This is a genomic window from Actinomadura spongiicola (assembly GCF_003432485.1).
Taxonomy (GTDB): Bacteria; Actinomycetota; Actinomycetes; order Streptosporangiales; family Streptosporangiaceae; genus Spirillospora; species Spirillospora spongiicola.
In genome coordinates this window covers 627,529-683,185 of sequence record NZ_QVNQ01000001.1, presented here as the reverse complement: position 1 = coordinate 683,185, position 55,657 = coordinate 627,529, and the positions used below count along the sequence as shown (strand labels likewise).

The window sequence follows — 55,657 nt, the reverse complement described above, 5'->3', positions numbered from 1 at the left end:
CGCGCCGGACGCCAGCAATTGCTGAGTTAGTTTCCAGCCGTCCGTGTCAGTCCGAAGTGAGAGGAAGCTGCTCTTATGACCGTCCAGAATGGATGGTACAGTTCACAACATGGCGATCAACCTCTCGGCCAGCTCCTACCTCGTGCTGGGGCTGATCGGCCTGCGCGGACCGAGCTCGTCGTACCAGCTCAAACGCGCCGTCGAACGTTCGATCGGCTACTTCTGGCCCTTCCCCCACAGCCAGCTCTACGTGGAGCCGAAGCGGCTGGCGGAGGCGGGACTGTTGGAGGAGTCGACCGAGACCGAGGGGCGCCGCCGCCGGACGTACTCGCTCACCCCGAAGGGGCGCGAGGCGCTGCGCGAATGGCTCCGGGACCCGGACACCGAGATGTTCCAGGTCCGCAACGAGGCCGAGCTGAAGCTGTTCTTCAGCGAACTCGGCGACGAGGGGACGGTGGAGCGGCTCGCCGACGCGCAGCTGCGCTACCACCAGGGCCGGCTGGACGAGTTCCAGAAGATGCTGGAACGGCTGGTCACGGTCCCCGATCTGGAGAAACGGGTGGCGCCGCTCGTCCTCGGCGTCCGCATCGAAGAGGCGTGCCTGTCGTTCTGGCGCGATGTCCGCGAGACGGGCGTCCGCGGCGCGCTGGGGCGGACGGGCCTTCCGGGCGACCACGAGGGGCGTCACCCGGACTGAACACTCCGCCTGACCCGAGGCGGGCGGAAAGGGGACCCTCATGGTGATCGCCGACGTCGCCGGACGGGAGCCGCGCTGCCGTGGCCCACGGCAGGAGACGCTCCTGCGGATGTTGGAAAACACCCTCACCCACGCGGAACGACCGGACGACCTCATCGTGTACGCGGGCCTGGCGAAGGCCGCCCGCGACCACGCGGCACTGAAGGTGCTGACCGAGGCGCTGTCGACGCTGGAGGAGCACGAGACGCTCGTCGTCCAGTCCGGCAAGCCGATCGGGGTGTTCCCGACCGGGCCGCGGGCGCCGCTGGTCGTGATGGCGAACAGCAACCTCGTCGGCCGGTGGGCGACCAGCGAGCACTTCTACGAACTCGAACGGCGCGGTCTGATCGCGTGGGGCGGGTACACGGCGGGCGACTGGCAGTACATCGGGTCGCAGGGCATCGTCCAGGGCACGTACCAGACGCTCACGGCCGTCGCCGACGCGCACTTCGACGGTGACCTGGCCGGACGGCTCGTCGTGACGGCCGGGCTCGGCGGCATGGGCGGCGCGCAGCCGCTGGCCACGGTCATGGCGGGCGGCGTCGCCCTGTGCGTCGAGGTGGACGCCGACCGGATCAGGCGGCGCATCGACAGCGGCTACCTCGAACGCGGCACCGAGTCGATCGACGAGGCGATCGTGTGGGCGAACGATGCCGTGGCGTCCAGGACGGCCGCGTCGATCGGGCTGCTCGGCAACGCCGCCGACGTCCTTCCGGCGCTACGCGAACGCGGCGTCGTCCCCGATGTCGTCACCGACCAGACGGCCGCGCACGACCTGATGTACGGGTATGTGCCGTCCGGGATGACGCCCGGCGAGGCCGCGGCCCTGCGCGACAGCGACCCCGATGAGTTGACCCGCCGCGCCCGCGCGTCGATCGCGGCGCATGTGGAGTGCATGCTCGCCTGGCAGGACGCGGGCTCGGTCGCGTTCGAGTACGGCAACAACCTGCGGGCGCAGGCGGCGGAGAACGGCGTCGACGCGTTCCGTATCCCGATCTTCATCGAGAAGTACATCCGGCCGCTGTTCTGCCGGGGCATCGGGCCGTTCCGGTGGGTGGCGTCGTCCGGGGAGCAGGCCGACATCGACGTCATCGACGACCTCGTCGTCCGCGAGTTCCCGAACAACCCGCTCGTGCAACGGTGGATCCCGACGGCGCGGAAGTACGTGCGGCAGGCCGGGTTGCCGTCCCGGATCTCGTGGCTCGCGCACGGCGAGCGGACGAGGCTCGCGCTCCTCGTCAACGAGGCCGTTCGCTCGGGCGAGCTGCGCGGCCCGGTCGCGTTCACCCGTGACCATCTCGACGCGGGCGGAGTGTCGCAGCCGCTGCGCGAGACGGAGAACATGCCGGACGGCTCGGACGCCGTGTCCGACTGGCCGCTGCTGAACGCCCTTCTCAACGCCGGTTCCGGCGCCGACCTCGTGGCGATCCACGCCGGGGGCGGCGGCTACGCGGGCTACATGCAGAGCGCCGGGATCACGCTCGTCGCGGACGGCACCTCGGCAGCCGACGAGCGGATCGCCGCCGCGCTCACCGCCGACACCGGCATCGGGATCATGCGGTACGCGGACGCCGGTTACGACACCGCCGCCGACGCCGTCCGGGCCAGCGGCCTGCGGTGGTTCGGATGACCGCCGGGGCCCTCGACGGCGTCCGCGTCCTGGACCTGAGTCGTGTGCTGTCCGGCCCGCTGTGCGCCCGGATCTTCGCCGATCTCGGCGCGGAGGTCATCAAGGTCGAGTCGCCCGCGGGTGACGACGCCCGCCTGTTCGGCCCGTTCGTGGACGGCGACAGCACCTTCCACCGCCTCCTGAACCGCAACAAGTACGGCATCACCCTCGATCTGAAGGACCCGTCCGACCGCGACCGGTTCGCCCGTCTCGTCGAGCGTGCCGACGTCCTGGTAGAGAACTTCCGTCCCGGCGTCATCGACCGGCTCGGGTTCCCGCCGGACGAGCTGCTCCGCCTCAACCCGGGCCTGGTCGCGGTCAGCATCAGCGGGTTCGGGCGCACCGGGCCGCTCACTGATCGGCCCGCCTACGACCTGATCGTCCAGGCGATGTCGGGGCTGATGTCGGTGACGGGCCCGGACGGCGGGCCCGGCGTCCGCGTCGGTGTCAGCATCGGCGACATCGTGCCCGCGCTGTACGCGGCGGTGGCGGTGATGTCGGCGCTGTACCAGCGGGAACACACCGGGCGCGGGCAGCACATCGACCTGTCGATGTTCGACGGGCTGGTGTCGATCCTGGAGTCGGTGGCGATGCGGGCGCTGCACACCGACGAGGACATCCGTCCCGCCGGTGGACATCACGCGATCAGCGCGCCCTACGGCACGTTCGCCGCGAAGGACGGCCCGATCGCGATCGCCGTCGCGAGCGACGCGTTGTTCGCCCGGCTCGCGGACGTCCTGGACCGTCCCGGCTGGCTCACCGACGAGCGGTACGGGTCCGACGCCGACCGCGGCCGCAACCGCCAGGAGTTGTGCCGGGACGTCGAGGAGGCGCTCGCGGACCTGACCCGCGAGGAGGCGCTGACCCGGTTGGGCGAGGCGGGGGTGCCGTGCGGCCCGGTCCTCGGCGTCCGGGAGGCGCTGTCGCATCCGCACACACTGGCCCGCGACCTGGTACGGGAGGAGCCGGACGGTTTCCGCACCCTCGCGGGGGGTCTGCGCACGACGGGAACGATCCAGGAGTTCCGTCCGGCGCCCGCGCCCGGCGAGCACGACCACCTGCTGGAACGCTGGCTCGCCGAGGAGCCGCGCCGCACGTCCCGTCCCACCTGAAAGGGAGCAGCACCGTGCTGAAAGTCGACCTCGTAGGCGGCCCGGTCGCCATCGCGGGCGCCCTCGACGTGGAGCACACCCCCACCGGGCTCATCCCGAGACGGCTGCCCGCCTGGACCCGCCCCCAGATCACCGACTCCTACATGCAACTCATGGTGCCGCGCCCGGCCGGGGTGCGGCTGGTGTTCCGCACCGAAGCCGACACCATCGAGCTGGACGTCTTCGTCACCCGGTTCCGCAACGCCTACTTCCCGCTGTTCCCCGTCGCGTTCGACGCGGTGACGAGCTTTACCAACGTCATCTCCCGTGAGGTGGTCGGCGGCGACATCAGCGTCGTCCGCGCAGGTCAGGTCGTCGAGACCGAGCACGGCGAGCCGGAGACGATCCGTTTCGAGGGGCTCGGCGACTCCTGGAAGGACGTCGAGATCTGGCTGCCGCAGGCAGCCATCGTGGAACTTCGGGAACTGCGCGCGGACGGCATCGTCGCGCCCGGCCGTCTCCCCGGCCGCCGCTGGGTGCACTACGGCAGCTCCATCAGCCACTGCGCGGAGGCCGGGACCCCGACCGACGCGTGGCCGACGTGGGTGGCGCGCCGCGCCGGGCTCGACCTGACGTCGCTGGCGTTCGCCGGGAACTGCCATCTCGATCAGTTCGCGGCCCGGACGATCCGCGACCAACCAGCCGACGTGATCACCCTCAAGGTCGGCATCAACGTGCAGAACCTCACCTCGTTCACGGAACGCACGTTCGTCCCGGCGCTGCACGGGTTTCTCGACACGGTCCGCGACGGCCATCCCCGCACCCCGCTGCTCGTCGCGTCGCCGATCATCTGCCCGACCGCCGAGGACCGCGCCGGACCGACCGTCCAGGACGACACCGGCCGCTACCACGCGACCGGCGACCCCGGCGGCCTGACCCTCGGCCGGATCCGCACGCTCATCGAGGAGATCGTCGCGACCCGGGTGGCGCACGGCGACCCGCACCTGCGGTATCTCGACGGGCGGACGCTGTTCGGCCCCGACGACGCGAACGACCTCTACGACGGCCTCCACCCGAACGCGGACGGATACCGCCGCATCGGCGAACGGTTCCACGCACAGGTGTTCGGCCCGTCCGGCGTGTGGCCGGAGCCGGGCGGCGCCGCGAACGAAGGACGGCAGGCATGGCAACGGTAGCGACACACGACCACGCGGCTCGCGTACTCGACCTCATCGACCGGAACGAGGCGGAACTCGTCACGTTCCTACAGGACTTCCTCCGGGTCCCCAGCGTGTGGGGCGACGGCCCGTCGCTGACGGCGGCGGCGGAGCACCTCGCGGCGCCACTCGCCGACGCGGGTCTAGCGGTGGAGCTGCCCGGCTCCGGCACCGACGGGATGCCGAACGTCCTGGCCCGCGCCGCCGCCGGTAACCCCGACGACGCGCTGATCTTCAACGGGCACATGGAGGTGTATCCGCCGTCGCAGTCGTGGGCGCGCGACCCGTTCGGCGGCGACATCGACGACGGCCGGATCTACGGCGTCGGCGTCGCGGACATGAAGGCGGGAACGGCCGCGATGACGATGGCGGCGGCGATGCTCGCCAGGTCCGGGGTTCCGCTGCCGCGCGATGTCGTCGTGCTCGCCGTCCCCAACCACTTCGAGGGCGGCGAGGGCACCCGGCAGGCGCTGCGCGACGGGCTGCGCGGCGCGTACGCGATCAACTGCGAGCCGAGCGACCTGAAGGTCCTCACCGGGCAGCGCGGCATCGCCTATGTCACGGTCACCGTGCGGGGTCGGGCCGCGCACACCACCGCCCTGGACATCGGGGTGAACGCCGTCGCCCGCGCCGCCGACATCGTCCGCGAGGTCCTCGCGATGCCGATCACCGGGCCGGACGGCGAGCCCCTCGACGACGTGAAGATCTGCAACGTGGCGCAGATCTCCGGCGGGGTGGCGCACAACCTCGTCCCGGAACGGTGCGAGATCACGTTCGACTTCCGGTTCCCGGCGACGCAGACGCAGGACGACGTGCTGCGGGACGTGCGCGCCGCCGTGAACCGTGCCGTCGACCGTCTCGGCGAGTTCCCCGTGGACGTCGGCCTGGAGGCGACCTGCCTGAAGAACCCGCGCAGTTCGCTTCAGGTGCCGTCCGGTGAACGGCTCCTCACCGACGTCGCCGCCGCGCACCACCACAGCACCGGCGAGGAGGCCGCGCACGACGTGCACCCCGCGTGGCCGGACACCCCGATCTTCTGGGAGTCGGGCATCAAGGCCGTCACCTACGGCCCCGGGTCGATGGACTGCTACTGGGACGACGAATGGGTCGCGGTCGCCGACTACCTGACCGCCATCCGGACCTACGCCGTCGCGGCCCTCACCCTGGGCGGCTCGGATGCCTAGCCCGTTCGCGCCGGTCGAGGAGATCTGCTCGGACCTCATCAGGTTCGACACGACCAATCCCGGCGGGACCGAGCGGAAGGCGGCCGAATACGTCGCCTCGCTGCTGACCGACATGGGCCTGGAGCCGCAGATCATCGAGGCGGAGCCGGGACGCACCAACGTCGTCACCCGGGTGTCCGGCACCGACCCGGACGCGCCCGCGCTTCTTGTTCAGGGGCATCTCGACACGGTTCCCGCCGACGCGTCGGCCTGGTCCCGGCACCCGCACAGCGGCGACATCGCCGACGGCCATGTCTGGGGTCGGGGGGCGGTCGACATGAAGAACGCGGTCGCGATGACCCTCGCCGCGGTCGGCGGCGCCCTCGCCGAAGGGCGCCGTCCCCGCCGTGACCTCGTGTTGGCGTTCCTCGCCGACGAGGAGACCGGCGGGAAGCTCGGCGCCGGGCACCTGGTGGCCGAGCACCCCGACCTGTTCGAGGGGTGCGCGGCGGCGATCGGCGAGGTCGGCGGCTTCAACCTGCCCATCGAGGGCGGCCCGCTGTTCGTCGTGTCGGTCGCCGACAAGGGCCTGCGCTGGTACGAGGTGCTGGAGCGGGGCGTCGCCGGGCACGGCAGCATGATCCCCCGCGACAACCCGATCCCGCGCCTCGCGGAGACGACGCTGCGGCTCGTGTCGCCCGACCGTCCGTACACGGTCATCGAGCCGATGCGGGTGCTCGCGTCGCAGGTCGCGGGACGTCCCATCACCGACCCCGACGAGGTCGCGGACGTTCTCGCAAATCAGACCGGGCCGTTCGGGCGGATGTTCGCCGCCGGAGTTCAGACCACGGTCAACGTGACCCGGGTCGGCGCCGGATACAAGGAGAACGTCATTCCCGGTGAGGCGTGGGCGCGGTTCGACTGCCGTTTCGTTCCCGGGCACGAGGACGAGGTGGACGAGCACATGACGTCCGGGTCCGGCGACGGGACCGAGGTGTCGTTGCTGCGGCGCAGCCCGTCCGTCCTGTCCGACCACGAAAGCGAATGGTTCGGGCTGCTCACCGAGGCGCTCCGGCAGGAAAGCCCCGGCTGCGCCGTCGCGCCGTTCGTGTTCAGCGGCGGCACCGACAACAAATGGTTCCGGACCCTCGGCATGGAAACGTACGGGTTCACGCCGATGCTGCTCCCACCGGACTACGACTATCCGGCGATGTTCCACGGCGTCGACGAACGCGTCCCGGTGGACGCGCTCACGTTCGGCGTGCGAGCGATGGAGAGACTGATTTCCCTATGAGGCGAACGCGAGGGCCCAGGGTCGCGATCATCGGCTGCGGTTTCGGTGGAATCGCCGCCGCCGTGAAACTGAAGAAGAAGGGCCTGCACCATTTCACGGTCTACGAGCAGTCGGACGGCCCCGGCGGCACCTGGTGGGACAACCGGTATCCCGGCTGCGAGGTCGACATCGCGTCCCACGCCTACTCCTTCTCCTTCCTCACCTACGACTGGACGCGCACCCACGCCGGTCAGGAGGAACTCCAGCGGTACGCCGAACACGTCGTCGACCGTTTCGACGTGCGCCGCCACTGCCGCTTCGGCGTCCGCGTCGAATCGGCCACCTGGGACGCGGAGAAGTCCCGCTACGACCTGCGCCTGGCGGGCGGCGAAGTCGAACACTTCGACGTCGTCATCAGTTGCCTCGGCCTGCTCAACCAGCCCCGCTACCCCGACTGGCCCGGCCTGGACGACTTCCAGGGCCCGAAGTTCCACACCGCCCGCTGGGAATCGGAACACGACCTGACCGGCAAGCGGGTCGCGGTCGTGGGAACCGGCTCCACCGCCACCCAGATCGTCCCGGCCATCGCCGAAAAGGTGGACAAGCTCTACGTCTTCCAACGGCAACCCGGCTGGATCCTCCCGAAGGGCGAACGCGACTACACACCCCGCGAACGCTGGATTTTCCAGCGCTTCCCCTTCACGCAAAAACTGCGGCGACTACGCCTCTTCTACCAGTTCCGCGTCCTGTACAAGGGCTACGACCTGCACGGAAAGCGGCAGCAGCAGAACCTCAAAGCCTGCCGCGACTACATCCGCGAAACCATCCAGGACCCAGAACTGCGCGCCAAACTGACCCCCGACTACCCCTGGGGTTGCAAGCGTCCCGTCCTCGCGACCGGGTTCTATCCCGCGCTGAACCGTCCGAACGTCGAACTCGTCGCGCACGCGGTCACACGCGTGACACCGAGCGGGATCGTGGACGCCACGGGAACGGAACGCGACATCGACGTCCTGGTCATGGCCACCGGTTTCCACGCCACGAAGTTCCTCGCCTCACTGGACGTGCGCGGCGCGGGCGGCGTCTCCATCCACGACACGTGGAAGAACGACCCGAAGGCGTTCCTCGGCATCACCGTTCCCGGCTACCCGAACTTCTTCATGCTGTACGGCCCCAACACCAACGGCGGCTTCTCCGTCATCGCCCAACTGGAACGCCAGGCCGAGGTCGCCGCGCGCACGGTCGCCCGGATGCGCCGCAAGCGCCTCCGCGCCGTCGACACCCGCCCGGCCGCCACCGACCGTTGGGTGCGGTGGGTCGACGCCCAGATCGTCAAGCACACGTCGGCGATGGAGGCGAACTGCACGAACTATTACCACGCCGAGTCGGGCCGGAACGTCACCCAATGGCCGAAGCCCCACGGCGAGTACTACCTGGCGACCAGAACACTTCCCTTCTTCGGCTTCGTCGAGCAGCGATGACGTCCCACGGCCTCGACGCGCTCCGCGCCATCGACCCGGAGTTCTTCGCCGCCTGCGTCGACCTGGTCGACGCCGCTCACACCGGCGCCCTCGACGCGAAGACCCGGGAACTGGTCGCCCTGGCCGTGAACTCCGCCGTCACGCACCTGCACGAGCCCGCCGTCCGCCGCCACGTCCGCGCGGCCCTTGACCACGGCGCGACCCGCGAAGAGATCATGGAGACGTTCCAGGTCGTCTCCGTCCTGGGCATCCACGCCGCGTCCACCGGCTTCCCGCTCCTCCGGGACCTACCACCCCCGTCCGACGCGAACGACCCCGACCGCGAGGCGATCAAAGCCGAGTTCATCAAGCGCCGAGGCTACTGGGACGAGTCCTGGGCGGACGTCCTCCAGCGCGCCCCCGCCTTCTTCGCCGCCTACCTGAACTTCTCCGCGCTCCCCTGGACCAGGAACGCCCTGGAACCCAAGGTCAAGGAACTGATCTACATAGCGATCGACGCGTCCGCGACCCATCTGTTCACCGACGGCCTGAAGGTCCACATGGCCAACGCCATCACCCACGGCGCGACCCCCGACGAGATAGCCACCGTCCTGGAAATCGCCAGCACGATCGGCATCCAGACCATGGAAGTCGGCGTCCCCATCCTCCAAGAGGAACTAGACCGCCGCTAGACACACCCGAACGACACCCGGCAGTTCACGCAATCGGTGCAGTGGCAGTTCCAACAGGGTGACGTCCAGTGCCCATGGCGCGGTCTCGGCGACCAGGGTTCGTGCCTGCCGTTTCGTCAGGTCCGGGTGGACGTCGATCAGTGCGTCCCGCCACACGTTGGCGACCTTGCCGTGCGCCCGTTCCATCAATGCCCGCACGATGCGGCCCGCCGGATCATCGCTTTGGTCAGGCGCCTTGCGGACGGCCTCCAGCACGCGCCCGTTCGCGGACAGGTCGTAGACCGGCTCCACGGCGGTGGCGAGATCTGTCAGGTCGGTCGGGTCCGCGAGGACGGTTCGCACCCGTTCGGCCCGGGTGGCGAGGAGTATCCGCGCCAACGCCGCTTCCATTCCGGTGGGCAGGACGACCCCCGCCTGGCGCACCTTGGCCGCGTACGGCTTCGCCAGCCAGGTGCTCAACCGTACGCGGGGCACCTCGGGCAGCACCGTCTTCGGCCACTGCCCCACCAACACGTCCGGCCGCAGGTCCGCCAGGTCGTCGGCCGACACCTGCGTGCGGGCACCGGCCTCCACCGCCTGCGGGCCCCGCGTGTAGATGGCGGCACTGAACCGCTCCGCCCGCGCGTCGGCGGCCGGGAGGCTCGTGGACGTGGGACGCAGCACGTACATGTCGGCGGCGGACCCGATGGCCTCGGCCCCGTGATACCGATTGAAGTCCGGAAATATGGCCTCTGACACCAGGTTCAGGTCGCTTAGCGCGTTCTGCACCTTCAGGGCCAGCATCGGCGTCCGGTCGCTGGCCCCGTAGGCGAGGAGCACCCGCCCACGCCGCTGTTCCCGCAACCCTTGGACGCCCCGGGCCACGAACAACCCGACCCCGTCCGGCGTGTAGGGCGGGTCGGTGACGGCCACCTCCGCGAACCCCACCGCCGAGGGCGGCAGTCCCAGCCGCAGGTCGGCCCAGCGCGTCCGCACGTCCAGCCCCAGCTCGGCGGCCCGCTCGTCGATGTAACCGAGAATCCGCTCGTCGACATCGACGACCACGGTCTCGACCCCGGGATGGATCATCCCGACCGCCAGCGAGGTCAGGTCATGGTCTCCCACGCACAGCAGGCGCGCGTCCGCCATCCAGAACCGCGCCCCGAGGAGCAGCGCCCGCCGCACGACCGTCTCGGCCGTGGCCGCCACATGATCCAGAACGTGCCGTCCGCGTGGCGCCCGAGCGATGACCTCCGCCATCCGCTCGACCACCGCCGCGTACTCGGCGAGCAGGTGCCCGACCGGATCGGCCGGGGCGAACGGCCGATGCCCGCTCTTGAGCGCTTCGTCGATCTGGCGGTCTTGTTCTTCGTCCAGCCGGAACCGGTCCTCGCCGCGTTCCAGCGACAGTTCGGCGAGCAGCGCCTCCACCGACCTGCGGGGCGCCGCGCTCTCCCGCACGAGATCGGCGAGGGTCCACCACCGGCGGCCCGCCAGCAGACTCACCACGGCGTGGACCTGCCTGGGATCCATGCCTTCCACAACCGGCAGCCCCGGCACCCCGTCCACCCGGCTGAGCCTATCGTCCACCGGCGGCCCGCCGACGACGGTCGTCGTCGGCGGGCCGGGGCGGGGTCAGCGAACTTCCACGAAGGTGTTGGTGACCCTGTCTTGGGGGCAGTAGGTGGTGGACGTGGCCCCGACCGGCTGCCACGGTCCGCGGCCGATGATGGTCCCCACACCCGGGATGTGGTGGGTGTAGAAGCAGACGATCCGGTGTTCTCCGGTACCGCCGAGGCAGTTACTCGACGTGTTGCTGAAATTCACGCTGATACTGCACTGCGTCGGGGTGGCCGAGGCAGGTGACGCCATCGCGGGGACGGCGGTCAGCGCGCCGAGGGCGGCGAGCGAGGCCACGGCGGCCTTGCGCGAGAAGAACTTCACATGTCCCCCTTGTCAGCGGAGTTCGACGCGGGTGCCCGTGACCCTGTCCGAGGGGCAGTAGGTGCTGGACGTGGCGCCCACCGGCTTCCACGGTCCGTAGCTCTCGATGATCCCCACACCCGGAATGTGGTGGATGAACAGGCAGACGATCCGGTGTTCTCCGGTCCCGCCGAGGCAGTTACTCGACGCGATGCTGCCGCTCGTGGTGATGCTGCACTGAGTCGGGGTGGCGAGGCCCGTCGACGCCATCGCGGGGACGGTCGTCAGCGTGCCGAGTGCCGCGAGCGAGGCCACGGCCATCGTGCGCGAGAAGAGTTTCATCTGTCCCTCCCTAGAGGCATGAGCGGTTGCTCGCCCCTCTATTCGCGCGAGTGAGCGCCGTGGATGCGCGGCCGCCCCGGTCGGTCGGCGTCAGCCGGTCGGGACGTCGAGGAGGCGGGGACGGGAGTCGGGGTTGTCGGCCAGCCAGCGCAGCGCTGCGGTGTTGCGCTGGACGATGGACCGGTACAGCTTGTGGTAGGTGCGGTGCAGGATGTCGATCTCGCTGGTCGGCATGGTGGCCGTGCGCCAGCGCAGGACGCGGTAGCAGTCGGTGGAGTGGCTGCTGAGCGCGACGACGGTGACGCCGTCGCCGGGCACCCAGGTCGGGGACGCCAGCGTGATCGCGAACCCGGCGGCGACGAACCCGACCATGCTGTTGAAATCGACCTCCGCGTAGCGGAACCGGGGTGTGAAACCGGCGGCCTCGCAGGCGGCGCGGAGCATGGCGGTGCCGCCGTCGTCGCCGCCCTGCGGCGGGATCCACGTCTCGCCCGCGAGGTCGGTCAGGCTGACACGGCCCCGGGACGCGAGCGGATGGGTGGACGCCAGCGCGATGCCGCAGGGCTCGATGGTGATGACGCGTTCGGTGGTGCCGGACGGGAGCGGCGGGGCGTGGTGGTCGGCCACCCGTCCCATGAACACCACGTCCACCTGGTCGTTGGCGAGGAAGTGGGTCAGGACGGCGCCGGAGTAGTCCAGGCTCGTGTCGACCGCGCGGTACGGCAGCTCGGTTTCGAGGAGCCGAAGCCATTCGCCCAGCAGGATGTGCGGGTGCGTGCCGAGCCGGATGCCGGTTCGGGCGCCGTTGCCGGGGACGGTGGCGAGCAGATCGTCCATGTCGGCGAGGACGCCCCGGGCCCGCGCCAAGACGTACCGGCCCAACGCGGTCGGGGTGATGCCGTGCGGCCCGCGGACGAACAGCTCTCCGCCGAACGCCTTCTCGATTCGGCGGAGCTGGTTGCTGAGCGTGGGCTGGGAAACGCCCAGGCTGGCGGCGGCGCGCGTGATGCTGCCCGTCTCGGCGAGCTGGCTCAACACTCGTAAATGCCGCAGTTCCACCTGCATAGCCGTGAAGCTATGCCCAAGTGGCAGGCCCCGCAACCGATATGCAGATGTCACCCTCATTTTCGCAAGGCACGACAAATCGTCCATCTGCCCAGCGCCCCGCCCCCGAAATCACCTGCCCCCTGCCCGAACGCTCCCTGCCCCCTCACTGAGTGCCGGGCTGCCCCAAGCAGGCGTGCCCCCGCCCCGGCGGTGGACGGCGACGTCGTGCCGTGCGGCCGCCTCGTCCCCCCACGCGGCGGTCCCACCCCCTCAGTGGAGGCAAGCGCAAGTGAAACGCAAACCCCTAGTGGTGACCACATTGGTCGCCGCGCTCGCGGCCGGCGGTCTCGTACCGCTGGCCCTTCGAGCGGAACCGAGCGCACAAGGGTCAAGCCCCGATCCGAAGACCGCCGCGGTGGTCTCCGCCGAACGGCTCATCGCCGGACGTGTCGCCGAGCTGCACCCGAGCAAGGGCGACGACTACGTCCGGACGCAGGTCGTCGGCACACCGTGGCGTCTGAACTATGTCGCCTACGAGCGGACGTACCGGGGCCTGCCCGTCGTCGGCGGCGACTTCGTGGTCGCCACGGACGATCAGGGTCATGTGCGCAACCTGAATGTCGCGCAAAAGCAGCCGGTCGACATCGGCGTCCAGCCGAAGATCGGCAAGGAGGCGGCGGCGAAGACGTCGCGGGCGGCGCTGTCCAAGCCTGACAAGACGACCGGCCAGAAGCTGGTCGTGCACGCGTTGCAGAAGCCTAGGCTGGCCTGGGAGACGACGGTCTCCGGCCGGGACGACGACCACCTGAGCCTGAAGAAGGTGTACGTCGACGCCCTGACCGGCAAACGGTTCGATGAGCAGGAACAGGTCGTCGCGGGCACCGGAACGGGCATCTGGGAAGGTTCCAACCTCACGATTGGAACGACCCAGTCCGGCGGGCAGTACACGATGCAGGACCCGGAGCGTCCTGGTCTGTCCTGCGCCGACCACAGCGGCAGCCGCATCTTCTCCGGTCCGGACGACGTGTGGGGCAGCACGTCCAAGACCAGTAAAGAAGCCGGCTGCGTGGACGTCATGTACGCGGGCGCCGGCCAGTGGGACCTGCTGAAGTCCTTCGGCCGCACCGGCCTCAACGGCGGCCGGTGGGCTCCGGCCTACGTGGGCCTCGACGAGGTCAACGCCTACTGGCAGAGCGGGCGCGCGACGTTCGGACACAACCAGCAGAACCAGTGGATCACGTCCACGGACGTCGTCGCGCACGAGTTCGGGCACGGCCTCGACAGCTACACCCCGGGCGGCATCTCCGGCGGCAACACGCAGGAGTTCGTCGGAGACGTGTGGGGCGCCGCGGTCGAGCACTTCCTGAACAACCCGACCGACCGGCCCGACTACACGGTCGGCGAGGAGGTCAACCTCGTCGGTCGGGGCCCGATCCGCAACATGTACAACCCGTCGCAGGTCAACAGCGACCCGAACTGCTACTCCAGCTCGGTGCCGAGCATGGAGGTGCACAAGGCGGCGGGCCCGGGGAACCACTGGTTCTACCTGCTGGCCGAGGGCAACAACCCGGGCGGCGGCAAGCCGTCCAGCCCGATCTGCTCGGGCGGCCCCTCCTCGGTGACCGGCATCGGCATCATGAACGCCGCGAAGATCTTCTACAACGCGATGATGCTGAAGACGTCCGGCACCAACTACGCCCGCTACCGGGTGCTGACGTTGCAGGCGGCGAAGAACCTCGACCCGACCTGCAACTGGTACACCAAGGTCAAGGACGCATGGAACGCCGTCACGCTGGGCCAGCAGTCCGGTGAGCCGACCTGCACGCCGACCGGCAACGACTTCTCGATGTCGGTGTCGCCGTCCTCGGGCAACGTCAAGGCGGGCGCGTCGGTGCAGTCGACGGTCTCCACCACCGTCACCGGTGGCTCCTCCGAGCCGGTGGAATTGTCGGCGAGCGTGTCCCCGGCGGGCAGCGGCGTGACCGCGAGCTTCAGCCCGGCGCGCGTCCCGTCCGGCAACACGTCGACGCTCACCATCACGGCGGACGACACGGCGCGGACCGGTCCCGTCACCGTCACCGTGACCGGCAAGGGCGCCACCGCGACCCGCACCGCCACGTACTCGCTCAACGTCGAGGGCGGCGGCGGACCCGGGCCCAACAACCCGCCCAACATCAACGTCGAGAACGTCAAGGCGCACCTCCAGCAGTTCCAGACCATCGCCCAGCAGAACGGCGGCACGCGCTACGCCGCGGGCGGCGGTTACACGGCCTCGGTCGCGTACGTGGAGCAGAAGCTGAAGGCCGCCGGGTTCACCGTGACCCGGCAGGCGTGCACGTCCGGCTGCACCGCCGGTTCAGGCCCCAACCTGATCGCCGACTGGCCGGGCGGCAACGCCAACAACGTCTACATGTTCGGCGCCCACCTCGACGGTGTCCGGGGCGGCCCCGGCATCAACGACAACGGCACCGGTTCGGCGGCGCTGCTGGAGACCGCGCTCACGCTGGCGCAGTCCAAGCCGACCATGCTCAACCAGGTCCGGTTCGGCTGGTGGACGGACGAGGAGCAGGGCCTCAACGGCTCCGAGTTCTACGTCAACCGTCTCCCGGCGGCCGAACGGTCGAAGATCAAGGGTTACTTCAACTTCGACATGGTCGGGTCCCCGAACGCGGGCTACTTCATCGACAACCTCAACTCGCAACTGTCCTCGAACCTGAAGGGATACTTCGACTCCATCGGCGTCGTCCCGGACGAGATGGGCGAGTGCTGCAGCGACGACGGCCCGTTCCGCAACGCCGGGATCGCCACCTCGTTCCTGTCGACGGGCGCTTCGGCGACCATGTCGTCCGCGCAGGCTCAGAAGTGGGGCGGCACGGCCGGACGGGCGTTCGACCCGTGCTACCACCAGTCCTGCGACAGCTACCCGAGCAACGTCAACACGACCGCGCTCGACCGCAGCGCGGACGCCATCGCGTGGGCGCTGTGGAAGACGTCCGTGAACCAGTCGGTACCCGCGGACGACTTCTCCATGACGGCCGATCCGACGAACGCGTCCGTCCAACCGGGCCAGCCGGCCACGGCCACCATCACCACGGCGGTGACCGAGGGCGCGGCCCAGACGGTCGACCTGACGGCGACCGTGACCCCCGGCGGGCCGAAGGTCACCTTCAGCCCGGCGTCCATCCAGTCCGGCGGCAAGTCGACGATGACGGTCGCCACGACGGCGGACACCCAGGCGGGCGACTACACGGTGAAGGTCACCGGTACCGGCAAGTCCGCCACGCACACCGCGAACATCACCCTGCGGGTGCAAGGCGACGGCACGGACGACTTCTCCGTGTCGGTCGACCCGACCAACGGGACGGTCGAGGCCGGTAAGTCGACGACGGCGACGATCCGCACGGCCCTCACGGCCGGGACGGCGCAGCAGGTGGCGCTGTCCGCGACCGTGTCACCGGGCGGGCCGACCGTCACGGTCAACCCGGGCGAGGTGAAGACGGGCGGCACGGCGACCCTGAACGTGTCCACCACCGACGGTACGCCGGAAGGCGACTACACGGTGACGGTCAACGGCAAGGGCTCGGTCACCCGGACGGCCACCTACACCCTCTCGGTGACCAAGAAGCAGGGCGGTCGGACCGCAACCAGCGAAACCGACTACCCGATTCGCGACTACACGTGGACCGTCAGCCCGCTGGCGGTCGACATCGAGGGCCAGGCGGCGACCGAGGTGTCGCTGTCGATCGACGCGCGGCACACCTGCGCGGAGGACCTCGGAGTGTGGCTCGCTTCACCGGCCGGGCAGACATATGTAGTCAAACGCCAAGGAACCGGTCAGTATCAGTGCACGCCGTGGAACGGCCCGATGACGTTCGAAGTCCCGGGCGTCAGTTCTCCGGCGTCTGGAACCTGGCAGCTCTACATCTACGACTACGGACCCGGTGACACCGGAACCCTCAATGGTTGGACCATCAGGCTCTAGCCGCGCACAGTGACGTGTCCGGCCTGACCCCGCAAGCGGGGCCAGGCCGGACACCCCCATATCCCGCCAACCCCCTACTCCCCCGCGTTAACCGATCCCCCGCCCCTTCAACTCCCGCTCCTGTTCTCCAGCCTTTGCCTCCCAGCCCCGTCAACCTCCCGCCTGTCGTCCCCGTCCTTCGATCTCTCAGCCACCGTCTGCCGTCCCTCCGCCGCCCTGCCCTTCGCCCCTCGCCCATCGTCCCCCCGCCCCCTTTGACTCCCGCCCTTCGATTTCACGCCCCGAGTTCAGCTCGGCCCCCAGAGGAGTGCGCAATGTCCCGAAGGTCACGCATCCTGTCAACGGCGATACCGCTGGCCGTGACCCTGATCCTGCCCGCCGCGATCGCGTCGGCCGCCCCGTCCCGGAGCACCGACGCCGCTCCGGTCGCGGCGACCCCGGCCGCCCCTTCCGGGGAGCAGGCCGATCCCCGTCCAAGACCTGACACCGCCGGAGAGCGGAAGGCCGAGAACGCCGTGCTCCGGTACGCGGCCGACGGCCGGACGTCCAAGGTGACGATCAGCGAGCCGGGCTCCAGCTACATCAAGGTGCATTTCGCGTCCCTGCGGCTGCTCCCCGGCGACCGTGTCACGGTCGCCGACCCGTCCGGACGTGAGGTGCACACCTACCACGGCGATCCCACGGTCACGAAGCACGGCGGCGACTCCTCCCACACCGTCCACGGCCGGACGGGGTTCGCCGCGATGTCCGTCAACGGGGACGCCGCCGTCGTCACTCTCCACTCAGCCACACGGCGCCGTAACGCCGCGGCCCTGACCAGGCAGGGATATGGCGCCCGCATCGACGCCTACTTCCGTGGCTTCACCACGGCCGAGTACGCGGCCGCCAACCCGCGTACGACCAGCGTGTGCGGTGCCGACGACCGCCGCGACGTCACCTGCTACAAGGAGAGCAACCCCACCGAGTACGCCCAGTCCCGTGCGGTCGCCCGCCAACTTCTCAAGGGCGTAGGGCACTGCACGGCCTGGCGGGTCGGCAACACGAACCGGATGCTCACCAACCAGCACTGCATGGAGAACGCGAACGACCTCAAGGCCAGCGAGTTCCAGTTCGACTACGAATGCTCCACCTGCGGCGGCCGGAACCCGCGGGCGGGCGTCAAGGTGAGCGGCGCCGAACTCCTCAAGCTGAGCCCACTCGCCGACCTGGACTACGCCCTGTTCTCGGTCAACAACTTCGACAGCGTCAAGCAGTTCGGGACCCTCTACCTGGAGACCCGCGAACCCACCGCCAACGAGCGCATCTACATTCCCGGGCACGGTGACACGCTGCCCAAGCGACTGTCCCTGCACGAGGACGGCGGCGCCTACTGCAAGATCTCGCGGGTGTCGTCCGGGGTGAACACCGGATACATGTGCGACACCTCGGGCGGGAACTCCGGCTCGCCGGTGCTGGCCGCGTCATCGCACAAGGTCATCGCGCTGCACCATCTCGGCGGCTGTCCCAACTGGGGAACCCGGATTAGTCTCGTCTACCGTGAGATCTCCGGCTTGATCGACAACAACCCGGGAGCCGCGGACTCCCGGGCGGCCCTGCGCGGCTGACCCCGCGCGGCAATGACCTCCCGTCCGGGGCGGCTCTCCTCCCGTGGGTCCCGGACGGGAATGCGGTCCGGTATCCCCTGGCGGGGAGGACCCCGGACCCCCGCCGGTACCGCACCGGCCGTGACCTGGCCCACGCGCCGGTGCGGTACCGCGACGGCCCCCGCCCTTAACCCGCGCGCCGGAAAGACGGCGCCCCAACGACGCCACCACGGAGCCTCCACCGCCCGACGATGACGGCGAGCACGCGTCCACCCGACCACCTCGACCAGATCCACGCCCGACGGAACGGCAAGACCCGCGATCATCCTTCCTGGACGGCCGCCCTCGCCACCGCAGGCGACCTCGGCCACCGCACGCCCCGCGTTGATGCGGTACAGGGCCGGCTTACCCGTTTGTTGGGAAGGTGGTGACCCAGCGGCGTTGCCACGGGGTTTCCACGGCTCGGCGATGGTGGTGGGTGCGTGTCCAGGCGACGGCCTCGGTCGGGGCCACGCCGGACAGGACGGCGAGGCACGCGATGACCGTGCCGGTGCGGCCGACTCCGCCGCCGCAGGCGACCTCGACCGCCGCGCCGGAGCGGGCGCGGTCGTACAGGTCGCGGATGTGGCGGACGGCGGCGTCCCGGTCGCGGGGCAGCATGAAGTCGGGCCAGTCGAGCCAGGCGGAATCCCAGTGCAGGGACGGCTCGTGGCGGCGGCGGAGACGTCCCGAGCCGAGGTAGAGCCCGAAGTCGGGCGGCGGGCCGTCCGGTAGCGGGTTTCGCAGGCCGCGGCCCCGGACCCAGGTTCCGTCCGGTAGCTGGAGCGCGCCGGTGAGGGGTGCGGTCATGGGGTCACCGCCCGGCGGCGGGCCCGGTGGTTGGCGACGTTGAGCCGGTTGCCGCACAGCTCGGGCATGCAGTAGCGGCGGCGTCCGGCGCGGCTGGCGTCGACGAACACGCCGCGGCAGCCGGGCGCGGCGCAGGCCCGGAACCGGTCGTGGCCGAGCGTTCTGACGACGCCGAAGAGCCCGACGGCGATGAACGCGGCCAGTTCGTCGGCGAGGGACGCGTCCGGCGCGGTCGGCACGCACCACATCCACCGGTCATCGGGGTCGCGGCGGAGCACGGGGGCGCGCCCGGCCCGGCCGATCAGCACGCCCGCACCGGCGACGGCCTGCTCCTCCGTCTCGGTCTCGATGATCCCGCGGACCTCCCGGCGCAGCAGTTGCACGGGAAAGACGTCCTCGTCCTGGGGACGCCGCAGGTCATGCCCGGCCAACAGCACGGCCAGCGCCTCCACGTCGGGCAGCGCCTCGGCGCCCCGGACCGTCGGGGACGTGCTCACCAGGTCGTTCGCCACCTCGATGCCCGCCGCGTAGTTCGCGATAGGAATGTCCACATAATCCTCCTGTAAGGCTTGAAGAAGGACTATAGCTCTTACTCCGTGGTGATGAGGTGGAAGTCGAGACCACCGTTCACGGCGGACACCTCGACCCGGCTGCCATGCCGTAGGTCACCGGCCAGCAGCAGGTCGGACAGCTGATCGTCCACCTCCCGCTGGATCGTGCGGCGCAGGGGCCGGGCCCCGAACTCCGGCTGGTAGCCCCGCCCGGCGATCCAGTCCACGGCCTCCGGGGTGAACGTGACGTCGACGTCCTGGGCGCGGAGGCGGCGGCGCGTCTCGTCCAGTAGCAGGTCCGTGATCTGGCGGAGCTGGCCGGCCTCCAGCCGGTGGAACACGATGATCTCGTCGATCCGGTTGAGGAACTCGGGCCGGAACGACTCGCGGAGCCGCCGCATGATCCGGTCGCTCAGCGCGGCGTCGGGGCCTTCGCCCGGCGTGCCGAACCCGACCTCCGTCCGGCCGGTGATCAGCTCGGAGCCCAGATTGCTCGTCATGATCACCACGGTGTTGCGGAAGTCGACGGTGCGGCCCTGCGCGTCGGTGAGGCGGCCGTCGTCCAGCAGTTGGAGCAGCACGTTGAAGACGTCCTGATGCGCTTTCTCGATCTCGTCCAGCAGGATCACCGAGTACGGCTGCCGGCGCACCGCGTCGGTGAGCTGGCCCGCCTCCTCGTATCCGACATATCCGGGCGGCGCGCCCATGAGGCGGCTCACGGTGTGCCGCTCCTGGAACTCGCTCATATCGAACCGGATCAGCCGGTCGCGGCTGCCGAACAGCGCCTCCGCCAGCGCCTTCGCCAGCTCCGTCTTCCCGACACCGGTCGGGCCGAGGAACAGGAACCCGCCGATCGGACGGTCCGGGTCGCCCATGCCCGCGCGGGACCGCCGGACGGCCCGCGCCACCGCCGCCACCGCGTCGTCCTGGCCGATCACCCGCTCGTGCAGATGCTCCTCAAGCCGGGTGAGACGTTCCCGTTCCGCCTGCGTGAGCTGGGTCACGGGCACGCCGGAGATCCGGGAGACCACCTCGGCGATGTCGTCGGTCGTCACCTCCGGAACGGTGATCACCCCGTTCGTCTCCCGCGTCGCCGCGAGATCCTCCTCCAACCTGACGACCTCGTCGCGCAGCTCGGACGCCTTCTCGTAGTCCTCGTCCGCGACGGCCTGGTCCTTCTCCCGGCGCCGCCGTTCGAGCCGTTGTTCCAGTTCGCGTCGGCCGCCGTCCCGCGTCCCGGCCCGCAACCTGACCCGGGCGCCCGCCTGGTCGATCAGATCGATGGCCTTGTCGGGCAGGAACCGATCGGTCAGGTACCGGCTCGACAGATCCACCGCCGCGAGCAACGCCTCGTCGGTGAACCGCACCTGGTGATGAGCCTCGTATCGATCCCGTAGGCCGCGCAGGATCTCGATGCTGTCATCGGGGCTCGGTTCCGGCACCAGGATCGGCTGGAACCGGCGCTCCAGCGCGGCGTCCTTCTCGATGTTGCGGCGGTACTCGTCGATGGTCGTCGCGCCGACCACATGCAGTTCGCCCCGTGACAGCGGCGGTTTCAGCATGTTGCCCGCCGACATCGCGCCCTCCGCGCCGCCCGCGCCCACGATGGTGTGGATCTCGTCGATGAACACGACCAGCTCGTCGCCGTGTTCGCGGATCTCGTCCACGACCTTCTTCAGCCGCTCCTCGAAGTCGCCCCGGTACCGCGTCCCGGCGACGATCCCGCTCAGGTCCAGTTGGACGATCCGTTTCCCGCGCAGGGTCTCCGGGACGTCGTCGTCGACGATTCGCTGGGCGAGCCCCTCGGCGATGGCGGTCTTCCCGACGCCGGGGTCACCGATCAGTACCGGGTTGTTCTTGGTGCGCCGCGACAGCACCTCCACGGTCTGCTCGATCTCGTTCTCGCGTCCGATGACCGGGTCGACGCGTCCCTCCCGCGCGAGGGCGGTCAGGTCGCGGCCGAACTCGTCCAAGGTCGGTGTCCCGGTGACCTGCCCACCGCCGGGTGGCTGTTGCCCTCCGCCCGCCGCCTGTTGCAGGGTGTCCGGCGTCACGTGCTCATGATCGAGAATTCGTCCGGCGCTCGACCCGCGATCCAGGGCCAACGCGAAAAGCAGGTGCTCAGGCCCGATATAGGACGACCCGAGCGCCCGCGAGACCTGATGCGAGTCCAGCAGCGCCCGTTTCGCGGACGGCGTCAACTCCGGCGGGACGTCCCGCGGCTCCCCCCGCCGCGCATGCTCCTCGATCTCATTCTTGATCTTGTCCGGGTCGGCCCCGGCCCGCGCCATCCACTGCCGAGTCCCCTGCTGCCGTGTCGCCGCCCACAGCAGATGATCGGTGTCCAGGTCGACACTGCCCCACTGCGCCGCCTGCGCCGCCGCGTCCCGCACCAACTCCCGCGCGGGCTCGCTCATCAGCCGGGCGAGACTGATCCGCTCCACCGGACGCCGCTGCGCCCGCGCCCCGAAGAACCTGGCCAGCATCTCTTCGAACGGGTCCATGCCACCGGATCCGTACCACCCCGAGGTCATCCCCCAAAACCTCCTACCCCGTCGAAGACACCGTTCACAGCAACGCAGAGTCACGTGCCCATGCGAAAGCCCAGAAAACCCACCCGCCCTCCGCGCTCATCCAACCTCCGTCCCCACACGAATCCCCCGGTGACAGCGCACCACCCACCGTTGCGTAATGGGGAGGAACCCATGAAGGACACCCACGAGACGCGGGCCACCAGACCCGGCCGCCGACGCGCGGCGCTGGCCTCGCTCGCCCTCGCCGCCACATCGGCGGCCCTGCTCGGCACGGCACCCAGCGCGTCGGCCGTCCCCACGGGCTGCACCGCCATCCAGATCGATTCCCGCAACGCGAAGAGCGTGTGCACCGGCGGCACCGGTGAACACCGCGTGTTCATGGCACAGCGCCACTTCGACCCGAACGTCGGCGTGGTCGAGTGCGTCAGCCCCTGGGTGCCCGCGTACAGCGTCGCCCACGTCCTGTGCGGCGTCCACCCGGTCGTCGGCGTAAGGGTCGAAACCCGCTGACGCAACCATCGCGGCCCTTGTTCAAGTTGAACAAGGGCCGCACACGTATCCGCCCACCCATCTTACAATAGGTAGCCTTTGAGTTACTCTAAGTAGAGAGTGGATGTCATGGGGCCTGCTCCACCACGAGCTCCCAGGAAACGGAGACGATCATGCGACGTACCACGACCGTCCTGGCCGCCCTGGCCACCGGCGCGGCACTGACCTTGACCAGCGCCACTCCGGCCCTGGCGGCCCGGGGGACCCTCACCCTCAGTGGCAACCGGTACACCAACCCCACCCAGGGCTGCTACAACGGGCAGTACCGGCCACTGACCGTCGAGAACCACACCGACGCCCCGGTGTTCGTCTTCGACGATCACAATTGCCACAGCGAACGCCTCGGCACCGTCCCACCCGGCCAGACCCGCCTCTTCGAGTTCGGCAACAGCGTCTTCCTCCCAAAGTGACACCGCGAGCACGAACCCGGTGCTAAGCGTCCCGGAGGCGGGTGATCTGCCAGCCGGAGCCGTCCGGGACGATCGTGACCCGCAACGCGAGCTTGCCGCGCTCGGACGTGAGAATCGTGGTCATGTCGCCCAGCAGCACGGTCTCGGTCATTCTGAGGTTGAGGAAGACCAGCAGTTCCGCCGAGTCGTCGTCCTGCCGGATGATCTCGACCGCCACCGCCTCCCCCTTGGCCGGTCGTTGGGGAGCGCCCGCCCGCCCCCATATGCGGTCGTAGTCGTCGGCCGCGGAATCGGTCAGTACGTCGCGGCCCTCACCCCGGGCGAGGGCGGTCATCATCTCCCGGGCATCCTTCCGCATCAGGTACTCCCGCGACGGCGGCCCGTCACCGCCTGTCGAGGACAACGTGATGATCGAACCGCCCAGCATGTCCAACAGGCCGGAGACGCGCCAGCCGTTCGGTGTGAGCATCATGTGCACCCTGTACCCCCGCAGCTTCTTCACCGGCGGCCGGCCGGGCTTGGTGGAGGTCAAGCGCACCACGGCCATGAGGTCGGCCGAGCCGTTGACGGCGTCGGGCCCGTGGCCTCCCGCGTGCGCGGAGATCGGCACCATCGTTGACACCCGCGCCGCCGAAAGCGTTTCTCGCTCCCGCAGGTATTGGGCACGCATTGCGGCCCGGTGCTTCCGAAGCAGTTCACGTTCGGTGGCGGTGGTGGCCTGCTCCCAGGCGTCCAGGTGCTGGTCGACGTGGGCGGGGTCCATGGTGTTGAGCGTGACGAGCTGCCGCGTCGCCGTGGCCGCGACCACGGGACGAGTGGACGCCGGCAGTTGCCAGGCAGATTCCGCCGGTGGGCTGGTCGTCCCGTCCGGACCGAACGCGCCCCAGGCGATGGTGCCGCACGTCACCAGCACGACCGCGACGGTGGACGCCTTCGACCATTCCCGCATGCTCTTCCAGCCCATGACGGCCCCGTTCATCGAGCGACACCGCGAAGATCACCCGCGGCGCCACCATGATCGCCTAGACGCCCCCGCGCCACGGCCGATCACCGAAACGCTGGATTTGCGACATGCCTCACAGACGCCAGTGATCCCGGCTAGGAGGTGCACGCGTTCACTGCTTGATCAGCACGGCTGCGGTGTCAGAGGCCCCCGTTATCGTGTGCCAGTGGGGTGCTGGACGGGGTATTTGTTGCGGGACACTGACGGATCGTGCCGATTCCGCCACGTCAAATGGGGCACCTGGCAGTTGCTCGACCAGGACGGCCAGGCGGAGGTCATCGCGGAGCTGCGCCGCGACGGCACGCCGCTCGATGAGGTCGAGCCCGGCTACTTCGATGGCTGGTACTGCCAGGGAGTCGCCATCGATTTGAAGAACCGCGTGTTCCGGGCCTACTCGTGTCCTGGGGACAATCATCACCGGGAAAGCCTCGACCTGCGGTTCCGGACGGCGCCGGCGTGGGCGGGGTGGGACGCCGGGTTCGCGTGGGGTGGACGCGAGGAACTGGCCGAAGTGATTCCTGAGGCGTCTTCCGTCATCGTCCCGTACCACGGGCTGGAGGCACCTCCGCTGGCGGAGCTGCCTTTCGGGGAGCGGGACCAGGGCTTCTCGACCTGGGACGCCGACCGGTTCGAGCTCGTGGTCCACCGCGATGTCGCCGATGCGGGCTGGTACGACTGGTACCAGGAGTGTGACCTCGTCACCGTGATCACCCCCGACCTCCACGTCCTCGATTACCGGTTCTTCACCGAGTTTCGGGAATGGACCGACACCCTCCTGCCCTGGCTCGTCCACGGACACTCGTATGTCGACGAGCTTCGCGGCCAGACCCCCTACCCATTTCCGGGGGAAGGGGAGCGCGTCCGGGCGGGGCTGGTCATCGATCTGGACCAGCGAGTGCTGCGGTACTGGCCCCATGGTTACGTCCCCTCCCGGCTCCTTGCAGCTGTCGGAGCCGCGTGGCCGGGCTGGGAACTGCGCCGGATGCGCTACGGCTTCGCCGAGCACCTGGCAGTGACCGGTCGCCGCGCCCCTGACGCGCTCGCGACGCCCCCCGAGGTCGCCGCAGAGTGGGAGGCCGCCCGTCGCGACCTCACCCCGGACCCACGCCCCCTACGGGCACCTCTTGTACTCGAGGCTTAAGACGCGTTTCACAGTGCCGTTGGTGCGCGCACTTGACGGCTCGCGTCACAGAGTGCCCTTTCAGGCCCGCTTTCTGTTGTCGGGTCGGGTCAGCCGGACGCCGGCGTGCGGCTACGGGGTCGCTCAGTTTTCGATTACGTTCAACAGTTCACCGGTGGTCTGAGCTGCCTCTGGGAAGGAAGTGGTCACTGGGACTTATCGCTCGGTGGGCTTCTGGGGTCCTCGTCAGAGGGGTGGCGGGTCACGCCGCGGCGCATGGCTTCCAGGAAGACCTTGACCACCAGGCCCAGGACGATCAGGTCGACGATCATTTGGATGGTGGTCAGGGCTCGGGCCGTCTGGGTGCGGGGGACGATGTCGCCGAAGCCGACCGTGGCGAAGACCGTCACGGTGAAGTACAGGGCGTCGACGTGGGTCAGGGGTTCGGAGAAGCCGGGTGGGGTGTCGTTGGCCAGGAGGCAGTAGGACGCCGCGAACAGGAGAAGGAACAGCGGGACGGACGTCGCCAGCGCCTCCACGGTGCGGAGTCTCGGAAACGGTGAATGGGTGATCGCGTGGGCCTGCCAGGCGACGAGGGCGCCCAGAGCGAGCAGGGCGACGACCATCACCACGGCCGTGCGTGGCGTGAACGGCCTGTTCAGCGGGGCCGTGAAGTACGCGGCCAGCATGAACGTCGTCGTGAGGGCCGTGCGGGTCGCGATGCGGCGCTTCTGTCGGGCGCGTGGACGGTCCACGCCACGATCATGCCCAGCCGGACGGGTTAGATGACGCCCTGGGCGAGCATGGCGTCGGCGACGCGTTCGAACCCGGCGATGTTGGCGCCCACCACGTAGTCGCCCGGGGCGCCGTAGCGTTCGGCCGTCTCGTAGCAGGTGTCGTGGATGGCGCGCATGATCCCGGCGAGTTCGTCCTCGACCTTGGCGAACGTCCAGGAGTCGCGGGACGCGTTCTGGCGCATCTCCAGGGCGCTGACCGCGACACCGCCCGCGTTGGCGGCCTTGCCGGGGCCGAACGCGACACCGGCCTGCTGGAAGATGTGGACGGCCTCGGGGGTGGTGGGCATGTTCGCGCCCTCCGAGACGGCCTTGACGCCGTTGCGGACCAGGATTGTCGCGGCGTCCGCGTCCAGCTCGTTCTGGGTCGCGGACGGCAACGCGATGTCGGCGGGAACGTCCCAGACGCTGCCACCCGGGACGAACCGGGCCGAGGCGCCGCGCAGGTCGGCGTAGTCGGAGACGCGGCCCCGGTCGACCTCCTTGACGTGCTTGAGGAGGTCGAGGTCGATGCCCTTCTCGTCGACGACATAGCCGCTGGAGTCGGACACGGTGAGCACGTTCGCGCCGAGCTGCTGCGCCTTCTCGACCGTGTAGATCGCGACGTTGCCGGAGCCGGACACGACGATCTGCTGCCCGTCGAGGTCCTCGCCGCGGCGGCGGAGCATCTCGGCCGTGAACAGGACGTTTCCGTAGCCGGTGGCCTCCGTCCGCCCGGCGGAGCCGCCCCACAGCAGGCCCTTGCCGGTGAGGACGCCCGCCTCCCAGCGGTTCGTGACGCGCCGGTACTGGCCGAACAGGTAGCCGATCTCGCGGGCGCCGACGCCGATGTCGCCGGCGGGGACGTCGGTGTGCTCGCCGACGTGCCGGTACAGCTCGGTCATGAACGACTGGCAGAACCGCATGACCTCCTCGTCGGAGCGTCCGTGCGGGTCGAAGTCACTGCCGCCCTTGCCGCCGCCGATGCCGAGCCCGGTCAGCGCGTTCTTGAAGATCTGTTCGAAGCCGAGGAACTTGACGATGCCGAGGTTGACGGTGGGATGAAAACGCAGGCCGCCCTTGTACGGGCCGAGCGCGCCGTTGAACTCGACGCGGAACCCGCGGTTGACGTGGACGTTGCCCTCGTCGTCCTGCCACGGCACCCGGAACATGATCTGGCGCTCGGGCTCGATGAGCCGTTCGACCAGCTTGGCGGACGCCAGTCCGGGCTTCGCCGCCAGCACGGGGCCGAGGGACTCCAGTACCTCGTGGACGGCCTGGTGGAACTCGGCCTCGCCCGGGTCACGCCGCAGCACCCGCTCGTAGGACTCCTCCAGGACGGCCAGGACCTCGGGCGGCGCCGACAAGCGGGGGGCCAACGGCATGGTGAAGATCCCTTCCTCGACGACCCTTCCACTTTAAGAGGTGTTCGACGTTGCCTTTGACAGGCACGCCCTGGTCAGGTGCGGGGAAGGGGACCGGGCCGCGTCCTCCCTGGGTGAGGACACGGCCCGGTGGGATGGGACGTCAGGCGGTGGGGCACTTCTTCCACGCCATGTGGTACGTGGTCTTGTAACTCCCGTCGGTGGAGTCGAAGGCCATGAAGCTCGTACCGCGGGAGCCGCCCTTGTAGACGCGCAGCTCGGTGTTGATGTTGAAGTTACGGTCCTCGCCGCACGGCTTGAAGATCATCTCGGCCACTTCCGTCCGGTCGGAGAACGACCAGTTGTCGGAGTACGGGCCTTCGAGCTCGTGGGTCTCGGCGGAGGTCGCGGACTCGCCCTGGTGGTAGTAGCTGGCGCGCTGCATGCCCCGCGCGCCGTCCGCCAGGTGCGCGAAGCCCCGGTAGTCGGCACCGGCGATCGCGTACGTGAAGCCCTGCGGGACGTGCACGCGCAGCGCGAGCTGGCAGTTCTTGCGGAAGTCGGTGGGCTTCGACGAGCCGCCGGCCTGGGCGAGGTAGTCGCTGTAGGTGACGGTGAACGCGGTGTTGTCACTCGCCGGGGCGACCGCGGTGGTGCCCTTGGCGCAACCCGAGCCGTTCACGGTGAGAACGTCAACGGTGATCTGCTCGTCCGGCGGGGGGTCGTTGACGTCGGCGGACGCGGTGGGAGCCGCGGAGAGCACCAGTGCGATGGCCGGGACGGCGGCCGCCGTAAAGGTCAGTCCTTTGCGCATTGTTCCTTCTCCTTTACCTACGGGGGCACTTCTGCCACTCGAAGTGATAGATGGTCTTGATGCTTCCGTCGGCGGAGTCCATCGACACGAAGCTGACCTTGTCTGGGTCCGAGGTCCCCCGAAGCACGCGCAACTCGGTGTTGATGTTGAAGTTGCGCTCTTCACCGCACGGCTTCCAGACGAGCTGCCCCACCTCTTCCTGGTGGGTGACCTGCCAGTTGTCGGCGTACTCACCCTGGATGACGTGGCTCTTGGCGGCGGTCTGGTGGCTACCCTGGAAGTAGTAGCTGGCCTTCTGGATGGCGGTGGCGCCCTCCTCCAGCCACGCGAACCCTCGGTAGTCGGTCGAGGCGATCGCGTAGGTGAAGCCCTGCGGGACGTGCACCTTCATGCTGATCTGGCAGTTCTTACGGAAATCGGTCGGTGCCGAGGAACCGCCGGCCTGGGCCGTGTAGTCGCTGTAGGTGACCGTGAAGGCCTCCTTGTCCTCCGACACGGCGACTGCGGCCGTACCCTTCGGGCATCCCGAGCCGTTCACGGTCGCGATTTCGATTGTCACGCCCTCGGGCCCGGGCACGAAGTACGAACCGTGGGCGGCCCCTGCCGGTGCCGCCGTCGCCGCGGCCAGCATCATTGCTGCCGCAGCGGAAAAAACGATCCCTTTACGCATGCGATTCCTCCTTGCTGGAGCCTGCGCAAAGAGAGAGTAAAGCGACCTTCTCAGAGAGGTCAATCATCAACTTTCAACACGCGAAAAGAGACAGCGTGACCGGCGATCCCCCGCCTTGATCAGCAAGAATGGAAAGGTCCAACGATCACACTATCCGTGGGACCGTTCCATCAAGTTGTACAATAGAATTAAAGTTGCCATTCAGATATCATCGAAAACACCCCGACACATGCGAGACGGAGGCCCGCTCCACGGCGGACCTCCGTTCTGAAGTGCGATGATGGCGGCTAGCCACCGTCCCGCAACCTGGAGGCCAGTACGGCCGCCTGGCTGTGCTCAATGTCCCGGGTGGCGGTGAGCAAGGTTATCGTTCCCGTTTTCGCGAGCTCCCGCAATCGCTCGAGCGCCGCCGCGCGTTCCGGCTCCTCCAGCTCGGCCTCGTACCGCCGGACGAACTCGTCGAACCTGTCGACACTGTGCCCGTACCACTTGCGCAGTTCGGTGGACGGCGCGACGTCCTTCTCCCACTCGTCCAGACGCGCCTTCTCCTTGGACAACCCACGCGGCCACACACGGTCCACCAGAATCCGCTTCCCGTCACCGGACGCGACCGGATCGTACACTCTGCGCAGTTTTACCTCCATGCCCCGTCCCTACCCGAAAACCACCAACACCGCCCTCCCAATACCCAGCCCAACCCCAGACGCCATCCCCCGGCACCACAGACGGCGCGGCTCGGCAGCGCTGGCGGGGCGGGGCGGTGTTAGGGGTGGGGTGGGGTGGAGGTTTGGTCGGCGAACTCGGTGGCGGCGGTTCGGCGGGCGAACTCGCCCGCTACTGCGCGGCCGAGGACGTCGTCGTCCGGGCGGTGTCTCTCCAGGTACTCCAGGGCCTCGGCTAGTTCCCCGGCGGTCAGCTGCCGCACCGGCTTCGTGGCCCAGCGCGGGAGCGGGCGGGTCGGACGTCCGGCGGCCCGCGCGGCTCGCGGTTCGATGTTCACGAGTTCCACCCTTTCCTTATCGATTTCCGAAACGTGCGGCGCGGCGGCCGGTGGCGTATTGGCCGCCTCGAATAGAATCGTCGCGTGCATTGGTGGAGCCAGCAGGCCTGTGACGCCGCGGCGGAGGCGCAGGCCGCCGATCCCTCGCCGGGAAATCTGATGGCGGCCGCCCAGGTGCAGGCGCTGATATCGATGGCGGAGGCGTTGCACCGCATCGCGTCCGCCCTGGAAGTGCGTGACGACCCCGAAAACGTCCCGCCGATGAGCGGTTTTCATCCTCGGCCGGCCCGTACAGGTTCCGTCTCCGTGAACAGGTCGGAGGCGAAGACCTCATCGCCCGACCGGTCGAAAAAGTGAAATACCGGTGCGCCCGGCCGGGGCGCACCGGTATTTCACGGCGTGTCAGGCATCGCTGAAGGACTTGCGTTCCGACCTGCCGTTCGTGCTCGCGGCCAGCCGGGACGTCTTCGCGATGGGCGGGCGCGCCGGGGCGGTCTCCATGGCGTACTCGGTGTCGGACACCGCCGCGGCCGGTTCGTCCGTCACGCTGGGGCGCGGCTCCTCGCGGGGACGGTCCCGCAGCCGCCGCGCCGCCTGCCGGAGGGCGCGCTCGCCGACCAGGCGGGTCAGCTCCAGGCCCCAGCAGTCGAGCTTGTCGGCGTCGGTGAGGTCGTCGCGGTGGCTGAGCTCCGCGGCGAGGCCGCCGAGGCGTTGCGCCTCCGCCAGGTCGAACTCGCGCATGAGGTGGCAGCACAGTTCGGCGAGGGCCGCGTGGTCGCGTTCGAACGACAGCCCCGACAGGTCGTTGCGCGAGAGCCTGCTGAGGGCGCGTTTGCGTTCCAGCTCCCCGTCGGCGACCCGCAGGATGCCGTTGAGGAGCGAGATGGGCCCGGCGCCGATCGCCCTGCCCTGGGCGGGGGCGAACGACATGCGCAGGACGGCCGCGGACCCGAGCCCGGCGGCGATGACCCGGACGACCATCAGGCTCTGCGGGGGCGTCGTTTCGGGCAGCCCGAACGTCCAGCCGGAGGCGGTCACCGCGATCAGCGCGACGATCGACGCGCTGGCGTTGACGAAGACGAACAGCAGCCCGCCCGGTGACAGGAACGCCGCGACGGGCTTGTCGCGGTAGCGCGCGACGAGTTCGGCGAGGCCGATCGCGCCGCCGATGAGGGCGGCGAGGAACATCTCGACGGTCATGACCTTCCTCTACGCGCTGCGGGCGGTCAGTCGGCCGAACGGGGACTCCTCGGTCCTGCCGCGCCGCGGCAGCAGCGGGGCGGGACGCTGCCGGGCCGCGAGTTCGGCGCGTTCGACCTCCAGGAAGACCAGGAGCCATTCCGTGGGGCCCGCGGCCTGTCCGGAGTGGGTGCGCAGCGCCTGTTCGCGGGCGCCGAGAAATGCCAGTAGCCATCCGGTGGGGCCGGACGTTCTGGGGGTTCGCATTCGTGAATCCATGGTGGAGACCATTCCGCAGCCGCTCCCGAAAGTCGACTTCCGCCGGGTCAAGTTTTCCGGACCGACCCGGCCCATCGGATCATTTCCGATGCGCTCGACCTTACGGGCGGACGCCGGTCGAGTATGCCGATCTTCCTTTTATTGAAGGTGAATCAGGGGCCTTTTTACGGACGCGGAAAAAGGGCACGACACGGACGGAGGGGTCACTTCTGAGAAGTGACCCCTCTCCCCCCGTTCCGCGGGTCGGTTCGGCCGCGCACACAGGACCGGCCGCTCCCCCCGAAGCGGCTTCGCGCCGACCGCCCAGCGGATGCGAAGAACGTAGCGAGCCGCGACCGTCGCCATCGAGGATTCGGCCCCGCGCATCGACGAGCGGGCGACGGTCTGCGACGAACGGACACTCTCCGCGGTCGTTCGATGACAGAGAGCGTTGTCCAACGTATGGACTGCGGCGTCCAAGATGTGGCCCTTACCCTGGGTAGCCTGGATCGGCGAGGCATGTGGAGAACATGCGGGCGGGACGGCGAGGAGCGCGGGCGATGGCGGGACGGGCACGAGCGATCACGCTGGTGGGGACACCGGTGCTGCACCGGGCCTGTCAGCCCGTCGAGGAGTTCGGTCCGGCGTTGGCGGAGCTGGTCGACGACATGTTCGCCAGCATGTACGAGGCGGAGGGCGTCGGCCTGGCCGCCAACCAGATCGGCGTGGACCTGCGCGTCTTCGTCTACGACTGCCCCGACGAGGACGGCGAACGGCACAAGGGAGCCGTCGTCAACCCCGTCCTGGAGCTGCCGGAGCTGGAGGAGCGCCGTCTGGACGACAGCGAAGAGGGCTGCCTGTCCGTGCCCGGCCCGCACACGAGCGTCCCGCGTCCGGACCGTGCGACGGTCCACGGCTTCGACGTCACCGGCGCCGCGATCACGGTCAACGGGACGGGTGTCCTCGCCCGCTGCCTCCAGCACGAGACCGACCACCTCGAAGGCCGCCTCTACATCGACCGGCTGTCGACCCGCGCCCGCAAGAAGGTCCTCAAGGAGTACGAGGCCCTCCGCGCCGAACGCGAAGCCGACGCCGCACCCCACTAGGCCACCCGCCCAGCCCTCTCGCGGCTTGGCGGCGGCGTGCTGGCACGCCGCCGCCAGGCCGAACCAAGCCCGGACACGGCGAGAGCGGACGCCGGGTCATTCCGGGTTCGGACCAGGTCCGTGCAGGGCGGCGGGCGAGGGGGTTCGCTCACGAGGTTGTTCGGGGGTGCGGGCGTTGGGTCAGGACGGGGTGTCGGCCAGGTAGGGCGGGGCCGGTTCGTACTGGATGTAGCGGCGGACGGTTCGGGCGTGCTCGCGGCCGTAGATGCGGCCGATCAACCAGAGCGCCATGTCGATACCCGCAGACACGCCCTGGCTGGTGACGATGTTGCCGTCCACGACGTAGCGCGCGTCCCGGACGACGGTCACGTCCCCGCGGGCTTCCAGGGTGTTCTCCCATGACCAGTGGGTGGCGACCCGTCGGCCCTTGGCCGGACCTGCGGCGTGGAGCAGAAACGCGCCCGTGCACACGCTCGTGACCCAGTCGGCCTGTTCGGCGACCTTCGCTATCCAACCGGTGACGGCCGGGTTGTTCGGCTGGATCTCACGTGCGCCGCGCCCACCTGGCAACAGGAGGACGTCCAGCTTGGGGTGGTCGTCCAGGACGTGGTCCGGCAGGACCCTCATCCCCTTGCTGCAACGGACGGGCCCGGACTGTTCGGCGATCAGAACCGCCTTGTCGTCCTGCCCGCGGATCATCGCCGAGGCCGTGAACACCTCCCATGGACCGGCGAAGTCCAGTTCCTCCGCCTCCTCGAAGATCAGCAGCCCATACGTGGTCATGGTTTGTCCCTCCCCTGAACGAAGCCGGTTCCTCTGAACCGGTCCCTGTAGTCGGACGGCGCGACCCCCACATGCCGGTGGAAGGCCCTGCGCAGGGTCTCGCCGGTCCCGAAACCGAGGCGCCGCGCCAGCGTCTCGACGGGTTCGTCGCCCTCGGCCAGTGCCCGTCGCGCCGCCTCGATCCGCACCCGCTCGACGTACGCGGCCGGTGGGACGCCCAGTTCCGCCGTGAATCTGCGCTGGAGGTGCCGGGCGCTGAGCCCTGACCGTCCCGCCAGATCGGCGATGCTGTGCCGGGCGCCCGGATCGGCCTGGACGGACGACACCGCCGCGCGGATGGGGTCGGAGGCGGGCTGCGCCGACCACAGCGGGACGCTGAACTGCGACTGGCTCCCCGGCCGCCGCAGGAACATCACCAGTTCCCGCGCCACCGCGTGCGCCACGTCCCGGCCGTGGTCGTCCTCGACGAGGGCCAGTGCCAGGTCCATTCCGGCCGTGACCCCGGCGGACGTCCAGAACTTCCCGTCCCGGACGAAGATCGGGTCGCAGTCGACGTCGAGGCGCGGATACTCCCGGCGCATTTGTTCCTCGCGCCCCCAGTGCGTCGTGACGCGGCGTCCGTCCAGGAGCCCGGCCTCGGCGAGCAGGAGCGCCCCGCTGCACACGGACGCGACCCGCCGCGCGGCCCCGGCCGTCTCCGTGACCCACCTGACCAGCGCCGGGTCCTTCATCGCCCGGTCGACCCCGACCCCGCCCGCGACGATCAGCGTGTCGATTCCGTCGAGCTCGCCGATGCCGTACCCGGCGTGGACGGGCAGCCCGCCGGACGCCGCGACCGGGCCCGCCTCGGGCCCGACGACCAGGCATTCGTACCGCCCGGCGTTGCGGAACACCTCAAGCGGACCGGCCAGGTCCAGCACCTGGAACCCGTCATAGATCACGAAGGCGACGCGCATGCCTCCAGGTTGTCCGCGCGCCCGACATGGCGTCAAGGACGGGCACCCCACACATCACGCCATGACCCAGATCACCTTGTTCCGACGAAATTCATGGTTGACATTGCGGACAGATCTATGGCTAACTCTTACCCATGGAGCTTTGATTCTCTTTCTCGGTTGAGCCGCCCCGCCGTCGTAGCGGGCCCGCTCCCGTCCCCTCGGCGCCACCGCCAGATCTCATCCATCCTGGCTGTGACCTGCGTCGCCTTCATGATCTCTTCAATTCATCGGCCTTTTCATGGCCGAATTCGAGCATGCTCGGAGGTCTATTTCTTATGCGTGAATTCAGCCATCCCGAATCCGATCCCTTCGCCAAGTCGCGGAAGAAGGGCAAGCGGAAGAACCACGACTTCAGGTCCGCGAACCTCATGAACAACCGGCGCAACGCCCGGCAACTGCCCGCGCGGCAGCTCAACCGGGGTCGCTGAACGGGTCCCGGCCCCGGTCCTCCCTGTCAGGGACCGGGGCCGGAGCCGTCCCCCGGGAACTCCGCCCACACCACCGTCCGGGCGCCGTCCCTGCGGAACCCCCAGCTCGACGCCAGGGCCGCCACGATCCGCATCCCGCGACCCGTCTCCGCGCCGACCTCGTCCCTGACGTGCGGTCGCCCGTCCGCGCCGCCGCCGTCCTCGACCTCAAGCCGGTACATCCCGCCGCCGGCCGTGAGGACGACCGTCACCCGTCCTCCCTCGCGACCCGACGCCGTGTGCGTGATCGCGTTCGCGACCAGCTCACTCACCGCCATGATCATGTCGTCCAGGCCGGGGGCGTCGGGTGCCCTGGCCCGCACGAAGCTTCGAGCGAACCCGACGGAGCGTCGCACCCCCGGCAAGGTGATCTCGCCGACCAGCACGCGGTCGCCCGCGGCACCGCCCCCCGCACCCGCCACAGCGCCGCCTCCCCGTCGCCGGGCAGGGTCGTCCCGGAGTCCCGCCCGTCCCGCACCGGCTCGCAATGCTTCCACGGCGGCTCCCGTCGCCTCCGCCAAGTCGCCCGTCACCTGGCTGTACGGTCGGGAACCCCGCCCCCGTTCACGTCTACCGTGCCCTTCTCGCACATCGCACCGTCCGCCCATGCCATGAGGGCTCCCAAACGGGAGCCCTCTCGGGTGGGGTGGTCAGGGCCGTGCGGGGTCGGGCTCGTGGATGGCCGACGTGTTCTCGGTACAGAGGTAAGGCCACGGGGCCGTCCCCCCCGGGGGGCGTACGGGTCAGTCGCGGGTTTCCTGGAGGTAGCGGAGGACGGCGGCGACACGGCGGTCCGCGCGGTCGGCGGGGGCGAGGCCGAGCTTGGCGAAGATGTTACGGATGTGCTTGTGGACGGCTCCCTCGGTGACGTGCAGCCGCTCGGCGATGGCGACGTTGCCCAATCCCTCCGCCATCGCGGCGAGGACGTCCCGCTCCCGGGGGCTGAGCCGGGACAGGGTGTTGTCGGGTCGCCGGGTCCGGGTGAGGAGCTGGGTGACGACGTCCGGGTCGACGGCCGTGCCGCCGTCCGCGACCCGGTGCAGCGCGTCCAGAAACTGCGCGACCCGTCCGACCCTGTCCTTGAGGAGGTAGCCGAGCCCGGCGGCGCCGCCGGAGAGCAGCTCGGTGGCGAACGCGTGCTCCACGTAGGCGGACAGCACGAGCACCGCGAGCTCCGGACGGCGGCGCCTGGCCTCGACCGCCGCGGCGATGCCCTCGTCGGTGTGCGTCGGCGGCATCCGGACGTCCACGATCGCGACATCGGGCTCGTGGGCGTCGATGGCGGCGAGGAAGTCCTCCGGGTTGTCGGTCGTGGCCACCACGTCCAGGGACTCGGCGCGCAGCAGCAGCGCGAGCCCCTCACGCAGCAACGGGTCGTCCTCGGCGATCACAATCCGCATGGGAGTTCCACCAGAAGGGTCGTCGGGCCACCGGGCGGGCTGGTCAAGGAGAAGTGGCCGTCGTGCGCCTCGATCCGGCTGCGAATGCCCGCGATCCCGGTGCCGTGGTCCGCGCCGGCGCCGCCCTTCCCGTCGTCGTGGATGCGCAGGAACAGCCGGTCCTGGCGTTGGCGGAGGATGACGGTGGCGCGCCGGGCGTCGCTGTGCTTGGAGATGTTGGTGAGCGCCTCGGCGACCACGAAGTAGGCGGTGGCCTCGACCGAGACGGCGCACCGTCCGGGCACGTCGACGTCGAAGCGGCACGGCACGGCGCAGGTCGAGGCGAGCCCGGCGATCGCACCGGCCAGGCCGCGGTCGTCCAGAACAGGGGGCAGGATCCCGCGGACGACCGAGCGCAGCTCGGCCAGTGCCTGCTCGGAGGCGTCCTGGGCGCGTTCGAGCAGGGCTTCGGCGCCGGCGGGGTCGCGGGCCAGGGTGCGACGGGTCGCGCCGAGCATGACGTTGACGGCGACGAGCCTGCTCTGCGTGCCGTCGTGCAGCGACCGTTCGATGCGCCGCAGCTCGGTGGCGTGAGCGTCCAAGGCGGCGGCGCGGGCGGCGGAGAGTTGCGCGACCTGGAGCGACAGGTCGGCCTCGGGTGCGGCGTGCCGCAGCAGCAGCCTCCGGCCCGGCCAGGCTTGGAGGCGGGCCATGCCCGGTGCGACGGTCATGAGGGCGACCGTCCACATCAGGCCCACGGGGACGATGAGGAGGGCGTCGGTGAAGTCGTGCACGGGCCAGAACAGCGGTCCGCGGTCGTCGGCGTCCCCGGGGATCAACCACCAGTACAAGGGATAGGTGAGGTCGCGCAGGACGTAGAACGGCAGTGCCACGCCGAACAGGCCGATGGTGAGCCCGAGCGTGCCGTGGGCGGCGAGCCAGCCCAACTCCCGCCGGACGACGTCGTCCCTGGCGGCACTGCGCAGGCGGGCCGGTACCTGTTCGGGACAGCGGATCACGCCGGCCGCGATCTCCCCGCCCGGCTCCCCGTTCGCGCTCACGCGGGCGGGGCGCCTGCGGGTCGTGCGGTCGGGGACCCAGCGGGCGAGCCGGGAGCGCTCCTGGTTGGTGACAACTCGCAGCGCGCGAAGGGTCGGGCGTATCAGGAGGATGCCGACACCGGCGAGGCAGGACAGCGCGACGGCGACGAGCCAGAGTAAGGCGAACAGGGCGAGGATGGCCGTGGCGAGACCGCCGATGAGGTGTTCGAGCGCGTCCAGGGTGCGGCGCACGCGAGCCGTGATCCTTTGCCGACCGGTTCGCCCTGCGCGAGGCCGGCACGCATGGGCCAGATTCACACCCGCCGCCTCGTGTGGGCCGGTCCGGATTCCTGAGTCAGCATCCGCCCTCCAAGGCCGGAAACGAACAAATTACACTTAACCACCGTCTGACTGGCGGTCAACGAAGCCGGTTCGCTACACAGAGTGAAATAGCGGCCTGATCGCGTACGAAACGCACGGAGCCCGGGAGAGGCGTGGCCCAACCCGGCCACGGGCTCACCGCCGTCGACCAGCGGTGCGCCGCGATGGTAGAGCCTGCCGTACTCCTTTCCTCACGTAGGCGGGATTGTTCGGTCATTGTTCTTTTAAGAAGCTGGGAAGCGCACGAAACAAACAACCCCGCGTTCCATCCGCTCCCTTTTTTGTTCTCGGAGGTTGATCATGCGCTCCCTCTCCGTGTTCGCCGCCACATTGACCGTGGCCACCGCGGTCGGAACCGCCATCGTATCGCCCGCGAGCGCCGGCTCCTCCCCCACCGACGGAGCCGGGCAGGAAGCGACGGGCGGCGAGAACTGCGTCGTCCACCTGAACTCCAACAACAGCATGAAGTGCTTCGACACGTTCACCGAAGCCATTGCCGACGCCACCGCCGGCAGGATCACCAACGCCCCCCGCGACGCCCGGTCCGCGATGGCCGACAGCGGCCTGGACCGCCGTCTCAACGGCCTCGGCACCTCGGGTCCCGGCATCGTCCTCGCCATCGAGTACGCGGACGGCAACTACGCCGGAAGGCACAACATCTACACGGGTTCCGCCGGTTGCGACAATGACGACGACGTCGAATGGAGTGTGGAAGCCCTCGGAAGCTTCAACGACACGATCACCTCATTCCGCAATTACGCGGAATGCCAGGCCAATCACTACGAGCACAACGACTTCGAGGGGGCCAGCACGGGCTGGCTCAACGACACCCCGAACATCGGCGAGGCCATGAACGACCAGACGTCCTCGATTCAGTGGCGGTAGGCGGCTGATGTGATCGGGCCGGGCCGCGCGGCATCAGGCGATGGTGGATCGCCGATGCAGCGAATGCGGCGGCCCGGCTCGGTTTCCCTTTCTCTTTCGGAGGTTGATCGATGCGTTCCTTCACTCTGCTCACCGCGACGCTCTCCGCGGCGACGGCACTCGGCCTCGCCGCCCCACCCACCGCCACCGCCACCACCGACGGACAGACCCCGGCGAACGACCGGCACTGTGTCCTCCACCTGACCTCCGGTGGCACCGTGAGCTGCTACCGCACCTTCACCGAGGCCATCGCCGACGCCACCGACGGACAGATCACCGACGCTCCGCGGAACGTCGCCGCGGCGGTGGCCGACACCGAATTCGACCGCCGCCTCAACGCTCTCGGCCAGAGCAAGCACCGAGCGGCCGACCTCGACGCCGTGATCAGCATCGAGTACGAGGACGCGGACTACGGCGGGCGGTCCAACGTCATCGAGGCCGACGGCGTCTGCGACGACAACGACGACATCGAGTACTCGGCGCCCACCCTCCCCGAGGAGTGGAACGACACGATCACGTCGTTCAAGACCTATGTGCAATGCCAGGTCAACCACTACCAGCACCCCGACTACGAGGGCACCCGCACCGGCTGGCTCGAGGACACCCCCAACATCGGCTCGATCATGAACGACAGGACGTCCTCCATTCAGTGGAGGTGAGCGACCGTCCGTCCTGACGCGGCCGGTGCCGGACTGGGGGGGAGGAATAGGGGGCCCGCCCGGCGGTCCGGACCGGCCGCGGCCGGTGGCCGCCCTCGGGTCGTCGCGGCGGGACGCGACGCATGAGCCGGGCGTTGGACGCCCCCGAGAGCACCGATCACCTACGCTGAGCTGTGAAGCATGAGGGGTTCGAGCCGTCCAGGGTGCCGCGCGCGCGAGCCGTGATCCTTTTTCGACCGGTTCACCCTGCGCGAGGCCGGCACGCATGGGCCAGATTCACACCCGCCGCCTCGCGCGGGCCGGCCCGGTGCGGGCAGCAACGTAGCTTGGTCAGGATCTTCCAGCTCTTCGGCTGCGCGTTCGCTCGTTCGCCCGGTCCGCGGAGTTGGCGTGGGAGCGGTTGGCGTCCTTGAGCGGCTCGGGCTTGTCCTTGCCCTTGCAGGGTGTCTTGACGTGCGGGTCGGCGCTGACGTATCCCTTGTCGGCCAGCACCAGGAACCCGGCGGCGGCCGGTGCGCGGACCAGGCCCCAGATCCTGGCGGCCTTCAGGTCATGGACCGAGCCGGGCAGCGGGCCCGACACCCACACGATGGTCCCGTCCGGTGAGGCGATCCAGGTTCATGCCGTGTTTCTTGTGCTTTCCGGAGTAGAGGGGCCGGTCGGCCTTCAACCGGTCGATCGGGATGAGCGTGCCGTCCAGAACCAGGTAGAGCAGGCCGTCTTCGCGGGCTTTGGCCAGCGCCCGGTTGAGTTTGGGTGACAAACCATTGGGTCGCCTCGGCCGCCCAAGCCTGACCGGAGAATCCTCGCCCACGCGATGCGAATCACCTCGCCATCCTGGCGTTGCAGCCAGACCCCTGGCCGGAAGCGGCCAGATCTCAATGAATCCAGCGACCGACGAGTGGCGAATCCACATCTGCTGATCAAGGGTCTGCGCGAACGGATTAAAGCGGTATTGGCATTCTGGATCGCACCAACGCGTCCAGAGACAGCCGCTTGACATCGGATCGTTCGTCTGGCCAAGGTCCCTGTTGATTCGAAAGTACTCCACGCACAACTCATTGCCGCTACCAGCGAACGGGGGAAGTAAAATGCCGACGACTGACGTCATAAGCTTATCAACGCGACCCGAAGACGCAGTTCAACGATTGGTGCGCGCACACAGTTACCGATCTACCACCGCTCCCTACATATCAGACACTCCCTATCATCGGCCGCTGAGCGCCGAGCGGCTCTCCCAGGTCGCCTGGGAACGGCCGCTCACAGAAAGTGACTACATCTCAGCTTCGAGTCTGGTCGCCAACAGGCTCCTCATGAACATCTACGAAAGTGACGCCCTCTTCCTGCCCACCTCCGGTCTGGCTGGCCAGGAGAAGGCGTTCACCTCGTTCTACAGTTCCCAGGACAGGCTCAACTGCGAGCTGGCCCGGCCGCTCGTCGAGTCCTATGTGTTCACGGGGCTGGACGACGAGATCAAGCTCAACGGGCGTTGGGACTGCGACGCGCTCGAGGCGCACGTGCACGCGGCGATCGAGGAGGCGGTGAGCGGCGACCGGCCGGTGCTGCGCGCCATCGAAGAAGCCTCCGACCCGCGACGCGCGGCGGAGATGATGATCGCGCAAATGGCGCTGGACGGACTGACCGAGGCAACTGCCATGTCGCAGAACCTCGGGGGCGCCTACGGACCCGAGCAGAGCGAGCTCTTCAAGATCTTCGTGGACGAGTTCGGCTACGGGGTCTTCACGGCCAAGCACAGCACGCTGTTCGCCGAACTGTGCCGCAGCATCGGGATGAGCGACGAACCACACCACTACTGGTTCTTCTACCTGCCCACCTGGATGGCCGGGAACAACTACTTCTACAAGGTGACCCGGAACCGCACGGGGTTCTTCCGTTACATCGGCGGAATGGCGTTTCTGGAGGCCACCTTCGCGCCGATGTTCACCGCCATGGCCAAAACGTTCCGCGCGGTGTACGGCGACCAGGCCGATCTCAGGTACTGCGACGAGCACGCGCATATCGACCAGCACCACGGCCGGATGTCGATCAACGACCTGCTCCTTCCGCTCGCCCGTAAACACGGCGAGCACGCCGTCCGCGAACTCGTCCGGGGAATCGAGGAGGTGCGCCTACTCGGTCGACTGGCCGACGCGGAGCTGCTGGCACAGATCCGCTGGCAGCCCGAGTCCGTCACCGGCCACGCCACCGAGGGCGAGGAACAGGAGCTGACAGTGCACACGCCTTTCGAGACGGTGGTGGCCGACCGGGACACCACGGTCCACGTGCGGCGCGGAAACGTCGATCTGCACTGGTCGGCCACCGGCGACCCGCTTCCGCTGAGCGCCGACCATTCGGTGCGCATCCCACGCGGCCGTCTCTATGGTCTACGAGCCCGCGACTCGTCTTCCATCACCGTCCAGTGACCGGTCGTATCCGGGTCGAGCTTGAATGGCCCCGACACAACTCGGTGCACATCGGTGACCAGACATATTTCTGTCTGGAACGAGAGGGAAGGGTCCATCTGATTGACAGCATCTGTCCTCATCGGGGTGGGCCTCTTCATCTTGGCACCGTGGAATCGGGACGGTTGCGATGCCCATGGCACGGCAACACCTTCCGCGTCGATCGGCTGTGCGCCCGCTCCGTTCCGTCCATACAGCGCGGCGACCAGATCATCGCCTATCCGTCCGTCGAACCCGGAAGCTCCGCAAGTCCGTCCCACCGAATCGTTCTCGCGAAATAGGATCTTATGACATCGACTGTGGAGCTTTCCAATGGCACGGCCGACGAGATGTCGGCCTACCGGACCGAATCTCTCCTCGAACACGGCACGGAGGCGATGGGGCGCGGCGACTACTCGACCGCGGCGACTATGTTCGCGATCGCCGGGGGCTCAGTCGGCCACGGGTACGACCGGCAGCGGGTGCTCTACAACCGGGCCATCCGAAACCTCATTCCCCGGTGGCATTACGCGATGCTCAACGACGACGCGCGCAACGCGGCCTATCGGGATGCCATCAGGCACATGGTCCGGCCCGGGGACCTGGTCCTGGACATCGGGACCGGGGCGGGACTGCTCTCCCTACTGGCGATCGAGGCCGGCGCCGAGGCGGTGGTCACCTGCGAGATGGAGCCGCGCCTCGCCGATGTCGCCAGGCAGATAATGATCAATAACAAGGTCCAATCCAAGGTCACGGTGGTGTCGACGGTATCCACCGATCTGCGGGTGGGCGTTGACCTGCCGCGTCGGGCCGATGTCCTGGTCACCGAGATCTTCGACTGTGCGTTGTTCGGCGAGGGAGCCGTTCCAGCCATTCGGCACGCCCGCCGGGACCTGCTGCGACCGGACGCCCGGATCATCCCGGGCCGTGCCCGTGTCTTAGGACAGCTAATCGAGAGCGAGGAACTGCTGGCGCACAACAGCGTGTCAGAGGTTCTGGGCTTCGACCTGAGCCCCTTTCAGCGGTTCCGGTCGATCGAGTATTTCTCGACCTATCTGTCGCGGTACCGGCACCGGCCGCTGAGCGACCCGTTCGTCATGTTCGACGTCGACTTCCGCACCGGGGAGTTGGCACGGGAACGACGCGTCTCCGTGCCCGTGACGGCTACGGGCGACTGCCACGCGGTCGCGATGTGGTTCGACCTGGACCTGGCATCCGGCGTCACGCTCTCGAACAGTCCCGATCAGGTCGGAACGCACTGGCGACAGGCTGTGCAAACACTCGAACGACCCGTGACGTGCCAGGCCTCCGGTTCAGTCGACCTGCTGGTGGCGCACGACGAGGAGCGCGTGCTGGTTCGCGGCGTCGAGGACGGGCGTCCCCGTGACGGTCAACACGCAGGAGAACGGCCCGGCCGTGGATAAGACGACTATCGAGCCCACCCCCGGTGAGCGGGAGACCGGGGACGCCCCGGTGGAACTGCGCAAGACGCTGACCATCACCCGGGGCATCGCGGTGTCGATCAGCATGATCGTGGGCAGTGGTCTGCTGGTCCTGCCGGGGCTCGCGTACGCGTCGGTGGGGCCCTCGGCGGTGTTCGCCTGGGGAGCCGCGGCGTTGGTGGTGCTTCCCTTGCTGCTGGTGTTCGCCAGGCTCGGCGCGCGCTTCCCGAACGCCGGAGGGGTGATCGGGTTCGCGCGCGCCGCGTTCGGCCGGACGGGCGCGGCGGCCACCGCCTATCTGCTCCTCGGCGCCACCGCGTTCGGCGGCGCGGCCATGGCCATCACCGGCGGCAACTACGTGGCCGTGCTCATCGGCGTCCCGGACGCCTCCATCCCGGCCGCGTTCGGCTTCCTGGTGGTGGTGGCCGTGCTCAACGCGATGGGGTCCCATCTGGCGGGCGGACTCCAGACGGCCGTCACCGCGCTGCTGGTCCTGCTCATCGCGGTCGTCGCGTCCGTACCGTTCCTGACGCCCGGCTTCGAGCCGCCGGGAACGGTGGCCGCGCCGCCGAGCTGGCTCGACCTGGTACCCGTCGTCGGCCTGGTGTTCTTCGCGTTCACCGGCTGGGAACTGGTCGCCTCGACGACCGAGGAGTACCACCGGCCCAAGCGGGATCTGCCCATCGTGGTGGGCACCGCGTTCGTCGTGATCGTCGTCCTGTACCTCGGCATCGCCACCGCGGTCCAGATGTCGCTCGACCGGTCGGATCCCATGGTGAAACGGGCGCCGGTCGCCGCCGTCCTGGAGAACGCGCTCGGGAGCGCGGCGGGGAGCGCCGCGGCGGCGCTCGGGACGCTCATCGTCTTCGCCACCCTGATGGGCGGCACCTGGGCGACCTCCCGGATCGTGTTCGCCACGGCTCGGGAGGGCCTGCTGCCCGCCCGGTTGACCCGGCTCAACGCGAAGAACGGGGCACCGACCGGCGCGATCGTCGTCTCGGTGCTCATGTTCGGGTCCGTGGTCGCCGGACGTGCCACCGATCTGTTCAGCCTCGACGAGGTCTTCCAACTGTCGGCGGTGAACTTCATCATCGGATACGTCATGTCGACGCTGGCGTACGGCAGGCTCTTCCGCCACTGGCGGTCGCTGCTCCTGGCCGTCCTGGCCGCCGCGCCCACCGTGTGGATGCTGACCGGATTCGGCTGGATCCTGCTGTTCCCGGCGGCGCTGCTGGTCGTGGGATTCGCGGTCCACCGGACCACCAGACCCCCGCTCGCGCCCTTGGTCGAAGGGGCCTCGTAGGACCGGCCGGGACGGGCTCGGGGAAGGCCAGCGCTCGGGTAGGACGGGGGCGATCGGGGTGCCGGCAACGTTCAGGGATGCCCCCGGTCACCGCCGACTCGACGCCGCCCAGGCTGAACGGTTCATCCGGGGAACCGCGTGGCGAGAGGGGTTGGGGATGACGGGAACCGCATACGGCAGACGCGGTGGCTCGGCCGTCCGGCCGAGCCCGGTGTTCCTCGGCATCGTCGGCGCGACCGGGAAGCGGCGCCCGGGCCGGGCGTCGGACGCCCCCGAGATCACCGATCGCCTACGCTGAGCTATGAAGTATCACGCCGAGTAGCTGGGGGCGGGTGTGGCGACGGTGAGGCGGGAGCCGGTCCGCCGGTTGCGCAGGCGCCTGTTCTTCTCGGTGCGGGGGCGCGCGACGGTCATCACCGTGGCGGTGGCGGCCCTGGTCCTGGCGCTGGTGTTCGTCCTGCTGATGCTGCTGGCGCGGGACTGGACGCGGAACAACGTGTGGCAGGAGTCCGAGCAGACCGTCGAACGGGTCGTGTCCGACATCACCCGCGGAAGGGGCGTCGAGTCGCTCGACACCGGGCCGGGCGAGACGGATCTGGTCCAGGTCGTCGGCTCCGACGGACGCGTCGTGGCGGCCAGCGAGGCGATGCGGGGACGCCCGGCCCTGGCCGCCGACGAGGTGACCGAGGGCAAGGTGCTGCTCGACGAGACGGACTGCCCCGACTTCCTGAACGGCTGCGTACGGCTCTTCGGCACGCGGCTGGGGTGGTCGCCGTGGGGCGCGAACGTGATGGTCGTCGCGGCGTCGCCGCTGCCCACGCTGGTCAACGTATGGCTGCTGCCGCTGGGGCTGCTGCTGGTCATGGCGGGGCTGCTCGTCCTGATCGCGTGGTGGACGTGGCACACGATCGGACGGGCTTTCGTGCCGATCGACGAGATCCGTGCGGAGATGGCGGACTTCGGTGCCCGGGGCCTCGGCCACCGGGTGCCCGTCCCGCAGACCGGCGGCGAACTCCAGGCGCTCGCCGAGACCGTCAACGCCACCCTCGAACGGCTGGAGGAGGCGACGGACCGGGAACGCCGGTTCGTCTCGGACGCGTCGCACGACCTGCGGAACCCGCTCACGGGCCTCCAGACGCGGCTCGAGGTCGCGCTGGACGAGCCGGACGACCACGAGTGGCGCCCGACCGTCGAGTCGGCACTGCGCGACACGCGGCGCCTGAACGAGATCATCGTCGACCTGCTGGAGCTGTCCCGGCTCGACGCCCGCGCCCCGGTCCCGGTGGAACGTTCCGACCTGGGGGAACTCGTCCGCCGGGAGGTGGCGCGCCGCCCGACCCGCGTTCCGATCTCGACGCACCTGGAGGGCGGCGTGTTCGTCCGGGCGACCCCGGGGCGGTTGATCCGGGTGCTCGGCAACCTGCTGAGCAACGCCGAACGGCACGCCGAGGGGCACATCGAGGTCACGGTGGCGCGGGAAGGCGACGACGCGGTCCTGGAGGTGCTGGACGACGGCGCGGGCGTCCCCGAGGAGGCGCGGGAGCGGGTCTTCGAGCGTTTCGCGCGGCTGCCCGAGTCGCGGGACCGGGACCCGCAGGGCACCGGGCTCGGCCTGCCCATCGCCCGCGAGATCGCCGAGATCTACGGCGGCTCGCTGCGCCTCGCCGACGGCCCGAGCGGCGCCCGGTTCGTCCTGCGGCTCCCGATCGCCGGCCAGCCCGGGGCGTCCGTCAGGAACGGCGAATGACCTCGATGACGCTGGCCAGGCCGTCCGCGCCGTGCCCGGCGTCCACGGCGCGCCACATCAGGTCGCGGAGCGCGCGGGGTCCGGCCGCGTCGATTCCGGCCTCCTGGGCGGCCTCCACGATGTGGTCGGCGCCGACGGCCTGCATCCGGAGGTTGTGGTCCGCGCCCCGGACGACCCCGGCGTCGATCATCTCCGTCATGACCTTGAGGAAGCCCATGGTGCCGTCCGCGGCGAGGTCCGCCAGCATCGTGGCCGCGAACGGGCGGAGCCGTTCGGCGGACACCCCCGCCGTGCCGACAAGCGCCACCCCGTGCATGTAGGCGATGAGCGTTGACCAGAACAGGTAGAGCTGCGCCTGGTAGTAGAGCATCGACAGACCCGGGTCGGAGCCGACGAACGTGGTCTCGCCAAGTTCGCCGAGCGTTTCGCGGTGCCGGTGCAGGGTCTCCTCACGACCGCTGTAGAAGACGTAGGAGCCCGGCTTGCCGATGCCGGCCGGTGGCACCATGACTCCGCCGGTCAGCAGTTCCGCGCCGTGCCGGGACGCCCACTCGTCGGCGCGGCGCAGTTCGTCCGGGCTGCCGGAGCTGAGGTTGACCACGACTCGGCCCTTGAGCGCGTCGGCGGCCTGGTCGAGGGAGTCGTACATCGCCTGGTAGTCGGTCTGGCTGAGGATGACCAGTTCGGACGCGGCGAGCGCGGCGGCAGGGGTCGCGGCCAGGGTGGCGCCCTTCGCGACGAGCGGTTCCGCCCGGCTCGCCGTCCTGTTCCACAGCGTCGTAGGGTGCCCGTTCTCCAGGAAGGTGGCGGCCATCGCCGCGCCCATGGCGCCCAGACCGACGACCGTCACCGGTGCCTTCGTCATCGAAATACTCCTGTGCTCACGTGTTCCGGGTGTGACGGGTGCAGCCTGGTCAACGCCGCTACAGAAACGCTTCGGGTCGTTCCGTGGCGGATGCGTACGCTGGGGACGTGCGTTTCGGGGTGTTGGGGCCGCTCGCGGTGTGGACGGACGACGGGACGCCCGTGCACGTCCCGGAGCGGAAGGTCCGCACTCTGCTGGCGATGCTGCTCACCGATCCGGGACGTCCCGTGTCGACCGACCGCCTGGTGGACGCACTGTGGGGCGACCGCCCGCCCCGGAACCCGTCCGGCACACTCCAGGCCCGTGTCTCGCAACTGCGCAAGGTCCTGGACGACGCGGAACCGGGCGCTCGGGCGCTCCTCGTGGCACGTCCACCCGGCTACCTGATCGACGTGGCCCCCGAGGCAGTGGACTCTCACCGGTTCGCCACGCTCGTCGCCCAGGCACGCGAGGTGAGCGACCCGCTGACGAAGGCGCGGCTGCTCGACGACGCGCTGCGGCTGTGGCGTGGCCCCGCGTTCGACGACGTCGACCTGCCGCGCCTCCACGCGCAGGTCGCGGCCCTTGCGGAGCGGCGCCTGACCGCGCTGGAGGAGCACGCCGAAACCCGCCTCGACCTGGGCGAGCACGCCGCGCTCGGCGCGGAACTGGCCGCCGCGGTCGCCCGGCATCCGCTGCGGGAACGGCTCCGGGCCGTCCACCTGCGTGCCCTCTACCGCGCCGGACGCCAGGGCGAGGCCCTCGCCGGATACCACGACCTGCGGGAACGGCTGGCCGAGGAACTGGGCGTCGACCCGAGCCCCGAACTGGCGGCCCTGTACCAGTCGATGCTGGAACAGGACCCGGCCGAGTCGGGGCGGCGCCGCGTCCCGTCGCGGCTGCCGACCGTCCTCGGTGAGCTGATCGGGCGTTCCGGCGCGGTCGAACGCGCCCGCGCGCACCTCGCGTCCGACCGTCTGGTGACCTTGACCGGCCCCGGCGGCGTCGGCAAGACGCGACTCGCCCTGGAGACGGCGACCCGATCGACCGGCGACCATCCGGACGGCGTGTGGATGGTCGAGCTGGCCGCCGTGCGGGGCGGGACGGCCGAGGCCGTGGCGGAACCGGTGGCGCGTGCCCTCGATCTGTGGGAAGAGGGCGGGAGCGGCCCGGTCGAGCGGCTCGTCCGGGCCCTGCGCGCCCGCCGATCTCTGCTCGTTCTGGACAACTGCGAGCACGTCATCGGACCCGCCGCCGAACTCGCCGGACGGTTGCTGGCCGACGCGCCGGGCCTGCGTATCCTCGCCACGTCCCGCGAACCGCTCGGTGTCCCCGGGGAACGGTTGCAGATCGTCCCGCCGCTGGACCTGCCGGGGCGCGCGTCGACACCCGAGGCGCTGCTGGAATCGGGCGCGGTGCGGCTGTTCGTCACGCGGGCCGCGGAGGCGGCGCCCGGGTTCGCGTTCGACGAGGAGTCCGCGCCGTGGGTCGCGTCGATCTGCCGACGGTTGGACGGGCTGCCGCTGGCACTGGAGCTGGCGGCGACCCGGGTCCGCGCGCTCGGGGTGCGGGAACTCGCCGCCCGGCTGGACGACCGGTTCCGCATCCTCGCGGACGGTCGCCACGGCGGCCCGGCCCGGCAACGGACCCTCCGCGCGATGATCGACTGGAGTTGGGGTCTGCTGACCATGCAGGAGCGGGTCGCGTTGCGGCGGCTCGTCGTCCACGCGGGCGGCTGCACCCTCGACGCCGCCGAGACCGTCTGCGACGCCGACGCCGCCGTGCTGGCGAGACTCGTCGACCGTTCGCTGGTCGTCCGGGACGGGGACGGCCGTTACCGGCTGCTGGAGTCCGTCGCCGCGTACGGCCTGGAACGCCTCCGCGACGCGGGCGAAGAAGACGAATTCCGCCGCCGCCACGCCCGCTACTACCTTGACCTGGCCGAGCGTTCGGTGACGGGCCTGCGCGGCCCGGAGCAGGCCGCGTGGCTCGACCGTCTCGACCGGGAGTCCGGAAACCTGGCAACGGCGACCGCCCATGGCGACGCCGTCCGGCTGGGAAACGCCCTGGCCTGGTACCGGTTCCTGCGCGGCCGGTTCGGCGAGGCCCGCACCGCCCTGCGCCGGGCGTTGGACCAGGTCGGCGCACCGTCACCCGCCCGCGTCGAGGCGTCCACCTGGCTGGCCGGATTCACCTTGCTGTCGGGCGAGAAAGTCGACTCCGAACCACTACGCCGAGCCGCGCTCGACCAGCACGAGGACGACTCGCTGGCCCGAGCCAAAGCGGAATGGTTCCTGAGCCACGCCCACTGGGCCTACGGGGACCTGGCCGCGAGCGAAGAACGCGTCAACCGCGCGCTGACCGTGTTCCGCGCCGCCGGTGACCGGTGGTTCACGGCCGCCGCGCTCGCCACCCGCGCCAAGTTCCTCCTCGGCCGCGGTGACCTCGCCGCGGCCGAATCCGACGCCCGCACCAGCCTGACGATCTTCGACGAGATCGGCGATCCGTGGGGACGGCTGGAGGCGTCCGACGCCCTCGTCCGCCACGCCGAGATCATCGGCGAGCACGACCGGGCCGTGCGGCTGCTCGACGCGGACCTGCGCGCCGCCGAGGCCCTGCGCCTGTGGCCCGAGGTGTCGTACCGGCTGTCGGCGCTCGGCCGCCTCGCGCTCCTCACCGGCGACCCCGACCGGGCGTGGGACCTGCACGAACGGGCGTTCGACCTGGCCGGACGGCACGCCGTGAGCGCCGCGCAGGAGTTCGCCGAGATCGGCCTCGGGATCGTCGCCCGCGCACGCGGCGACCTCGACACCGCCGAGAAGCACCTGCGCGCCTGGCTCGGCTGGCTGCGCGGCATCGGCGGAACGGCCGGGATCGCTTTCGCGCTGGCCCAACTCGGGTTCATCGCCGAGGAACGCGGCGACGCCGAGACCGCCCTGGCCCTGCACACCGAGGGCCTGGACGCGGCACGGGAGATCGACGACCCGCGCGCCGTCGCCCTCGCCCTCGAAGGGCTCGCCGGGGCCCGGTCCCTCGCCGGGGACCATCCGGCCGCCGCCGGGCTGCTCGCCGAGGCCGCCGCGCTCCGCGAGGCCACGGGCGCGCCGCTGCCTGCCGCCGAACGCCGCGATGTGGACCGAATCACCGGAAGGATTCGGGAGGCCTCCGGTGTTACCACCGTCGAAAGCGCGGTCGACGGCGGGAGGAAACAATGAGCGACGACCTCGGATACGGGTGGCAGGGCGACCTGATCGATCTACCCGCCTACCTGAAGCGGGTCGGACACGACGGCGATGTCGCCCCGAACGAGGAGACGTTGCGGGCCCTGCACCGCGCGCACACCACGTCGATCCCGTTCGAGAACCTCGAAATCATGCTCGGCCGACCGATCGACCTGTCGTTGGACGCCGTCCAGGCGAAACTGGTCGAACAATCACGCGGCGGTTACTGCTACGAGCACAACCGGCTGTTCGCGGCGGTGCTGGAACGGCTCGGCTACGAGGTGACCGCGCTGTCCGGTCGGGTGACGGTGGGTGCCCGGAAGCTGCTGCCGTCGACTCATGCGCTGCTGCACGTCCGTCCGCCGGGGCAGCGGAAGGACGAGGCCGCGTGGCTGTGCGACGTCGGTTTCGGCGCCGGACCGCTGGAACCGCTGCGGTTCCGCGACGGCGAGGAGGTCGACCAGGACGGTTGGGTCTTCCGGCTCCAGCAGGGCCGAACCGTCACTACCTGGTCCCCCAACACGGTCGGTTGGGAACTGCACCAGCGCGGCCCGGACGGTTGGGTGCAGCGCCACACGTTCACCATGAACGAGCAGTTCCGGGTCGATTTCGAGGTGGGCAACCACTTCGTGTCGACGAACTCTCATTCGCCGTTCGCTACTCGTCCGTTCGCGCAGAAGTTCAGGGTCGACTCCCTCCACGTCCTGGACGGAACGAACCTGACCGTCAGGCGCCCCGACGGGTCCACCGCGTCGACCAGCACCCTCACGCCCGAGCAACTGCCCGAAACACTGGCGGAGAGCTTCGGCATCGTCCTGGACAACGACGACGCACCCCGCCTCGTCGATTTCGTGCGCGCCAACCCGAAACGCTAGACCAGTCGAGCGTTTCGAAGGGTTGAAGCCCACCCTTCGGGTACCGGCCAGCGAGAGGAGCCGCACGCGACATCAAGGAGGGGATGACCGTGGCCGACCAGAAGGAGAACGCCGTCGACCTGCTGCTCTCCCAACACGAGGAGATCCGGCGCCTGGCGTCGACCGTCGAGAAGAGCAACGGGCAGACCCGCAAGGACGCCTTCGATCGACTGCGTGAACTACTCGCCGTGCACGAGACCGCCGAGGAAGAGGTCGTCCACCCGTTCGCCCGCCGCAACATCGACCACGGCGCCGACATCGTGGACGCGCGGATGGAGGAGGAGAACGAGGCCAAGAGCGTCCTGTCAGAACTGGAGAAGCTCGACCCCGACTCGGCCGACTTCGACGAGTTGTTCTCCGACTTCCACAAGGACCTGGAGGCGCACGCCTCACGCGAGGAGCGGGAGGAGTTCCCTCGCCTGCGCCGGGAGGCCACGTCCGATCAGCTGAACGGCATGGCGAAGGCCGTCCGCGCCGCCGAGGCCGTCGCCCCGACGCACCCTCACCCGAGCGCCGACTCGACCGCCAAGAACTACGCGCTCGGCCCGATGGCGGCCGTCGCCGACCGTGTCCGCGACGCCATCGAAAGGGCCCGCCGATGAGTGAACGCAAGAACGACCAGGACAAGCCACTCGCCGACCGCCGCGACACGCCCCACGACGACGAGCCGGACTTCGCCGACGAACACACCCCCGGCCCCACGGACCCACCGATCGCCGAGGGCGAGACCCCCGGCGGCGAAGACGAGGGCTACACCCCCCAAACCGAAGTGCCCTGACCACACGCCGAGGCCGCCCCACTGCCTGGGGCGGCCTCGGCGTGTCTGCTCCTAGTCGGGGTGTGGCGGTTGCTGGTCGGGCGGGGTTCCGCCGCCTTCGCCGCCTCCCCTGTCCCCCTTGTCGGTGCCGTGCGCGTGGCCCTTCGCCTTCGTCCGCTTCGGGTCGGTCGCCTCGGGCACGGGCTCGTCCGTCACCGAGGTCCGCTCAGATCTCCGGATCTCGGGCTGCTGCGGGTTCGGCATGTTCACGCTCCTATGCGCTGGACGGTTCGGGACGCAACGGGTCATGCCCCACCGTCATGAGGGCGTGGCGCCACTCGTCGTCCCGTTCCGCGTTCGGCGGGCGGTTCTCCAGCCGGTCCTCCACGTAGTCGACGACCTGGCGCATCACTTCCGCGTCACGGTCGGTGAGGTCCACCTTCCGCTTACGCAGGACGTCCACGACCCGGGCGCCCAACTCCGATACCCCGGGCCCCGATCCGGGCTCCGGGAACGCCTCCTCGCCGGAGGCGTCCGTGAGCAGCCACGTCCGCAGCTCATCGGAGGTCATGTTGACGACCCGGTGGAAGTCCTCCCAGGCCAGGTCCGCGTCGGCCGGTATTCGATCTTTCATGGATCACTCCCTGTCGCCCTTTCAGGCCCGCCCTACCCGGGACTATCCGCCCCATTCGTTACATCAACGGCAGTCCGGGAAGGCGACGGGGCATGGACCACGCGCAGGCCCCCGTTCTCGACGCCCTCGCCGCCTACCATCGCGAAGGCCAAGTCCCGTTCACCCCGCCCGGCCACAAGCAGGGCCGTGGGGCAGACCCGCGCGTCCGGGAGGTCCTGGGCGACGCGGTGTTCCACTCGGACGTCCTTGCGATTTCCGGCCTGGACGACCGCATGTCCCGGCAAGGCGTCCTCGAACGCGCCCAAGAGCTGATGGCCGACGCCGTTCACGCGGAACAGACGTTCTTCTCCACATGCGGCAGTTCGCTGTCGGTCAAGAGCGCGATGCTGTCGGTCGCCGGACCCGGCGAGAAGCTCGTGGTGGGCCGGGACGCGCACAAGTCCGTGGTGTCGGGCCTGATCCTCTCTGGTGTCCGTCCAATCTGGGTGGAGCCACAATGGGACGGACACCGCCATCTGGCCCACCCGCCGTCCCCGGAAGCGTTCGCCGCCCGCCTGGACGAACACCCCGACGCCCGCGGCGCCCTGGTCACCAGCCCGACCCCGTACGGGACATGCGCCCACCTCTCGGCGATCGCGGCGGTCTGCCACGAACGCGGCAAACCGTTGATCGTGGACGAGGCCTGGGGCGCGCACCTGCCCTTCCATCCGGACCTCCCCACGTGGGCGATGGACTCCGGTGCCGACGTATGCGTGACCAGCGTCCACAAGATGGGCGCCGGACTGGAACAGGGCTCCGTCTTCCACCAGCAGGGAGACCTGGTGGACCCGTCCGTCCTGAAGGCGCGCGAAGACCTCCTCGGCACCACCAGCCCGTCCGTCCTGATCTACGCGGGCCTCGACGGCTGGCGCCGCCAAATGGTCGAACACGGCCACGAACTGCTCCAGGACGCCCTCGACCTCGCGGCCGACGTCCGCGCGGAGATCTCCGCCCTGGGCTACACCGTCCAGGAACGGACCGAGTTCACCGGCCCCGGCCGCGCCTACGATCTCGACCCGCTGCCCATCGTCATCGACATCGCGGACCTGGGCACCACCGGCTACCGGGCCGCCGACTGGCTCCGCGAACACCACCACGTCAACATGCACCTCGCCGACCACCGCCGACTCAGCGCCCAACTCACCTTCGCCGATGACAAGGAGACGATCACGCCCCTCCTCACCGCCCTCGGCGACCTGCGCGACCACATCGACGACCTCCAGAACGCCCCCAAGGTCAACGTCCCCTCCCCCGAGGAGCTGCGGCTGGAACTCGTCGTCCTCCCCCGCGACGCGTTCTTCGGCCCCACCGAACAGACCCCCGACCCGGTCGGGCGGATCAGCGCGGAAATGCTCACCCCGTACCCGCCCGGCATCCCCACCGCCCTCCCCGGCGAACGGATCACCGCCCCCGTCATGGACTACCTACGCAGCGGCGTCGAAGCGGGCATGGTCGTCCCCGACGCCGCGGACCCGACCCTCAAGACCGTCCGGGTCTTCGTAGAGCACTGACACCCCTGTGCCAGACTCCTTACCGGCAGGACGGTGAGGTGAGGAGCGTCATGGAGTTGGTCCACTCGGGCAAGGTCAGGGACGTCTACGCGGACGGGGACGATCTGATCCTCGTCGCGTCCGACCGGGTGAGCGTGTACGACGTCGTCCTGCCGACGCAGATCCCCGACAAGGGGAAGATCCTGACGCAGCTCTCCCTCTGGTGGTTCGAGCAGCTCGCCGACATCGTTCCGAACCACATCATCTCCGCGACGGACGTCCCGGACGAGTGGGCGGGCCGCGCCGTCCGCTGCCGCCGCCTCACCATGCTTCCCGTCGAGTGGATCGCCCGCGGCTACCTGGCCGGGCTGGGCCTCAAGGAGTACGAGAAGGGCGGCACCGTCTCCGGCGTCCCGCTGCCGGACGGCCTGGTCGAAGGCTCCCGCCTCCCCGAGCCGATCTTCACCCCCACCACCAAGGCCACCGAAGGCCACGACGAGTTCATCACGTATGACGACGTCGTCCAGGAGATCGGCGAGGACACCGCCGCCCACCTGAAGCACGTCACCCTGGAGGTCTACAAGCGCGGCGCGTCCCTGGCGGCCGAACGGGGCATCATCATCGCCGACACGAAACTGGAGTTCGGCCGCGCCGCCGACGGCACCCTGACCTTGGGCGACGAGGTGCTGACGTCCGACTCGTCCCGCTTCTGGCCCGCCGACCAGTGGCGCCCGGGCGGCCCCCAGCACTCGCTCGACAAGCAGTACGTCCGCGACTGGAGCAGCACCCTCGACTGGGACCGCACCCCACCTGGCCCCGCCATCCCTCAGGAGGTGGTGGACGCCACCCGCGCCCGCTACATAGACGTCTACGAACGCCTAACCGGCACCCCCTGGCATTCCTAACCCCTCCCCCCAACAAGCCGCCGCAGCCCCCGCCGAACACTGCGCCCGCACGTCTCGCGGGCCCTCTCCGGAAGCGCCCAACTCCCGTCCGCCCGGCGACCACAGGGACAGGGACGCCGCACAACGTACGGGAGTCCGATCGCGTCCTGGAGCTGCCCCGCGAGGTCAGCGGCGGTCCTGGCCTCGACCAGCCGGTTCGGCAACAGCGCCCACAGCGAACCGCTGAACTCCCCGAACCAGATGCAGAGCCCTGGAAAGGAACAGCGCAACTCCTCAAGCGCCCGGTCGATGTCGACGTCCACATGCATGGCGGTTCACCAGGTCGCCGGAAACATGCGGTGCTTGAGGAGCGCGTCCACCTGTTCGGTGGCGTGCCTGGTGTCGCCGCAGAGCGAGAGGTAGCCGCACCGGCCCCGCCCGGCCTCGTAGTATCCCCAGGTGCCGCCGGACGTGGCCCGAACGTTCACCGCGACCTTGACGAGGTCGTCCGGGCCACACGCGAAGACCCACAACATCGGCGGATACGACGGAAGCTCGTCGGCCTGGTACAGCTTCAAGCACCGGTACCCCTTGGACGTGACGGCCGAGGCCAACACGTCGAGGTACCGGATCGCCGTGGCCCGCCCCACCCGGGTACGCCACCCCAGCACGAACCGCTCCACCCGGCGGTTCATCGGGCGCACCGTGCCCACACGACCTTCCCCTCCTCGTTGAGCGGCCGGACGCCCCAGTCATGGACGAGCTGCACCACCAGCAGCAGCCCCCGCCCACTGACGGCGCCGTGATCCTCCTCCCGGACGACGGGCAGGGCGGCGCCCTCGTCCCAGACCTCGATAACGGCCAGATCGTCACGCTCGTCCAGAAAAACCCGAACAACGATGTGCCCGAATCCGACGTGCTTGTGCGAATTTGTAACCAGCTCCGTAACCACGAGCCGCCCGACATAGTCATC

The 55,657-nt window shown here is 69.6% G+C and carries 58 protein-coding genes and 1 pseudogene (2 of these 59 running past the window's edge); 31 read left to right on the top strand and 28 right to left on the bottom strand.

The genetic code is table 11. The features are described from left to right. From D0T12_RS03270 to D0T12_RS03230, 9 genes are all read left to right on the top strand, one after another. A protein-coding gene (locus D0T12_RS03270; RefSeq protein ID WP_117397720.1) for a thiamine pyrophosphate-binding protein crosses the window boundary here: on the top strand, positions 1–30 show its 3' portion. It extends 1,620 nt beyond the left edge of the window; the window shows 30 of its 1,650 coding nt (coding positions 1,621–1,650); its start codon lies off the left edge, out of view; the stop codon is at positions 28–30. Between the two features lie 79 nt (positions 31–109). Beyond that, the gene (locus D0T12_RS03265) at positions 110–697 is read left to right on the top strand and encodes a PadR family transcriptional regulator (RefSeq protein ID WP_117397719.1); all 588 of its coding nucleotides are present in this window, start codon (positions 110–112) and stop codon (positions 695–697) included. 40 nt (positions 698–737) lie between these two features. Continuing rightward, positions 738–2,366: a urocanate hydratase gene (locus D0T12_RS03260; RefSeq protein WP_117397718.1), complete on the top strand. Its 1,629-nt coding sequence runs from the start codon at positions 738–740 to the stop codon at positions 2,364–2,366. Further along, on the top strand, positions 2,363–3,517 hold the full coding sequence (locus D0T12_RS03255) for a CaiB/BaiF CoA transferase family protein (RefSeq protein ID WP_117397717.1): 1,155 nt from the start codon (positions 2,363–2,365) through the stop codon (positions 3,515–3,517). The genes D0T12_RS03260 and D0T12_RS03255 overlap by 4 nt, the downstream gene beginning before the upstream one ends. Positions 3,518–3,531: 14 nt before the next feature. Beyond that, positions 3,532–4,692, top strand: a complete 1,161-nt coding sequence (locus D0T12_RS03250; protein ID WP_117397716.1) for a GDSL-type esterase/lipase family protein — start codon at positions 3,532–3,534, stop codon at positions 4,690–4,692. Next, a complete protein-coding gene (locus D0T12_RS03245; protein ID WP_117397715.1) occupies positions 4,680–5,897 on the top strand; it encodes a M20 family metallopeptidase in 1,218 nt (405 codons plus the stop codon). The genes D0T12_RS03250 and D0T12_RS03245 overlap by 13 nt, the downstream gene beginning before the upstream one ends. Continuing rightward, a complete protein-coding gene (locus D0T12_RS03240; protein ID WP_117397714.1) occupies positions 5,890–7,170 on the top strand; it encodes a M20/M25/M40 family metallo-hydrolase in 1,281 nt (426 codons plus the stop codon). Before D0T12_RS03245 ends, D0T12_RS03240 begins: the two co-directional genes overlap by 8 nt. Next, positions 7,167–8,630, top strand: a complete 1,464-nt coding sequence (locus D0T12_RS03235; protein WP_117397713.1) for a flavin-containing monooxygenase — start codon at positions 7,167–7,169, stop codon at positions 8,628–8,630. Before D0T12_RS03240 ends, D0T12_RS03235 begins: the two co-directional genes overlap by 4 nt. Continuing rightward, entirely contained in the window at positions 8,627–9,301 is a 675-nt protein-coding gene (locus D0T12_RS03230) for a carboxymuconolactone decarboxylase family protein (RefSeq protein WP_158581386.1), read from the top strand. Before D0T12_RS03235 ends, D0T12_RS03230 begins: the two co-directional genes overlap by 4 nt. Here D0T12_RS03230 and D0T12_RS03225 read toward each other — a convergent pair. The 4 genes from D0T12_RS03225 to D0T12_RS03210 form a co-directional block, all read right to left on the bottom strand. Further along, on the bottom strand, positions 9,287–10,813 hold the full coding sequence (locus D0T12_RS03225) for a bis-aminopropyl spermidine synthase family protein (RefSeq protein WP_117397711.1): 1,527 nt from the start codon (positions 10,811–10,813) through the stop codon (positions 9,287–9,289). The genes D0T12_RS03230 and D0T12_RS03225 overlap by 15 nt on opposite strands. A 102-nt stretch (positions 10,814–10,915) precedes the next feature. Continuing rightward, positions 10,916–11,224, bottom strand: a complete 309-nt coding sequence (locus D0T12_RS03220) for a hypothetical protein (protein ID WP_117397710.1) — start codon at positions 11,222–11,224, stop codon at positions 10,916–10,918. A gap of 12 nt (positions 11,225–11,236) precedes the next feature. Then, complete coding sequence (locus tag D0T12_RS03215) at positions 11,237–11,545, bottom strand: hypothetical protein (RefSeq protein WP_117397709.1); 309 nt, start codon at positions 11,543–11,545, stop codon at positions 11,237–11,239. Positions 11,546–11,635: 90 nt separating this feature from the next. After that, a complete protein-coding gene (locus D0T12_RS03210; RefSeq protein WP_158581385.1) occupies positions 11,636–12,610 on the bottom strand; it encodes a LysR family transcriptional regulator in 975 nt (324 codons plus the stop codon). 292 nt (positions 12,611–12,902) lie between these two features. Here D0T12_RS03210 and D0T12_RS03200 point away from each other — a divergent pair, with 292 nt between their 5' ends. Then, complete coding sequence (locus D0T12_RS03200) at positions 12,903–16,574, top strand: M28 family peptidase (protein WP_233525826.1); 3,672 nt, start codon at positions 12,903–12,905, stop codon at positions 16,572–16,574. A gap of 314 nt (positions 16,575–16,888) precedes the next feature. Then, positions 16,889–18,178 carry a trypsin-like serine peptidase gene (locus D0T12_RS03195; RefSeq protein ID WP_117397708.1) on the top strand — a complete coding sequence of 430 codons (1,290 nt, stop codon included), beginning with the start codon at positions 16,889–16,891 and terminating at the stop codon, positions 18,176–18,178. A 384-nt stretch (positions 18,179–18,562) separates the two neighbouring features. Here the strand turns inward: D0T12_RS03195 and D0T12_RS03190 are convergent, their stop codons facing one another. Genes D0T12_RS03190 through D0T12_RS03180 form a run of 3 tightly spaced genes read right to left on the bottom strand, consistent with a single transcriptional unit; the run spans position 18,563 to position 22,091 of the window. Beyond that, a complete protein-coding gene (locus D0T12_RS03190) occupies positions 18,563–19,006 on the bottom strand; it encodes a phosphatase domain-containing protein (protein WP_117397707.1) in 444 nt (147 codons plus the stop codon). After that, positions 19,003–19,557: a CGNR zinc finger domain-containing protein gene (locus D0T12_RS03185; protein ID WP_117397706.1), complete on the bottom strand. Its 555-nt coding sequence runs from the start codon at positions 19,555–19,557 to the stop codon at positions 19,003–19,005. The genes D0T12_RS03190 and D0T12_RS03185 overlap by 4 nt, the downstream gene beginning before the upstream one ends. 38 nt (positions 19,558–19,595) lie before the next feature. Further along, positions 19,596–22,091: an ATP-dependent Clp protease ATP-binding subunit gene (locus D0T12_RS03180; protein ID WP_117397705.1), complete on the bottom strand. Its 2,496-nt coding sequence runs from the start codon at positions 22,089–22,091 to the stop codon at positions 19,596–19,598. A 171-nt stretch (positions 22,092–22,262) separates the two neighbouring features. Between D0T12_RS03180 and D0T12_RS03175 the strand changes: the two genes are divergently transcribed. Next, the gene (locus D0T12_RS03175; RefSeq protein WP_117397704.1) at positions 22,263–22,601 is read left to right on the top strand and encodes a hypothetical protein; all 339 of its coding nucleotides are present in this window, start codon (positions 22,263–22,265) and stop codon (positions 22,599–22,601) included. A gap of 152 nt (positions 22,602–22,753) precedes the next feature. Beyond that, on the top strand, positions 22,754–23,050 hold the full coding sequence (locus tag D0T12_RS03170; protein ID WP_117397703.1) for a hypothetical protein: 297 nt from the start codon (positions 22,754–22,756) through the stop codon (positions 23,048–23,050). 22 nt (positions 23,051–23,072) lie between these two features. On the opposite strand, the gene D0T12_RS03165 is transcribed toward D0T12_RS03170, so the two are convergent. Next, entirely contained in the window at positions 23,073–24,029 is a 957-nt protein-coding gene (locus D0T12_RS03165; protein WP_147339358.1) for a hypothetical protein, read from the bottom strand. 214 nt (positions 24,030–24,243) lie between these two features. Between D0T12_RS03165 and D0T12_RS03160 the strand changes: the two genes are divergently transcribed. Then, positions 24,244–25,194, top strand: coding sequence for a hypothetical protein (locus tag D0T12_RS03160; RefSeq protein WP_147339357.1), 951 nt, complete (start codon positions 24,244–24,246; stop codon positions 25,192–25,194). Positions 25,195–25,379: 185 nt separating this feature from the next. Here the strand turns inward: D0T12_RS03160 and D0T12_RS03155 are convergent, their stop codons facing one another. The 6 genes from D0T12_RS03155 to D0T12_RS03130 form a co-directional block, all read right to left on the bottom strand. Next, the gene (locus tag D0T12_RS03155; protein WP_199487258.1) at positions 25,380–25,928 is read right to left on the bottom strand and encodes a potassium channel family protein; all 549 of its coding nucleotides are present in this window, start codon (positions 25,926–25,928) and stop codon (positions 25,380–25,382) included. Positions 25,929–25,954: 26 nt separating this feature from the next. Next, positions 25,955–27,331, bottom strand: coding sequence for an NADP-specific glutamate dehydrogenase (gdhA, locus tag D0T12_RS03150; RefSeq protein ID WP_117397700.1), 1,377 nt, complete (start codon positions 27,329–27,331; stop codon positions 25,955–25,957). 142 nt (positions 27,332–27,473) lie between these two features. After that, positions 27,474–28,124 carry a DUF4360 domain-containing protein gene (locus tag D0T12_RS03145; protein ID WP_117397699.1) on the bottom strand — a complete coding sequence of 217 codons (651 nt, stop codon included), beginning with the start codon at positions 28,122–28,124 and terminating at the stop codon, positions 27,474–27,476. Positions 28,125–28,137: 13 nt separating this feature from the next. Then, entirely contained in the window at positions 28,138–28,794 is a 657-nt protein-coding gene (locus D0T12_RS03140; protein ID WP_117397698.1) for a DUF4360 domain-containing protein, read from the bottom strand. 287 nt (positions 28,795–29,081) lie between these two features. Continuing rightward, a complete protein-coding gene (locus D0T12_RS03135) occupies positions 29,082–29,438 on the bottom strand; it encodes a DUF488 domain-containing protein (RefSeq protein ID WP_117397697.1) in 357 nt (118 codons plus the stop codon). Between the two features lie 119 nt (positions 29,439–29,557). Further along, positions 29,558–29,794 (bottom strand): hypothetical protein, encoded by a 237-nt coding sequence (locus D0T12_RS03130; RefSeq protein WP_147339356.1) that lies wholly within the window; start codon positions 29,792–29,794, stop codon positions 29,558–29,560. Positions 29,795–29,878: 84 nt separating this feature from the next. Between D0T12_RS03130 and D0T12_RS34715 the strand changes: the two genes are divergently transcribed. Next, on the top strand, positions 29,879–30,151 hold the full coding sequence (locus D0T12_RS34715; RefSeq protein WP_147339355.1) for a hypothetical protein: 273 nt from the start codon (positions 29,879–29,881) through the stop codon (positions 30,149–30,151). A 45-nt stretch (positions 30,152–30,196) separates the two neighbouring features. Here the strand turns inward: D0T12_RS34715 and D0T12_RS03125 are convergent, their stop codons facing one another. Next, on the bottom strand, positions 30,197–30,994 hold the full coding sequence (locus tag D0T12_RS03125; protein ID WP_117397695.1) for a hypothetical protein: 798 nt from the start codon (positions 30,992–30,994) through the stop codon (positions 30,197–30,199). Positions 30,995–31,003: 9 nt separating this feature from the next. Continuing rightward, entirely contained in the window at positions 31,004–31,240 is a 237-nt protein-coding gene (locus D0T12_RS03120) for a hypothetical protein (RefSeq protein ID WP_117397694.1), read from the bottom strand. A gap of 551 nt (positions 31,241–31,791) precedes the next feature. On the opposite strand from D0T12_RS03120, the gene def reads away from it, so the two are divergent. Further along, complete coding sequence (gene def / locus D0T12_RS03115) at positions 31,792–32,337, top strand: peptide deformylase (protein WP_117397693.1); 546 nt, start codon at positions 31,792–31,794, stop codon at positions 32,335–32,337. A gap of 180 nt (positions 32,338–32,517) precedes the next feature. Here def and D0T12_RS03110 read toward each other — a convergent pair whose 3' ends face one another. Beyond that, a complete protein-coding gene (locus D0T12_RS03110; protein WP_117397692.1) occupies positions 32,518–33,120 on the bottom strand; it encodes a DJ-1/PfpI family protein in 603 nt (200 codons plus the stop codon). Then, positions 33,117–34,076: a GlxA family transcriptional regulator gene (locus tag D0T12_RS03105; protein WP_117397691.1), complete on the bottom strand. Its 960-nt coding sequence runs from the start codon at positions 34,074–34,076 to the stop codon at positions 33,117–33,119. The genes D0T12_RS03110 and D0T12_RS03105 overlap by 4 nt, the downstream gene beginning before the upstream one ends. 317 nt (positions 34,077–34,393) lie before the next feature. Between D0T12_RS03105 and D0T12_RS35220 the strand changes: the two genes are divergently transcribed. Further along, positions 34,394–34,546: a hypothetical protein gene (locus D0T12_RS35220; RefSeq protein WP_158581384.1), complete on the top strand. Its 153-nt coding sequence runs from the start codon at positions 34,394–34,396 to the stop codon at positions 34,544–34,546. Between the two features lie 26 nt (positions 34,547–34,572). On the opposite strand, the gene D0T12_RS03100 is transcribed toward D0T12_RS35220, so the two are convergent. From D0T12_RS03100 to D0T12_RS03090, 3 genes are all read right to left on the bottom strand, one after another. Continuing rightward, positions 34,573–35,007 carry an ATP-binding protein gene (locus D0T12_RS03100; protein WP_158581383.1) on the bottom strand — a complete coding sequence of 145 codons (435 nt, stop codon included), beginning with the start codon at positions 35,005–35,007 and terminating at the stop codon, positions 34,573–34,575. Positions 35,008–35,328: 321 nt separating this feature from the next. After that, positions 35,329–35,985 carry a response regulator gene (locus D0T12_RS03095; RefSeq protein ID WP_117397689.1) on the bottom strand — a complete coding sequence of 219 codons (657 nt, stop codon included), beginning with the start codon at positions 35,983–35,985 and terminating at the stop codon, positions 35,329–35,331. Then, positions 35,973–37,256, bottom strand: coding sequence for a sensor histidine kinase (locus D0T12_RS03090; protein ID WP_233525825.1), 1,284 nt, complete (start codon positions 37,254–37,256; stop codon positions 35,973–35,975). Before D0T12_RS03090 ends, D0T12_RS03095 begins: the two co-directional genes overlap by 13 nt. A 444-nt stretch (positions 37,257–37,700) precedes the next feature. On the opposite strand from D0T12_RS03090, the gene D0T12_RS03085 reads away from it, so the two are divergent. Together D0T12_RS03085 and D0T12_RS03080 are read left to right on the top strand one after the other, a co-directional pair. Beyond that, a complete protein-coding gene (locus tag D0T12_RS03085) occupies positions 37,701–38,270 on the top strand; it encodes a hypothetical protein (protein WP_147339354.1) in 570 nt (189 codons plus the stop codon). Positions 38,271–38,380: 110 nt separating this feature from the next. Further along, positions 38,381–38,968 carry a hypothetical protein gene (locus D0T12_RS03080; RefSeq protein WP_117397687.1) on the top strand — a complete coding sequence of 196 codons (588 nt, stop codon included), beginning with the start codon at positions 38,381–38,383 and terminating at the stop codon, positions 38,966–38,968. A gap of 241 nt (positions 38,969–39,209) precedes the next feature. On the opposite strand, the pseudogene D0T12_RS36340 reads toward D0T12_RS03080, so the two are convergent. Beyond that, positions 39,210–39,728, bottom strand: a pseudogene (locus tag D0T12_RS36340) (transposase family protein); the annotation flags it as partial. 553 nt (positions 39,729–40,281) lie between these two features. Here D0T12_RS36340 and D0T12_RS03065 point away from each other — a divergent pair. From D0T12_RS03065 to D0T12_RS03045, 6 genes are all read left to right on the top strand, one after another. Then, on the top strand, positions 40,282–41,391 hold the full coding sequence (locus tag D0T12_RS03065) for an iron-containing redox enzyme family protein (protein ID WP_158581381.1): 1,110 nt from the start codon (positions 40,282–40,284) through the stop codon (positions 41,389–41,391). After that, complete coding sequence (locus tag D0T12_RS35215) at positions 41,388–41,711, top strand: Rieske 2Fe-2S domain-containing protein (protein WP_158581380.1); 324 nt, start codon at positions 41,388–41,390, stop codon at positions 41,709–41,711. The genes D0T12_RS03065 and D0T12_RS35215 overlap by 4 nt, the downstream gene beginning before the upstream one ends. An 18-nt stretch (positions 41,712–41,729) precedes the next feature. Then, positions 41,730–42,833 carry a 50S ribosomal protein L11 methyltransferase gene (locus tag D0T12_RS03055; RefSeq protein WP_158581379.1) on the top strand — a complete coding sequence of 368 codons (1,104 nt, stop codon included), beginning with the start codon at positions 41,730–41,732 and terminating at the stop codon, positions 42,831–42,833. Continuing rightward, entirely contained in the window at positions 42,826–44,154 is a 1,329-nt protein-coding gene (locus D0T12_RS03050; protein WP_147339352.1) for an APC family permease, read from the top strand. Before D0T12_RS03055 ends, D0T12_RS03050 begins: the two co-directional genes overlap by 8 nt. 157 nt (positions 44,155–44,311) lie before the next feature. Beyond that, positions 44,312–44,452 (top strand): hypothetical protein, encoded by a 141-nt coding sequence (locus tag D0T12_RS35210; protein ID WP_158581378.1) that lies wholly within the window; start codon positions 44,312–44,314, stop codon positions 44,450–44,452. A gap of 36 nt (positions 44,453–44,488) precedes the next feature. Further along, positions 44,489–45,901, top strand: a complete 1,413-nt coding sequence (locus D0T12_RS03045) for a sensor histidine kinase (protein ID WP_233525824.1) — start codon at positions 44,489–44,491, stop codon at positions 45,899–45,901. On the opposite strand, the gene D0T12_RS03040 is transcribed toward D0T12_RS03045, so the two are convergent. Then, a complete protein-coding gene (locus D0T12_RS03040) occupies positions 45,885–46,766 on the bottom strand; it encodes an NAD(P)-dependent oxidoreductase (RefSeq protein WP_117397680.1) in 882 nt (293 codons plus the stop codon). The genes D0T12_RS03045 and D0T12_RS03040 overlap by 17 nt on opposite strands. Before the next feature lie 107 nt (positions 46,767–46,873). On the opposite strand from D0T12_RS03040, the gene D0T12_RS03035 reads away from it, so the two are divergent. The 4 genes from D0T12_RS03035 to D0T12_RS03020 all read left to right on the top strand — a co-directional run bounded on the left by D0T12_RS03035 (position 46,874) and on the right by D0T12_RS03020 (position 51,658). Continuing rightward, positions 46,874–49,960, top strand: a complete 3,087-nt coding sequence (locus D0T12_RS03035; RefSeq protein WP_117397679.1) for a BTAD domain-containing putative transcriptional regulator — start codon at positions 46,874–46,876, stop codon at positions 49,958–49,960. Next, positions 49,957–50,841 (top strand): arylamine N-acetyltransferase family protein, encoded by an 885-nt coding sequence (locus D0T12_RS03030; RefSeq protein ID WP_117397678.1) that lies wholly within the window; start codon positions 49,957–49,959, stop codon positions 50,839–50,841. The genes D0T12_RS03035 and D0T12_RS03030 overlap by 4 nt, the downstream gene beginning before the upstream one ends. An 83-nt stretch (positions 50,842–50,924) precedes the next feature. Further along, a complete protein-coding gene (locus D0T12_RS03025) occupies positions 50,925–51,482 on the top strand; it encodes a hemerythrin domain-containing protein (protein ID WP_199487257.1) in 558 nt (185 codons plus the stop codon). Next, positions 51,479–51,658, top strand: a complete 180-nt coding sequence (locus D0T12_RS03020) for a hypothetical protein (RefSeq protein ID WP_117397676.1) — start codon at positions 51,479–51,481, stop codon at positions 51,656–51,658. The genes D0T12_RS03025 and D0T12_RS03020 overlap by 4 nt, the downstream gene beginning before the upstream one ends. A 51-nt stretch (positions 51,659–51,709) precedes the next feature. Here the strand turns inward: D0T12_RS03020 and D0T12_RS03015 are convergent, their stop codons facing one another. Beyond that, positions 51,710–51,901: a hypothetical protein gene (locus tag D0T12_RS03015; protein WP_117397675.1), complete on the bottom strand. Its 192-nt coding sequence runs from the start codon at positions 51,899–51,901 to the stop codon at positions 51,710–51,712. Between the two features lie 10 nt (positions 51,902–51,911). Continuing rightward, complete coding sequence (locus tag D0T12_RS03010; protein ID WP_117397674.1) at positions 51,912–52,271, bottom strand: DUF3140 domain-containing protein; 360 nt, start codon at positions 52,269–52,271, stop codon at positions 51,912–51,914. 92 nt (positions 52,272–52,363) lie between these two features. On the opposite strand from D0T12_RS03010, the gene D0T12_RS03005 reads away from it, so the two are divergent. Continuing rightward, positions 52,364–53,821, top strand: a complete 1,458-nt coding sequence (locus D0T12_RS03005) for an aminotransferase class I/II-fold pyridoxal phosphate-dependent enzyme (protein WP_117397673.1) — start codon at positions 52,364–52,366, stop codon at positions 53,819–53,821. A gap of 50 nt (positions 53,822–53,871) precedes the next feature. Then, positions 53,872–54,705 carry a phosphoribosylaminoimidazolesuccinocarboxamide synthase gene (locus D0T12_RS03000; RefSeq protein ID WP_117397672.1) on the top strand — a complete coding sequence of 278 codons (834 nt, stop codon included), beginning with the start codon at positions 53,872–53,874 and terminating at the stop codon, positions 54,703–54,705. Here D0T12_RS03000 and D0T12_RS02995 read toward each other — a convergent pair. The 3 genes in view from D0T12_RS02995 to D0T12_RS02985 are tightly spaced (at most 6 nt apart) and all read right to left on the bottom strand, a layout consistent with a single transcriptional unit that may run on beyond the window. Next, positions 54,702–55,013 (bottom strand): hypothetical protein, encoded by a 312-nt coding sequence (locus tag D0T12_RS02995; RefSeq protein ID WP_117397671.1) that lies wholly within the window; start codon positions 55,011–55,013, stop codon positions 54,702–54,704. The two genes, D0T12_RS03000 and D0T12_RS02995, sit on opposite strands and share 4 nt — an antisense overlap. Before the next feature lie 6 nt (positions 55,014–55,019). Beyond that, the gene (locus D0T12_RS02990) at positions 55,020–55,379 is read right to left on the bottom strand and encodes a hypothetical protein (RefSeq protein ID WP_147339351.1); all 360 of its coding nucleotides are present in this window, start codon (positions 55,377–55,379) and stop codon (positions 55,020–55,022) included. Next, positions 55,376–55,657, bottom strand: the 3' portion of a protein-coding gene (locus tag D0T12_RS02985) for an ATP-binding protein (RefSeq protein WP_117397669.1). The gene runs 117 nt beyond the window's last position; 282 of the gene's 399 nt are visible here — the last part of the coding sequence; its start codon lies off the right edge, out of view; its stop codon occupies positions 55,376–55,378. The genes D0T12_RS02990 and D0T12_RS02985 overlap by 4 nt, the downstream gene beginning before the upstream one ends.

What these genes read in the sequence shown, in the direction of transcription:
- D0T12_RS03125 (WP_117397695.1), bottom strand. Translation starts at nt 30,994, where the DNA reads ATGACCGTCGAGATGTTCCTCGCCGCCCTCATCGGCGGCGCGATCGGC.
- D0T12_RS02990 (WP_147339351.1), bottom strand. Translation starts at nt 55,379, where the DNA reads ATGAACCGCCGGGTGGAGCGGTTCGTGCTGGGGTGGCGTACCCGGGTG.
- D0T12_RS03175 (WP_117397704.1), top strand. Translation starts at nt 22,263, where the DNA reads ATGAAGGACACCCACGAGACGCGGGCCACCAGACCCGGCCGCCGACGC.
- D0T12_RS03080 (WP_117397687.1), top strand. Translation starts at nt 38,381, where the DNA reads ATGCGTTCCTTCACTCTGCTCACCGCGACGCTCTCCGCGGCGACGGCA.
- D0T12_RS03040 (WP_117397680.1), bottom strand. Translation starts at nt 46,766, where the DNA reads ATGACGAAGGCACCGGTGACGGTCGTCGGTCTGGGCGCCATGGGCGCG.
- D0T12_RS03260 (WP_117397718.1), top strand. Translation starts at nt 738, where the DNA reads ATGGTGATCGCCGACGTCGCCGGACGGGAGCCGCGCTGCCGTGGCCCA.
- D0T12_RS03210 (WP_158581385.1), bottom strand. Translation starts at nt 12,610, where the DNA reads ATGCAGGTGGAACTGCGGCATTTACGAGTGTTGAGCCAGCTCGCCGAG.
- D0T12_RS03230 (WP_158581386.1), top strand. Translation starts at nt 8,627, where the DNA reads ATGACGTCCCACGGCCTCGACGCGCTCCGCGCCATCGACCCGGAGTTC.
- D0T12_RS03030 (WP_117397678.1), top strand. Translation starts at nt 49,957, where the DNA reads ATGAGCGACGACCTCGGATACGGGTGGCAGGGCGACCTGATCGATCTA.
- D0T12_RS03020 (WP_117397676.1), top strand. Translation starts at nt 51,479, where the DNA reads ATGAGTGAACGCAAGAACGACCAGGACAAGCCACTCGCCGACCGCCGC.
- D0T12_RS03145 (WP_117397699.1), bottom strand. Translation starts at nt 28,124, where the DNA reads ATGCGCAAAGGACTGACCTTTACGGCGGCCGCCGTCCCGGCCATCGCA.
- D0T12_RS02995 (WP_117397671.1), bottom strand. Translation starts at nt 55,013, where the DNA reads ATGCATGTGGACGTCGACATCGACCGGGCGCTTGAGGAGTTGCGCTGT.
- D0T12_RS03010 (WP_117397674.1), bottom strand. Translation starts at nt 52,271, where the DNA reads ATGAAAGATCGAATACCGGCCGACGCGGACCTGGCCTGGGAGGACTTC.
- D0T12_RS03135 (WP_117397697.1), bottom strand. Translation starts at nt 29,438, where the DNA reads ATGGAGGTAAAACTGCGCAGAGTGTACGATCCGGTCGCGTCCGGTGAC.
- D0T12_RS03190 (WP_117397707.1), bottom strand. Translation starts at nt 19,006, where the DNA reads ATGACCGCACCCCTCACCGGCGCGCTCCAGCTACCGGACGGAACCTGG.
- D0T12_RS03110 (WP_117397692.1), bottom strand. Translation starts at nt 33,120, where the DNA reads ATGACCACGTATGGGCTGCTGATCTTCGAGGAGGCGGAGGAACTGGAC.
- D0T12_RS03240 (WP_117397714.1), top strand. Translation starts at nt 5,890, where the DNA reads ATGCCTAGCCCGTTCGCGCCGGTCGAGGAGATCTGCTCGGACCTCATC.
- D0T12_RS03235 (WP_117397713.1), top strand. Translation starts at nt 7,167, where the DNA reads ATGAGGCGAACGCGAGGGCCCAGGGTCGCGATCATCGGCTGCGGTTTC.
- D0T12_RS35220 (WP_158581384.1), top strand. Translation starts at nt 34,394, where the DNA reads ATGCGTGAATTCAGCCATCCCGAATCCGATCCCTTCGCCAAGTCGCGG.
- D0T12_RS03015 (WP_117397675.1), bottom strand. Translation starts at nt 51,901, where the DNA reads ATGCCGAACCCGCAGCAGCCCGAGATCCGGAGATCTGAGCGGACCTCG.
- D0T12_RS03095 (WP_117397689.1), bottom strand. Translation starts at nt 35,985, where the DNA reads ATGCGGATTGTGATCGCCGAGGACGACCCGTTGCTGCGTGAGGGGCTC.
- D0T12_RS35210 (WP_158581378.1), top strand. Translation starts at nt 44,312, where the DNA reads ATGACGGGAACCGCATACGGCAGACGCGGTGGCTCGGCCGTCCGGCCG.
- D0T12_RS03140 (WP_117397698.1), bottom strand. Translation starts at nt 28,794, where the DNA reads ATGCGTAAAGGGATCGTTTTTTCCGCTGCGGCAGCAATGATGCTGGCC.
- D0T12_RS03065 (WP_158581381.1), top strand. Translation starts at nt 40,282, where the DNA reads ATGAACATCTACGAAAGTGACGCCCTCTTCCTGCCCACCTCCGGTCTG.
- D0T12_RS03265 (WP_117397719.1), top strand. Translation starts at nt 110, where the DNA reads ATGGCGATCAACCTCTCGGCCAGCTCCTACCTCGTGCTGGGGCTGATC.
- D0T12_RS03215 (WP_117397709.1), bottom strand. Translation starts at nt 11,545, where the DNA reads ATGAAACTCTTCTCGCGCACGATGGCCGTGGCCTCGCTCGCGGCACTC.
- D0T12_RS03180 (WP_117397705.1), bottom strand. Translation starts at nt 22,091, where the DNA reads ATGACCTCGGGGTGGTACGGATCCGGTGGCATGGACCCGTTCGAAGAG.
- D0T12_RS03170 (WP_117397703.1), top strand. Translation starts at nt 22,754, where the DNA reads ATGCGACGTACCACGACCGTCCTGGCCGCCCTGGCCACCGGCGCGGCA.
- def (WP_117397693.1), top strand. Translation starts at nt 31,792, where the DNA reads ATGGCGGGACGGGCACGAGCGATCACGCTGGTGGGGACACCGGTGCTG.
- D0T12_RS03225 (WP_117397711.1), bottom strand. Translation starts at nt 10,813, where the DNA reads ATGGATCCCAGGCAGGTCCACGCCGTGGTGAGTCTGCTGGCGGGCCGC.
- D0T12_RS03255 (WP_117397717.1), top strand. Translation starts at nt 2,363, where the DNA reads ATGACCGCCGGGGCCCTCGACGGCGTCCGCGTCCTGGACCTGAGTCGT.
- D0T12_RS03120 (WP_117397694.1), bottom strand. Translation starts at nt 31,240, where the DNA reads ATGCGAACCCCCAGAACGTCCGGCCCCACCGGATGGCTACTGGCATTT.
- gdhA (WP_117397700.1), bottom strand. Translation starts at nt 27,331, where the DNA reads ATGCCGTTGGCCCCCCGCTTGTCGGCGCCGCCCGAGGTCCTGGCCGTC.
- D0T12_RS03025 (WP_199487257.1), top strand. Translation starts at nt 50,925, where the DNA reads ATGACCGTGGCCGACCAGAAGGAGAACGCCGTCGACCTGCTGCTCTCC.
- D0T12_RS03005 (WP_117397673.1), top strand. Translation starts at nt 52,364, where the DNA reads ATGGACCACGCGCAGGCCCCCGTTCTCGACGCCCTCGCCGCCTACCAT.
- D0T12_RS03245 (WP_117397715.1), top strand. Translation starts at nt 4,680, where the DNA reads ATGGCAACGGTAGCGACACACGACCACGCGGCTCGCGTACTCGACCTC.
- D0T12_RS03000 (WP_117397672.1), top strand. Translation starts at nt 53,872, where the DNA reads ATGGAGTTGGTCCACTCGGGCAAGGTCAGGGACGTCTACGCGGACGGG.
- D0T12_RS03165 (WP_147339358.1), bottom strand. Translation starts at nt 24,029, where the DNA reads ATGAACGGGGCCGTCATGGGCTGGAAGAGCATGCGGGAATGGTCGAAG.
- D0T12_RS03105 (WP_117397691.1), bottom strand. Translation starts at nt 34,076, where the DNA reads ATGCGCGTCGCCTTCGTGATCTATGACGGGTTCCAGGTGCTGGACCTG.
- D0T12_RS03195 (WP_117397708.1), top strand. Translation starts at nt 16,889, where the DNA reads ATGTCCCGAAGGTCACGCATCCTGTCAACGGCGATACCGCTGGCCGTG.